The sequence below is a fragment of the Enterococcus pernyi genome, assembly GCF_045371165.1.
In the GTDB taxonomy this organism is placed as follows: Bacteria; Bacillota; Bacilli; order Lactobacillales; family Enterococcaceae; genus Enterococcus_B; species Enterococcus_B pernyi.
In genome coordinates this window covers 57298-114968 of sequence record NZ_JBIQDM010000001.1, presented here as the reverse complement: position 1 = coordinate 114968, position 57671 = coordinate 57298, and the positions used below count along the sequence as shown (strand labels likewise).

Annotated in this window: 54 protein-coding genes and 1 riboswitch (1 of these 55 running past the window's edge); of the genes, 13 read left to right on the top strand and 41 right to left on the bottom strand. The window is 37.6% G+C overall.

All coding sequences use genetic code 11. The features are described 5' to 3' along the window. From rplB to rpsL, 9 genes are all read right to left on the bottom strand, one after another. Window positions 1-753, bottom strand: the 5' portion of a protein-coding gene (rplB, locus tag ACH0AK_RS00580) for a 50S ribosomal protein L2 (RefSeq protein ID WP_010734468.1). It extends 78 nt beyond the left edge of the window; only the first 753 of its 831 coding nucleotides appear in the window; it begins with the start codon at window positions 751-753; its stop codon lies off the left edge, out of view. A gap of 38 nt (window positions 754-791) precedes the next feature. After that, window positions 792-1082 (bottom strand): 50S ribosomal protein L23, encoded by a 291-nt coding sequence (gene rplW, locus ACH0AK_RS00575; protein WP_002290449.1) that lies wholly within the window; start codon window positions 1080-1082, stop codon window positions 792-794. Further along, window positions 1082-1705 (bottom strand): 50S ribosomal protein L4, encoded by a 624-nt coding sequence (rplD, locus tag ACH0AK_RS00570; protein ID WP_010734469.1) that lies wholly within the window; start codon window positions 1703-1705, stop codon window positions 1082-1084. Before rplD ends, rplW begins: the two co-directional genes overlap by 1 nt. 27 nt (window positions 1706-1732) lie before the next feature. Further along, entirely contained in the window at window positions 1733-2362 is a 630-nt protein-coding gene (rplC, locus tag ACH0AK_RS00565) for a 50S ribosomal protein L3 (protein WP_010734470.1), read from the bottom strand. A gap of 31 nt (window positions 2363-2393) precedes the next feature. Then, window positions 2394-2702 carry a 30S ribosomal protein S10 gene (gene rpsJ / locus ACH0AK_RS00560; protein ID WP_010734471.1) on the bottom strand — a complete coding sequence of 103 codons (309 nt, stop codon included), beginning with the start codon at window positions 2700-2702 and terminating at the stop codon, window positions 2394-2396. A gap of 497 nt (window positions 2703-3199) precedes the next feature. Further along, window positions 3200-4387 carry an elongation factor Tu gene (gene tuf, locus ACH0AK_RS00555; RefSeq protein WP_010734472.1) on the bottom strand — a complete coding sequence of 396 codons (1188 nt, stop codon included), beginning with the start codon at window positions 4385-4387 and terminating at the stop codon, window positions 3200-3202. A 172-nt stretch (window positions 4388-4559) separates the two neighbouring features. Continuing rightward, on the bottom strand, window positions 4560-6644 hold the full coding sequence (fusA, locus tag ACH0AK_RS00550) for an elongation factor G (protein ID WP_010734473.1): 2085 nt from the start codon (window positions 6642-6644) through the stop codon (window positions 4560-4562). 78 nt (window positions 6645-6722) lie between these two features. Further along, the gene (gene rpsG / locus ACH0AK_RS00545; RefSeq protein WP_010734474.1) at window positions 6723-7193 is read right to left on the bottom strand and encodes a 30S ribosomal protein S7; all 471 of its coding nucleotides are present in this window, start codon (window positions 7191-7193) and stop codon (window positions 6723-6725) included. Between the two features lie 91 nt (window positions 7194-7284). After that, window positions 7285-7698, bottom strand: a complete 414-nt coding sequence (rpsL, locus tag ACH0AK_RS00540; RefSeq protein WP_010734475.1) for a 30S ribosomal protein S12 — start codon at window positions 7696-7698, stop codon at window positions 7285-7287. A 306-nt stretch (window positions 7699-8004) separates the two neighbouring features. Between rpsL and rpiA the strand changes: the two genes are divergently transcribed. The 3 genes from rpiA (at window position 8005) to ACH0AK_RS00525 (ending at window position 10347) form a co-directional block, all read left to right on the top strand. Further along, on the top strand, window positions 8005-8688 hold the full coding sequence (gene rpiA / locus ACH0AK_RS00535) for a ribose-5-phosphate isomerase RpiA (protein ID WP_010734476.1): 684 nt from the start codon (window positions 8005-8007) through the stop codon (window positions 8686-8688). A 111-nt stretch (window positions 8689-8799) separates the two neighbouring features. After that, window positions 8800-9384: a recombinase family protein gene (locus ACH0AK_RS00530; protein WP_010734477.1), complete on the top strand. Its 585-nt coding sequence runs from the start codon at window positions 8800-8802 to the stop codon at window positions 9382-9384. Between the two features lie 276 nt (window positions 9385-9660). Continuing rightward, window positions 9661-10347 carry a 2,3-diphosphoglycerate-dependent phosphoglycerate mutase gene (locus tag ACH0AK_RS00525; protein ID WP_010734478.1) on the top strand — a complete coding sequence of 229 codons (687 nt, stop codon included), beginning with the start codon at window positions 9661-9663 and terminating at the stop codon, window positions 10345-10347. A gap of 374 nt (window positions 10348-10721) precedes the next feature. On the opposite strand, the gene ACH0AK_RS00520 is transcribed toward ACH0AK_RS00525, so the two are convergent. Next, entirely contained in the window at window positions 10722-11312 is a 591-nt protein-coding gene (locus ACH0AK_RS00520; protein WP_023518900.1) for a response regulator transcription factor, read from the bottom strand. A 497-nt stretch (window positions 11313-11809) separates the two neighbouring features. On the opposite strand from ACH0AK_RS00520, the gene ACH0AK_RS00515 reads away from it, so the two are divergent. Then, the gene (locus ACH0AK_RS00515) at window positions 11810-12436 is read left to right on the top strand and encodes a hypothetical protein (RefSeq protein WP_499796685.1); all 627 of its coding nucleotides are present in this window, start codon (window positions 11810-11812) and stop codon (window positions 12434-12436) included. Window positions 12437-12708: 272 nt separating this feature from the next. Here the strand turns inward: ACH0AK_RS00515 and ACH0AK_RS00510 are convergent, their stop codons facing one another. The 13 genes from ACH0AK_RS00510 to ACH0AK_RS00450 all read right to left on the bottom strand — a co-directional run bounded on the left by ACH0AK_RS00510 (window position 12709) and on the right by ACH0AK_RS00450 (window position 26385). Continuing rightward, window positions 12709-12960: a CPBP family glutamic-type intramembrane protease gene (locus ACH0AK_RS00510; protein ID WP_499796714.1), complete on the bottom strand. Its 252-nt coding sequence runs from the start codon at window positions 12958-12960 to the stop codon at window positions 12709-12711. Window positions 12961-13788: 828 nt separating this feature from the next. Then, complete coding sequence (deoD, locus tag ACH0AK_RS00505) at window positions 13789-14496, bottom strand: purine-nucleoside phosphorylase (RefSeq protein WP_010734481.1); 708 nt, start codon at window positions 14494-14496, stop codon at window positions 13789-13791. Window positions 14497-14519: 23 nt separating this feature from the next. Further along, on the bottom strand, window positions 14520-15335 hold the full coding sequence (locus ACH0AK_RS00500; RefSeq protein WP_194179937.1) for a purine-nucleoside phosphorylase: 816 nt from the start codon (window positions 15333-15335) through the stop codon (window positions 14520-14522). Window positions 15336-15420: 85 nt separating this feature from the next. Further along, window positions 15421-16587, bottom strand: a complete 1167-nt coding sequence (gene deoB / locus ACH0AK_RS00495) for a phosphopentomutase (protein ID WP_194179938.1) — start codon at window positions 16585-16587, stop codon at window positions 15421-15423. A gap of 94 nt (window positions 16588-16681) precedes the next feature. Next, the gene (locus ACH0AK_RS00490) at window positions 16682-17638 is read right to left on the bottom strand and encodes an ABC transporter permease (RefSeq protein WP_010734484.1); all 957 of its coding nucleotides are present in this window, start codon (window positions 17636-17638) and stop codon (window positions 16682-16684) included. Beyond that, on the bottom strand, window positions 17638-18771 hold the full coding sequence (locus ACH0AK_RS00485; protein WP_010734485.1) for an ABC transporter permease: 1134 nt from the start codon (window positions 18769-18771) through the stop codon (window positions 17638-17640). Before ACH0AK_RS00485 ends, ACH0AK_RS00490 begins: the two co-directional genes overlap by 1 nt. Continuing rightward, window positions 18764-20326 (bottom strand): ABC transporter ATP-binding protein, encoded by a 1563-nt coding sequence (locus ACH0AK_RS00480; protein WP_499796684.1) that lies wholly within the window; start codon window positions 20324-20326, stop codon window positions 18764-18766. The genes ACH0AK_RS00485 and ACH0AK_RS00480 overlap by 8 nt, the downstream gene beginning before the upstream one ends. 248 nt (window positions 20327-20574) lie before the next feature. Next, window positions 20575-21660, bottom strand: coding sequence for a BMP family lipoprotein (locus tag ACH0AK_RS00475; protein ID WP_010734487.1), 1086 nt, complete (start codon window positions 21658-21660; stop codon window positions 20575-20577). 63 nt (window positions 21661-21723) lie between these two features. Next, entirely contained in the window at window positions 21724-22122 is a 399-nt protein-coding gene (locus ACH0AK_RS00470; protein WP_010734488.1) for a cytidine deaminase, read from the bottom strand. A gap of 18 nt (window positions 22123-22140) precedes the next feature. Next, window positions 22141-22803, bottom strand: coding sequence for a deoxyribose-phosphate aldolase (gene deoC / locus ACH0AK_RS00465; protein ID WP_023518895.1), 663 nt, complete (start codon window positions 22801-22803; stop codon window positions 22141-22143). Window positions 22804-22816: 13 nt separating this feature from the next. Beyond that, window positions 22817-24118 carry a pyrimidine-nucleoside phosphorylase gene (locus ACH0AK_RS00460; protein WP_023518894.1) on the bottom strand — a complete coding sequence of 434 codons (1302 nt, stop codon included), beginning with the start codon at window positions 24116-24118 and terminating at the stop codon, window positions 22817-22819. Between the two features lie 141 nt (window positions 24119-24259). After that, window positions 24260-25276 carry a LacI family DNA-binding transcriptional regulator gene (locus ACH0AK_RS00455; protein WP_010734491.1) on the bottom strand — a complete coding sequence of 339 codons (1017 nt, stop codon included), beginning with the start codon at window positions 25274-25276 and terminating at the stop codon, window positions 24260-24262. 503 nt (window positions 25277-25779) lie between these two features. After that, window positions 25780-26385 carry a class I SAM-dependent methyltransferase gene (locus ACH0AK_RS00450; protein ID WP_023518893.1) on the bottom strand — a complete coding sequence of 202 codons (606 nt, stop codon included), beginning with the start codon at window positions 26383-26385 and terminating at the stop codon, window positions 25780-25782. A 330-nt stretch (window positions 26386-26715) separates the two neighbouring features. Then, a riboswitch (M-box (ykoK) riboswitch) is annotated at window positions 26716-26883 on the top strand. A 406-nt stretch (window positions 26884-27289) separates the two neighbouring features. On the opposite strand from ACH0AK_RS00450, the gene ACH0AK_RS00445 reads away from it, so the two are divergent. The 3 genes from ACH0AK_RS00445 to guaA all read left to right on the top strand — a co-directional run bounded on the left by ACH0AK_RS00445 (window position 27290) and on the right by guaA (window position 31133). After that, window positions 27290-28216 carry a LysR family transcriptional regulator gene (locus ACH0AK_RS00445; protein ID WP_499796683.1) on the top strand — a complete coding sequence of 309 codons (927 nt, stop codon included), beginning with the start codon at window positions 27290-27292 and terminating at the stop codon, window positions 28214-28216. A 369-nt stretch (window positions 28217-28585) separates the two neighbouring features. After that, window positions 28586-29509 (top strand): type I pantothenate kinase, encoded by a 924-nt coding sequence (gene coaA, locus ACH0AK_RS00440; RefSeq protein ID WP_019723173.1) that lies wholly within the window; start codon window positions 28586-28588, stop codon window positions 29507-29509. A gap of 58 nt (window positions 29510-29567) precedes the next feature. Next, complete coding sequence (guaA, locus tag ACH0AK_RS00435) at window positions 29568-31133, top strand: glutamine-hydrolyzing GMP synthase (RefSeq protein WP_023518891.1); 1566 nt, start codon at window positions 29568-29570, stop codon at window positions 31131-31133. 327 nt (window positions 31134-31460) lie between these two features. Here the strand turns inward: guaA and ACH0AK_RS00430 are convergent, their stop codons facing one another. Next, window positions 31461-32360: a helix-turn-helix domain-containing protein gene (locus ACH0AK_RS00430; RefSeq protein WP_194179939.1), complete on the bottom strand. Its 900-nt coding sequence runs from the start codon at window positions 32358-32360 to the stop codon at window positions 31461-31463. Window positions 32361-32659: 299 nt separating this feature from the next. Here ACH0AK_RS00430 and ACH0AK_RS00425 point away from each other — a divergent pair, with 299 nt between their 5' ends. The 3 genes from ACH0AK_RS00425 to ACH0AK_RS00415 are packed head-to-tail and all read left to right on the top strand — an operon-like array spanning window position 32660 to window position 34122. Continuing rightward, a complete protein-coding gene (locus ACH0AK_RS00425; protein WP_226075949.1) occupies window positions 32660-33505 on the top strand; it encodes a hypothetical protein in 846 nt (281 codons plus the stop codon). Between the two features lie 4 nt (window positions 33506-33509). Beyond that, on the top strand, window positions 33510-33965 hold the full coding sequence (locus ACH0AK_RS00420; RefSeq protein ID WP_080674300.1) for a thioredoxin family protein: 456 nt from the start codon (window positions 33510-33512) through the stop codon (window positions 33963-33965). Beyond that, window positions 33958-34122, top strand: a complete 165-nt coding sequence (locus ACH0AK_RS00415) for a hypothetical protein (RefSeq protein WP_023518887.1) — start codon at window positions 33958-33960, stop codon at window positions 34120-34122. The genes ACH0AK_RS00420 and ACH0AK_RS00415 overlap by 8 nt, the downstream gene beginning before the upstream one ends. 102 nt (window positions 34123-34224) lie before the next feature. Here ACH0AK_RS00415 and ACH0AK_RS00410 read toward each other — a convergent pair whose 3' ends face one another. The 6 genes from ACH0AK_RS00410 to ACH0AK_RS00385 form a co-directional block, all read right to left on the bottom strand. After that, the gene (locus tag ACH0AK_RS00410) at window positions 34225-34416 is read right to left on the bottom strand and encodes a hypothetical protein (RefSeq protein ID WP_023518886.1); all 192 of its coding nucleotides are present in this window, start codon (window positions 34414-34416) and stop codon (window positions 34225-34227) included. Between the two features lie 51 nt (window positions 34417-34467). Further along, window positions 34468-34953, bottom strand: coding sequence for a tyrosine-type recombinase/integrase (locus tag ACH0AK_RS00405; RefSeq protein ID WP_023518885.1), 486 nt, complete (start codon window positions 34951-34953; stop codon window positions 34468-34470). A gap of 462 nt (window positions 34954-35415) precedes the next feature. Beyond that, window positions 35416-37677 carry an alpha-xylosidase gene (gene yicI, locus ACH0AK_RS00400; RefSeq protein WP_226075952.1) on the bottom strand — a complete coding sequence of 754 codons (2262 nt, stop codon included), beginning with the start codon at window positions 37675-37677 and terminating at the stop codon, window positions 35416-35418. A gap of 11 nt (window positions 37678-37688) precedes the next feature. Continuing rightward, window positions 37689-38528 (bottom strand): carbohydrate ABC transporter permease, encoded by an 840-nt coding sequence (locus tag ACH0AK_RS00395; protein WP_019722785.1) that lies wholly within the window; start codon window positions 38526-38528, stop codon window positions 37689-37691. Beyond that, a complete protein-coding gene (locus ACH0AK_RS00390; protein ID WP_194179941.1) occupies window positions 38525-39391 on the bottom strand; it encodes a carbohydrate ABC transporter permease in 867 nt (288 codons plus the stop codon). The genes ACH0AK_RS00395 and ACH0AK_RS00390 overlap by 4 nt, the downstream gene beginning before the upstream one ends. A 47-nt stretch (window positions 39392-39438) precedes the next feature. Further along, window positions 39439-40719 carry an ABC transporter substrate-binding protein gene (locus tag ACH0AK_RS00385; protein ID WP_096081296.1) on the bottom strand — a complete coding sequence of 427 codons (1281 nt, stop codon included), beginning with the start codon at window positions 40717-40719 and terminating at the stop codon, window positions 39439-39441. A gap of 110 nt (window positions 40720-40829) precedes the next feature. Between ACH0AK_RS00385 and ACH0AK_RS00380 the strand changes: the two genes are divergently transcribed. The 3 genes from ACH0AK_RS00380 to ACH0AK_RS00370 all read left to right on the top strand — a co-directional run bounded on the left by ACH0AK_RS00380 (window position 40830) and on the right by ACH0AK_RS00370 (window position 44953). Next, window positions 40830-41768: an AraC family transcriptional regulator gene (locus ACH0AK_RS00380; protein ID WP_023518881.1), complete on the top strand. Its 939-nt coding sequence runs from the start codon at window positions 40830-40832 to the stop codon at window positions 41766-41768. A 1161-nt stretch (window positions 41769-42929) separates the two neighbouring features. Beyond that, window positions 42930-44210, top strand: a complete 1281-nt coding sequence (locus tag ACH0AK_RS00375) for a GHKL domain-containing protein (protein ID WP_023518879.1) — start codon at window positions 42930-42932, stop codon at window positions 44208-44210. 14 nt (window positions 44211-44224) lie between these two features. Then, a complete protein-coding gene (locus tag ACH0AK_RS00370; protein ID WP_010734517.1) occupies window positions 44225-44953 on the top strand; it encodes a LytR/AlgR family response regulator transcription factor in 729 nt (242 codons plus the stop codon). A gap of 151 nt (window positions 44954-45104) precedes the next feature. On the opposite strand, the gene ACH0AK_RS00365 is transcribed toward ACH0AK_RS00370, so the two are convergent. The 11 genes from ACH0AK_RS00365 to emtA all read right to left on the bottom strand — a co-directional run bounded on the left by ACH0AK_RS00365 (window position 45105) and on the right by emtA (window position 57207). Beyond that, window positions 45105-45575: a TspO/MBR family protein gene (locus ACH0AK_RS00365; protein WP_010734518.1), complete on the bottom strand. Its 471-nt coding sequence runs from the start codon at window positions 45573-45575 to the stop codon at window positions 45105-45107. 402 nt (window positions 45576-45977) lie between these two features. Beyond that, window positions 45978-48980 carry a WxL domain-containing protein gene (locus tag ACH0AK_RS00360; protein WP_226075958.1) on the bottom strand — a complete coding sequence of 1001 codons (3003 nt, stop codon included), beginning with the start codon at window positions 48978-48980 and terminating at the stop codon, window positions 45978-45980. A 1-nt stretch (window position 48981) separates the two neighbouring features. After that, window positions 48982-50037 (bottom strand): WxLIP family cell surface protein, encoded by a 1056-nt coding sequence (locus ACH0AK_RS00355; protein WP_153829999.1) that lies wholly within the window; start codon window positions 50035-50037, stop codon window positions 48982-48984. A 101-nt stretch (window positions 50038-50138) separates the two neighbouring features. Next, on the bottom strand, window positions 50139-50930 hold the full coding sequence (locus ACH0AK_RS00350; RefSeq protein ID WP_226075960.1) for a WxL domain-containing protein: 792 nt from the start codon (window positions 50928-50930) through the stop codon (window positions 50139-50141). A gap of 11 nt (window positions 50931-50941) precedes the next feature. Next, window positions 50942-51304 (bottom strand): EF2685/EF0750 family sortase-dependent surface protein, encoded by a 363-nt coding sequence (locus tag ACH0AK_RS00345; protein ID WP_023518874.1) that lies wholly within the window; start codon window positions 51302-51304, stop codon window positions 50942-50944. 290 nt (window positions 51305-51594) lie between these two features. Next, window positions 51595-52173, bottom strand: a complete 579-nt coding sequence (locus ACH0AK_RS00340; RefSeq protein WP_226075969.1) for a recombinase family protein — start codon at window positions 52171-52173, stop codon at window positions 51595-51597. Between the two features lie 565 nt (window positions 52174-52738). Continuing rightward, a complete protein-coding gene (locus tag ACH0AK_RS00335; protein WP_153830001.1) occupies window positions 52739-52912 on the bottom strand; it encodes a hypothetical protein in 174 nt (57 codons plus the stop codon). Between the two features lie 556 nt (window positions 52913-53468). Then, complete coding sequence (locus ACH0AK_RS00330; protein WP_034691605.1) at window positions 53469-54635, bottom strand: carbohydrate binding domain-containing protein; 1167 nt, start codon at window positions 54633-54635, stop codon at window positions 53469-53471. 356 nt (window positions 54636-54991) lie between these two features. After that, window positions 54992-55807 (bottom strand): metal family ABC transporter substrate-binding protein EmtC, encoded by an 816-nt coding sequence (gene emtC / locus ACH0AK_RS00325; protein ID WP_010734525.1) that lies wholly within the window; start codon window positions 55805-55807, stop codon window positions 54992-54994. 10 nt (window positions 55808-55817) lie between these two features. Continuing rightward, a complete protein-coding gene (gene emtB, locus ACH0AK_RS00320) occupies window positions 55818-56489 on the bottom strand; it encodes a metal ABC transporter permease EmtB (RefSeq protein ID WP_023518871.1) in 672 nt (223 codons plus the stop codon). Further along, window positions 56464-57207: a metal ABC transporter ATP-binding protein EmtA gene (emtA, locus tag ACH0AK_RS00315; protein WP_010734527.1), complete on the bottom strand. Its 744-nt coding sequence runs from the start codon at window positions 57205-57207 to the stop codon at window positions 56464-56466. The genes emtB and emtA overlap by 26 nt, the downstream gene beginning before the upstream one ends. Between the last annotated feature and the right edge of the window lie 464 nt (window positions 57208-57671).

The following is a 57671-nucleotide window of genomic DNA, read 5'->3' as shown; positions in this document are numbered from 1 at the left end:
ACCCCAAGGAGAAACTGGAGCTTTACGTCCGATTGGAGCTTTACCTTCACCACCACCGTGTGGGTGATCGTTAGGGTTCATTACGCTACCACGTACAGTTGGGCGTTTACGCATCCAACGAGAGCGGCCAGCTTTACCAATATTGATAAGTTCGTGTTGTTCGTTACCTACAGAACCGATTGTTGCACGGCATGCAGCTAAGATCATGCGAACTTCACCAGAGTTCAAGCGGATCAATACGTATTTGCCTTCTTTACCAAGTACTTGAGCACTTGTACCAGCAGAACGGATCAATTGTCCACCTTTACCAGGTTTCATTTCAATATTGTGGATCACAGTACCAACTGGAATGTTTTCTAAAGGAAGAGCATTTCCGACTTTGATATCTGCTTCAGGACCTGAAACAAGTTTCATTCCAACTTGTAGTCCTTTTGGTGCTAAGATGTAAGCTTTCACTCCATCTTCATAATGTACTAACGCGATGTTAGCTGAACGGTTTGGATCATATTCGATCGTTTGAACAGTAGCAACAACGTTGTCTTTGTTACGTTTGAAATCGATCACGCGGTATTGACGTTTGTGTCCGCCACCTTGATGACGTACAGTGATGCGGCCGTTGTTATTACGTCCAGCATGGTTTTTCAATGGCTGTAACAATGTTTTTTCAGGTGTTGATGTTGTGATTTCAGCAAAATCAGAACCTGTCATGTTACGACGGCCATTTGTGGTAGGTTTGTACTTTTTAATCGCCACGTTTTCCCCTCCTAATTTAATCAGTTATCGAGTGTTGCTTATTCAGCAGCTTCGAATAATTGGATTTCTTTTGAATCTTCAGTCAATGTAACGATCGCTTTGCGACGTTTTTTTGTATATCCTGCATATTTGCCCATACGTTTGAATTTCGCACGTACGTTCACGATGTTCACGTTTTTGACTTTCACGTCAAAAGCAGCTTCAACCGCTTGTTTTACTAAAGTTTTGTTTGCGCGAGTGTCTACTTCGAAAGTATATTTCTTGTCATCCATGGCAAGCATTGATTTCTCAGTGATCACTGGGCGTTTGATTACGTCTAGTAAGTTCATTATGCAAGCACCTCCTCAATTTGAGTAAGAGCAGTTTGTGTTGCTAAAACTTTTGTATTTGATACAACATCTAGAACGCTAACGTTGTCAGAAGTTACTACAGAAACGTTTGATAAGTTACGTGCAGATAAAGCTGCAAAGTCGTTACCAGGTTCTAGTACAACCAATACTTTAGAGTCAATAGATAATTTAGCAAGAACTTCTTTGAATTCTTTTGTTTTTGGTGCATCAAAGCTTAATCCTTCGATTGCTACCAAGTTGTTTTCTGCAACTTTTTCTGATAATACAGATTTCATTGCTAAACGACGAACTTTTTTAGGAAGTTTGTAGCTGTAAGAACGTGGTGTTGGTCCGAAGACTACGCCACCTCCACGCCATTGCGGTGAACGGATTGATCCTTGACGAGCACGACCAGTTCCTTTTTGACGCCATGGTTTACGGCCACCGCCTCGAACAGCGCTACGGTTTTTAACCGCATGTGTTCCTTGTCTTAATGATGCGCGTTGCATAACGATTGCGTCGTAAACAACACTTTCATTTGGTTCAATTCCGAAGATTTCTTCGTTAAGAGTGATTTCACCGTTTTGGCTTCCATCTTGTTTGAATAATGCTACATTCGGCATTCCTTAGTTCCTCCTTTCTTCCTACTATTATTTAGCTTTCACAGCTGATTTGATAGTGATTAATGATTTTTTCGCTCCAGGAACGTTACCTTTGATCAAGATTACGTTTCTTTCAGCATCTACACGTACAACTTCCAAGTTTTGGATAGTTACGCGGTTGCCACCCATACGGCCAGCAAGACGTTTGTTTTTGAATACACGGTTAGGTGCAACTGGACCCATTGACCCAGGACGACGATGGTAGCGAGAACCGTGAGCCATTGGTCCGCGGCTTTGGCCGTGACGTTTGATAACCCCTTGGAATCCTTTACCTTTCGTAGTACCTGTTACATCAATAATGTCTCCTGCTTGGAAAACATCAACTGTAATTTCTTTTCCTACTTCATATTCTCCTAGCTCAACATTTTTGAATTCACGAATGAAGCGCTTAGGAGCCGTGTTTGCTTTTGCAACATGACCTTTCGCAGGTTTGTTTGATAAAACTTCACGTTTGTCTTGGTAACCAACTTGAATAGCTTCGTAGCCATCAGTTTCCATTGTTTTTACTTGTAGTACTACGTTTGGCGTAGCTTCTACAACAGTAACTGGAATTAATTCGCCAGATTCAGTGAAGATTTGTGTCATTCCCACTTTTTTCCCTAAGATTCCTTTGGTCATGAGTACACCTCCATTATTATTAGTTTAGTTTTTATAGTTTGATTTCGATGTTAACACCTGATGGTAAGTCAAGCTTCATTAAAGCATCAACTGTTTTTGGTGTTGGGTTCACAATGTCGATAAGACGTTTGTGTGTACGCATTTCGAATTGTTCGCGTGAATCTTTGTATTTGTGGGTCGCACGAATAACTGTGTAAAGACTGCGTTCAGTTGGTAATGGAATTGGACCAGAAACGCCAGCTCCAGTTCTTTTTGCAGTTTCCACGATTTTATCCGCTGATTGATCTAAAATACGGTGTTCATACGCTTTTAAACGGATACGAATTTTTTGTTTTGCCATCTTGTTCCCTCCTTCGCCTATTTTGAAAAGTAGACATAGCTCCACGAAAATTTCCGTCACGCTCGTTCGTGGCAAAGCGTCCGGGCGTGTCGCAACCTCTCGTTTCTTAGCCGACAAAATCATTTTGATTTCGTCTGTGCCATTCACCTAAGGTAAACGCACCTTTGTCATTATAATATATCTAAATTCACAACGCAAGGTTTTTTTGCTGTAAAAAACAATTTATTTTCATAAATTTTCATTCAATTAAAAAAAGAGAAATCCTCCTCTTTTTTATAGAAGGATTTGTGGTTTTTCCTTCCAATTTCCATTCTCCTATTTAGAGGAAAAAGGCAATTCACTACATATTAAGAATATTTTTGGATATTCCTCTCTTTCATAGCCTCTCCTCTAATCAATTGTTTGCTGAAATAAAAAAAGTTCGAGGCAAAGGATCAAGATCCTTACCTCGAACTTCAACGTCCGAATAAATGTTACTTTGTTAGGCTTAAAATGAATTAAGCTTTGATTTCTGTAACGACACCGGCACCAACTGTACGTCCGCCTTCACGGATTGAGAATTTAGTACCGTTTTCGATAGCGATTGGGTGGATTAATTCAACTTCCATTGTTACGTTGTCGCCAGGCATAACCATTTCAGTTCCTTCTGGTAATTCAACAACACCAGTTACGTCAGTCGTACGGAAGTAGAATTGTGGACGGTAGTTAGTGAAGAATGGAGTGTGACGTCCACCTTCTTCTTTAGTTAACACGTATACTTCTGCAGAGAATTTTGTATGAGGTGTGATTGTACCTGGTTTAGCTAAAACTTGACCACGTTGGATGTCTTCACGTGAAACACCACGTAATAACGCACCAATGTTATCGCCTGCTTCAGCGTAGTCTAATAATTTACGGAACATTTCAACACCAGTTACAGTTGTTTGAGCTGTTTCTTCTGCGATACCAACGATATCGATAACGTCACCAACACGAACTTGTCCACGTTCAACACGTCCTGTAGCAACAGTACCACGACCAGTGATTGAGAATACGTCCTCAACTGGCATCATGAATGGTTTGTCGTTATCACGTTCTGGAGTTGGGATATATTCGTCAACTGCAGCCATCAATTCAAGAATTTTTTCTTCGTATGAAGCGTCGCCTTCTAAAGCTCTTAAAGCTGAACCAGCGATTACAGGAACATCGTCACCAGGGAATTCGTATTCTGTTAATAGGTCACGAACTTCCATTTCAACTAATTCAAGTAATTCTTCGTCATCAACCATATCTACTTTGTTCAAGAATACAACGATGTATGGTACACCAACTTGACGAGATAATAGGATGTGTTCACGAGTTTGAGGCATAGGGCCGTCAGCAGCAGAAACAACTAAGATTGCTCCGTCCATTTGAGCAGCACCAGTGATCATGTTTTTAACGTAGTCCGCGTGTCCTGGGCAGTCAACGTGAGCATAGTGACGTGCGTCAGTTTCGTACTCAACGTGAGCTGTTGAGATAGTGATTCCGCGTTCGCGTTCTTCAGGAGCACCATCGATTTGATCGTAAGCCATTGCTTGGCCGCCGTTTTTCTTAGATAGTACAGTTGTGATTGCAGCTGTTAAAGTTGTTTTACCATGGTCAACGTGTCCGATAGTACCAATGTTAACGTGTGGTTTCGAACGGTCAAATTTTTCTTTTGCCATTTTAAAATATCCTCCCTAAAATTACAGTTTAATTTTTATTTGTCTGATAGGTATGTGATAGACAAAATTGCCGATCACATGCCCGTATCATCAAAAGTTATTTTACACGAAACTGCATAAAAAATACAGTCTCTAGATAAATCTCTTCACGAGACTACCTTGCTTTAAGAAATTATTCAGCTTTTCCGCCGTTTTTCTTAATGATTTCTTCTTGAACAGATTTCGGTACGTCTTCGTAGTGGTCAAATACCATCATGAATGTACCACGACCTTGAGTTGCTGAACGCAATGTAGTCGCGTATCCGAACATTTCTGCCAATGGAACGATTGCATTAACGATTTGTGAATTACCGTGTGCTTCCATTCCTTCGACACGTCCGCGTCGGCTTGTTACGTGTCCCATGATATCACCTAAGTAATCTTCTGGTACAGTAATCGTAACTTTCATCATTGGTTCAAGGATCACAGGACGTGCGTGTTTTGCAGCAGCTCTTAGAGCCATTGATGCAGCAACACGGAACGCTGTTTCATTTGAATCGACGTCATGGTATGAACCATCGTAAAGTTTTGCTTTGATATCCACTAATGGGTATCCAGCAAGAACACCGTTATTCATTGATTCTTCTAATCCTTTTTCAACTGCTGGGATGTATTCACGTGGAACCACACCACCAACGATTGCGTTTTCGAATTCGAAGCCTTTTCCTTCTTCGTTTGGTGTAAATTCAACCCATACGTGACCGTATTGACCTTTACCACCAGACTGACGTACAAATTTACCTTCCGCTTTTGTTGCTTCACGGAATGTTTCGCGGTAAGAAACTTGAGGCGCACCAACGTTTGCTTCAACTTTAAATTCGCGTTTCATACGGTCTACTAATACGTCCAAGTGCAACTCACCCATACCTGAGATAACTGTTTCACCTGTTTCAACGTTTGTTTCAACACGGAATGAAGGATCTTCTTCTGCAAGTTTTTGCAACGCAACACCCATTTTATCTTGGTCAGCTTTTGATTTAGGCTCAACAGCGACTTGGATAACTGGTTCTGGGAATTCGATTGATTCAAGGATAACTGGTGCATCTAATGCACACAATGTGTCCCCTGTTGTTGTATCTTTCAATCCAACAGCAGCGGCGATATCACCTGAATACACTTTGTCGATTTCTTGACGTGTGTTTGCGTGCATTTGTAGGATACGACCGATACGCTCTTTTTTGCCTTTTGATGCGTTCAATACGTATGAACCACTTTCAAGGACACCAGAGTAGACACGGAAGAAAGTTAGACGACCTACGAATGGGTCAGTCATTACTTTAAATGCTAATGAAGCAAAAGGAGCTTCGTCATCTGCAGGACGAGTTGTTTCTTCGTCTGTTTTTGAGTCAATACCTTTGATTGCTTCAATATCAAGTGGTGATGGCAAGTAATCAAGAACAGCATCCAACATCAATTGGACCCCTTTATTCTTGAATGCTGAACCAGCTAACACAGGGAAGAACTCAACGTTGATTGTTGCACGACGGATACCGGCAATCAATTCTTCTTGAGTGATTTCTTCACCTTCAAGATATTTCATCATTAGTTCTTCGTCTGTTTCAGCAACAGCTTCGACTAATTTTTCACGCCATTCTTGTGCTTGTTCTGCATATTCTTCAGGAATTTCAGTTTCTTGGATGTCTGTGCCTAGATCGTTTGTGTAGATCTCTGCTTTCATCGTTACCAAGTCAATGATACCTGTGAAGTTATCTTCAGAACCGATTGGCAATTGGATTGGATGCGCGTTCGCTTGTAAACGATCGTGCAATGATTTTACTGAGTATAAGAAGTCTGCACCGATTTTATCCATTTTGTTACAGAATACGATACGAGGTACTCGGTACTCAGTTGCTTGACGCCAAACAGTTTCAGTTTGAGGTTCAACACCTGATTGTGCATCAAGTACAGTTACAGCACCATCCAATACACGTAGAGAACGTTGAACTTCGATTGTGAAGTCTACGTGTCCTGGTGTATCGATGATATTTACGCGGTAACCTTTCCACTGCGCAGTAGTGGCAGCAGATGTAATCGTGATACCACGTTCTTGTTCTTGTTCCATCCAGTCCATCTGTGAAGCTCCTTCGTGAGTTTCACCGATTTTATGGATTTTACCAGTATAGTACAAGATACGCTCTGTTGTTGTAGTTTTACCTGCATCAACGTGAGCCATGATACCAATATTACGAGTTTTTTCTAGCGAAAATTCTCTTGCCATTTTCTTACTCCTCTCTTTGTTTAAATCGATTGTAAATTGACTTTCTGCTGTGGGATTAGCCGACAGACAGAGAGGATCTTACCAACGATAATGAGCAAATGCGCGGTTCGCGTCTGCCATTTTGTGTGTGTCTTCGCGTTTTTTAACAGAAGCTCCAGTATTGTTTGCAGCGTCCATGATTTCTTTCGCTAAGCGTTCTTCCATTGTGTGTTCACCGCGCAAGCGAGCGTAGTTAACTACCCAACGTAGCGCTAAAGTCGTGCGACGTTCAGGGCGAACTTCAACTGGTACTTGATAGTTTGAACCCCCAACACGACGTGCTTTAACTTCAAGAACAGGCATAACATTGTTCATTGCTTGTTCAAACACTTCTAATGGATCGTTACCTGTAGATTCTTTGATCAAATCAAAGGCATTATAGATAATATTAGCAGCAACACCGCGTTTTCCGTCAACCATTACACGGTTGATCAAGCGAGTTACTAATTTTGAGTTATAAATAGGATCTGGTAAAACATCACGTTTTGCAACAGGACCTTTACGTGGCATCCGTAACTCCTCCTTCCGAAATATTCTTCATAGTTGATCGAACGACTATTATATAGTAGGTTCGATTTTCATTTGTAGTAAATAATTAAAATTAAGCTTTAGGTCTTTTCGTACCGTATTTAGAACGGCTTTGTTTACGGTCGTTCACACCAGCAGTATCTAGTGCACCACGAACGATATGATAACGTACCCCTGGTAAGTCTTTTACACGTCCACCGCGTAATAGTACCACGCTATGCTCTTGTAAATTGTGACCAATCCCTGGGATATAAGCAGTAACTTCAATTAAGTTTGACAAACGAACACGAGCATATTTACGTAAAGCTGAGTTCGGTTTTTTAGGTGTCATTGTTCCCACACGTGTAGCTACCCCACGTTTTTGAGGAGAGTTCACGTTTGTTTGAGTTTTCTTAAAGCTGTTATATCCTTTGTTCAAAGCAGGTGAATTAGATTTTTCCACCTTTGATTTACGAGGTTTACGTACTAATTGGTTAATTGTAGGCATTCCTAGTTCCTCCTTCCCACGATTCACATCTAGTTCCACACATCCAGGTGGTTCTTTTTTTGCGATAAAAAATAAATGCAGTTATGCATCTTTATCAAATATGCTTTGATAAACAGTCAGCACGTCTCTTAACAGAGACCTGTAGATAAAGCACCTTAGTTAGAATATCACGGATAAAAAAGAATGTCAACCAAACATATACATTTTTTTCTATCCTATAAAAATTGTGTTATGCTCTCTATCTTTTTCGATTAAATCAAGCTAAAATAGCAGTTAAAGAGCTATAAAAATGCTGGAGGGATAGAAATGAACTTAAAGCAATTAGTAGGCATTAAAGCTGCAGAATTTGTTGAAGATGGCATGATCGTTGGACTTGGAACTGGTTCTACTGCCTATTATATGGTAGAAGAAATTGGCCGACGCATGCGCGAAGAAGGATTGAAAATCACTGGTGTCACTACTTCTAGCGGTACAAAAGCACAAGCAGAAAGCTTAGGTATCCCTTTGAAAAGTATTGATGAAGTCCCAGTCGTCGATTTGACGATCGATGGTGCCGATGAAATCAGTGCCGATTTTCAGGGGATCAAAGGTGGCGGTGCTGCTCTTTTATTTGAAAAGATCGTTGCATCTTATTCAAAACAAACGATCTGGATCGTCGATGGATCAAAAATGGTGGATCAACTTGGGCGCTTTCCACTCCCTGTCGAAGTCATCCCCTATGGTTCTCAACAACTGATGCGTCTTTTTAAAGAAAAAAACTATCAGCCTGTATTACGTCAAACAGAAACTGGTGAGACCGTCGTAACAGATAGTGGGCACTATATTATTGACCTTCATTTAGAACGAATCGAAGATCCCGAAAAATTAGCGACTTATTTGGATCAATTAGTCGGTGTCGTCGAACACGGCTTGTTTTTAAATATGGTTTCAAAGGTTGTCGTTGCCTCTGAAAATGGCGTGTCTGTACTCGATACTCCCTTTCAAAAATAATGCGAAAGAGATTCGTTGAAAATGCCTAAAAAAACTATCTTTTTCAGTTACTTTATGCTACATTTTTACTTGTCTCAAACACTTAGAAAACTTTGCTAGAAAGGAATCACCATGAAGATTATCGGTTATGCACGTACAACTATTAATGATGTCGATTCGACGGCTCAAATGCAAAAACTCTCTGATTTTGGTTGTCACGAAATTTTTCACGAAACGTATGGTCAAAAAGACAGTTTATCTGACGCCATTTGTTTAGAAAAAGTCATCGAAAAAATGGAGCAAGGCGATACATTAGTGATTTGCCAGCTTCATCATCTAGGAAAATCGACAAGACAACTAACAGAATTCACGAAATTATTTAAAGACCGTGGGTTACATCTAGTCAGCATCACAGAAAAAATCGATACTCGCGAACCTATGGGGACGGTCTACTTCCAATTGATGGAAGGATTAGCTGAGATGGAGTGTGCATTGATCAAAGAACGCACGCTGATTGGATTAGATGAAGCACGCAAAAAAGGAAAAATCGGCGGACGACCAAAAATCGATGCCAAAACAATCAAAAAAATTCGTCGTCTCTACTATGAAAAGAAAGAAACGATCCAATTTATTTCTTCAAAATGTGGCGTTTCAGTCGGCACTTGCTACAAATATATCAACCTACCTGAAAAAGAGCTTCAGCAATTATTCAATTAATTAGCAAGTACAAACCCGTTGATTTCAATAATTGATCGAAAGAACCCACACTAAACAAACAGAAATTATTTTACTTAATAGATAAAAAGGTTGTCAAACAAGTTTTTTGAGTGAAAGCTCTGTAATAACGCTTGTTTACAGCCTTTTTTTTAGTTCGTCTGTGGTCTTTTAAACAAACAGCTTTCATTTTACAATGGAAATCTTATGAAAAACATTGTACAATAAGGCAGAACTGAAATTTTCAGAAATAACACTTATTTTAAAGGAGAGTTAAACATGCCAAAATTAGTTTTTTCTCGTCACGGTCTTAGCGAATGGAATGCATTGAACCAATTTACTGGTTGGGCAGATGTAAACCTAGCACCAGAAGGAATCGAAGAAGCAAAAGAAGGCGGACGTAAAATCAAAGAAGCTGGAATCGAATTTGATGTTGCTTATACTTCTGTATTAACTCGTGCCATCAAAACTTGTAACTTGATTTTAGAATACTCAGATCAACTTTGGGTACCACAAATCAAATCATGGCGCTTGAACGAACGTCATTATGGTAAATTACAAGGATTAAATAAAAAAGAAACAGCAGAAAAATATGGTGACGAACAAGTTCACATCTGGCGTCGTTCATACGACACTCTTCCTCCATTAATGGAAGCAACTGATGAAGGTTCAGCAGCAAACGATCGTCGTTATGCAATGTTAGACAAACGCGACGTACCTGGTGGAGAAAACTTGAAAGTTACTTTAGAACGCGCATTGCCATTCTGGCAAGACGAAATTGCACCAGCTTTGTTAGACAACAAAACTGTCTTAGTTGCTGCACATGGTAACTCTTTGCGTGCATTAGCAAAACACATCGAAGGAATCTCTGATGAAGACATCATGGATCTTGAAATCCCAACAGGTCAACCACTTGTTTATGAATTAAACGACGACTTGACTGTCATCAAAAAATACTACTTATAATAGATATTCTATTGTAAGTATGACAGCCTCCTCACCTCCTATTATTGTAAGAGATGAAGGGGCTGTTTTTTTTAGACATTGGATAAACTGTAGTCTTAGCTCTTTAATGCTCAGAGTATCAATGTTACTAGGTAAAGAATCTTATTCTTCATATACAAGTAATGACTAAAAAATAATATAGACACTACCCACATTATTCCCCAAGCGATAGTGTCCACTTTCTTTAATGTTTTATTGTTAATACTCATCTAACTAAACGAATAAATAGTAAGATTGACATCTAAACTTATATACTACTTAATGTGAAATTGTCTATTCAATAAAGTAGATGAAGATGATTATGTAAAAAATATGCTCATACTTTTAAATAAGAACTACATCTCAATTGTAATAATTCCTAACTCAATCCCACGTACTACAGCTGTAACGGTAGAGTGAACATTTAACTTGTTGAAAATGTGTTGCATATGAGTTGAAACCGTCCGTCGACTACTATAAATAATTTCAGCAATTTCTTGTTGGCTCTTACCTTGAGCTACCAACTGCAAAATTTTTTTTTCCGTTTTTGTTAAACTTACATATATTTTTTCATATTCTGGAAAAATAGTATCTCCCCCATTTACTAGATGAATCTTCGTCACGAGATCTTCCACTGAACTTGTTTTATTGACAAATGCTTTTGCCCCCATGTTTATTGCTTCTTCATAATTTCTTATCAATGTGCTACCTGAAAGAAACATTAGTTTTGTTTCTGGAAACAACTTGAGTATTTTTTCCCCTTCTTCTAATCCATTTTTCTCACCTAACCGAATATCCATCAACACAATATCTGGTTTTTCTTGCTTGACTACTTCAAGACAATCTTTACGGTGATTACATGTAACAAAGTGATCAAAATACTTCCTTAAATATAATTCAAGGCTTTGTAAAAAAAGTTCATGGTCATCAAATAAGATAATTTTCATTACTATCTGTCATCCCTTTCGATTTAAATCGATGAAATACTCCGATAATTCTAAATAAAAACACAGTGCTATTTCTAAAGAGCATTGGTAATTTATATAAGGTGTGGAGAATAGCTAAGAAGATAAGCCAATAAATTCCCTTGAAAACTTTTTCTCAAGTTTCCTCTGTTGATTCAGTGACTATATTTATACCAAACTGTATCTCCCTGATAGTTCTCTATTACACAATAATTGAACACAAAAGCTTACAAAAAAACTCTCTATTTTTATTATATTTCATGCCTACTCGTTTTTAAATAGGTAAAACGAGAAATAAAATAACTCACATTGCTTATTTTAAAAAGCATTTTTTTATTCTACAATTAATGTTGTCAAGAGATAGAACAACTCAGCATTTTAAAATAGTGGATACTTTTACATACAAGAAATGCATACTTTGATACAAAAAACACTATTATAAAATAAATAATTTTTTTGGAAAGAAGGAATAATTGATCATGAAAAAAATGTTAAAGAAGTATTTTATTGCTAATTTGGGACTACTCTGTATTTTATCCGTCATATTCCCCTCAACCTTAACCGCTTATGCTTCCGAGCTTCCAGAAGAACAAAAAGCTACTGTAACACGTGTTTCAAATGATACGTGGCTAGCGTTTGAACAAGAGTTCAATCAAATGATTCAATCAAAAAAACAATTAACCGGAAATACTTCACTTTCTGAAGAAGAAGCATTTTACTTAATAAACAAATACGATGGGGCGCAATCAACTGTCTATATTTCAGGCAGAGCTTCCTACTCAGAAATGTTTAAAACAGGGGCTTATAATGCTTTTGCTTCTTCAAAATCTTCCATGGCTAATCTTCGCGACGACTATGGAACCTGTGCAACGTTACTACAATCTGTAGGGGTTCTCGGAGGAGCAATGGCTGGAGGACCAGCAGGCGCATTACTTGGATTAATTGGCTCTACAATATTAGGTACTCGCTTTAGAGATGCAAATTCTGATATGAAGAAATGGATCAATGTTGGATCATCAAAAGGTGGCTGTCGCTTCACAGCTACAGATGAGTTCCCTATTGCAAGTTTGAATACACTAACACAAAGTCCAATTCAAAAGCTATGATCTTAGGAAAGATTTTAATAGTGGTAGTCTATCTCTTCTCGCTATACAGCTATTACTATTACAAGATCAAGAAAGGTAAGGAGACAAAATTAAGTAGAATCGGATTAGTTCTGTATACCTTGTTTGTTATGATTTGTCTTTGTATACTTTAAATTTCCTTTTTTAGGTTATGAATCAATCAGTAATCCATTCTGAATAACTCGAAAGATCCATAATATTAGACGTTTTACTGATAGCCCAGCCTAGCTATTCTTTCTAAGCTGGGCTATTTATTAGCACATAAATAGCGAGAGGACAAATAGATTATATAAGCTATGTAACATAATAGCAGGTAATATATTGTTGGTTTTCACGTATAGATATGTTGTAGCTAAAGTCAAAAATAGAATTTGGACCATTGCTAATAAATTTCCGCTATATGTAAAGCTATGCCCATAGAAAAACAATCCTGTTGAAACCAACCCATACACTATTTTTAACCAATTAGAATCAGTTATACTCAAAAATAGGTAACGGTAAACTATTCACTTATTAGGGCAATCACTATGACAGAAAATAGAACAACACTATCGTAATTTTGTGAGACTACTTCAAAACTACCAAATACAAGTACCATATATATAAAATTCATCACTAACAAAAGTAGCAAAGTGAATCCTACTTGTTTCATCATTGACATATTCAGACCTTGTAATGCTCGATTTAATTCGGACATGCAAAGTAAGTAAGTAAATAAATAAAATCATTATCAGATTTAGAATCAATTGGTTATTTTCTAATAATATGAGAATGGTCTTACTTCTTATTATTCCGAAGTTTGTTATACAAAAAATGGTTATCCAGACAGTTAGAATGATACTTTTATTTAGAGTTAACCGAATGTGATCTACCTTCATCTTGACCACCAATTAATCGAACGATGAGTCATCTTGTCCCCCTTCTCACCGTCTCCTGAAAAAGCAAGCAGTAATCGCATAGATAGTTAAAACACTGTCATTCTCTTTCTTATCGCATTCCTAACATATAATGCTTATATTTATTAAACAAACAATATCTTCTTATATCTCCCCTCCAATTTATCAACTTACTATGTAAAAGTACTGTTTGTTGTTTTCATCCTACTTTTCTCAATTATCTAAAAACATTAAGTATTACTTATTTTCATTATACCCCTTCCTTTTTTTGTATAGCAAGGTGCAGAGAAAGAAACCTATTAGTAAAATCTTGTACAGATAACATTTGTATTTTTTATCTACTAGTAACCTACAGTAACACTTACGCAAAAAGCGTAAAAGCCAAAATAGTTCCCTATTATGACTTTTACGTTTAATCAAATTCTTTCATTACAATTACTACCCTTGAATCGCCGTTTCCAATCCTACTTCAATCATGTCATTGAATGTTGTCTGACGTTCGCTGGCAGTTGTTTCTTCACCGGTGATCAGATGGTCACTGACCGTCATGATCGCTAATGTTTGCACTTGGTATTTTGCACCTAGATAATACAACGCAGCAGCTTCCATTTCCACGCCCATCACACCAAGTTCTGCTAACTTGAATGTCTCTGTCAAATCGTCTTTGTAGAAAGAATCTTCTGATAGTACATTGCCAACGTGTGTAGTAAAACCTTTTTCTTTCGCTACTTCGTATGCTTTCAACAACAAGTCAAAATCACAGATTGGTGGAAAATGGAACGCGTTGAAATTCTTTTCGATCATAGAAGAACTTGTCGCGGCTCCTTGTGCTAAGACCAAGTCACGAACGTGTACGTCTTTTGACAAGGCACCGCATGTGCCAACACGAATCAATTTTTTTACGTCATAGGAATTGACCAACTCATGCGCATAGATCATCGCTGAGGGCATACCCATTCCTGTTCCTTGAACAGAGACTCTTTCCCCTTTATACGTTCCAGTATAACCAAGCATACCGCGTACTTGGTTATAGCAAACGGGATTCTCTAAAAAAGTTTCTGCAATATACTTCGCTCTTAGTGGATCGCCAGGAAGTAAAATCTTGTCTGCGATTTCTCCTGGTTTTGCTTCAATATGAACACTCATTTCCGGACCTCTCAATCAATTTTTTATAGTAAAGAAAGTGTTTCTTTGATCAATGATTTAAATGTTTGTTTGACTCTCTCAGTTGTTTCAACGACTTCTTCGTGATTCAAGTTTGCTTGCATACCAGCAGCCAAGTTAGTGATACAAGAAATCCCTAAGACCTTCAATCCGCTATGAGCTGCAACAATGACTTCTGGTACAGTCGACATGCCCACTGCATCTGCACCCATCACGCGAGACATGCGAATCTCAGCTGGTGTTTCGTACGTTGGACCGGAATAGCCCATATACACGCCTTCTTTTAATTCTACGTCCAATAATGTCGCTGCTGCTTTTGCCATTTCGCGATACGCTTTTGTATAAGCTTCACTCATATCAGGGAAACGAGGCCCCATTTCTTCGTCATTAGGCCCAATCAATGGATTTTGACCTGTAAAGTTGATATGATCCGTGATCAGCATTAAATCACCTGGTGCAAATGATTCATTCACGCCACCACACGCATTGGTCACAACAACTGAATGCGCGCCTAGCGCAGCCATCACTCGCACAGGATAAGTGACTGTTTGCATCGAATGACCTTCATAAAAATGGAAACGTCCTTGCATCGCCAATACTTTTTTGCCTGAAAGTGTTCCGTAAACAAGTTGACCTGCATGTCCAACGACTGTCGAAGTTGGAAAGAACGGAATCTTATCATAAGGAATCACGATTGCTTCTTCGATCTCCTCTGCTAATTCACCTAAACCTGAACCTAAGATCATGCCAAAATCGATCGTTCCGACACCTTTGCTTTTGATAAACGCAGTCGTCTCTTGTAACATCTCATTTAATTTCATTGTTTTTCTCCTATATATAAAATTTTGATTATTCTATCTTACATAATAAAGCCAATGATGATTCATTGATGGATGATGCACGTCGTTATTTCAATAGTTTTAAAAAACTTTCGCCATTTTCAGTTGCTGCTACGTTAAAGTTTTCGGCAATCGTTGCAGAGATATCCGCATAATAACCTTGTGGTAAACTACCTTGCCCACTCATTTGTTTACTATAAGCAAGTAATGGCACGTATTCGCGAGTATGGTCAGTACCAGTGAAAGTTGGATCATTCCCATGGTCAGCGGTGATTAATAATAGATCATCGTCAGCCATTGCATCTAATAATTCTGGAATACGCAAATCAAAATCTTCGATAGCACGCGCATAACCAACCACATCGCGACGATGACCGTATAACGCATCAAAATCGACTAAGTTTGTAAAACTCAACCCAGTGAAGTCTTGTTTCATCACATTCAATAATTGATCTACACCGTCCATATTGCTCTTTGTACGAACAGAATCGGTGATGCCTTGGCCATTGAAAATATCATTGATCTTACCGACTGCAATAACATCTTTGCCGGCTTCTTTCAATGAGTCTAAAACCGTATGTCCAAATGGATCTAATGCGTAATCGTGACGGTTGCTTGTTCGCGTAAAGTTACCTGGCTCACCAAGATATGGACGGGCAATGATCCGACCGATCATATAAGGATCATCTTTTGTAATTTCACGAACATATTCGCAAATCCGATAAAGTTCTTCTAAAGGAATAATTTCTTCATGTGCAGCAATTTGTAACACTGGATCAGCTGACGTATAAACGATCAAGTCGCCGGTGTTCATTTGATGTTCACCAAAGTCGTCAATGACTGCTGTTCCACTATAAGGTTCGTTACAAACAATTTTACGTCCAGAGAATTCTTCGATTTTCTTCAATAATTCATCCGGGAAGCCGTTTGGAAAAACACGAAATGGTGTTTTGATATTCAAGCCCATGATTTCCCAATGTCCTGTCATTGTATCTTTGCCGACAGAAACTTCTTCCAATTTGGTCGCATACCCTTGATGATCTTGCACTGCTTCGACCCCTTCTAAAAGACGAATCGTTCCTAATCCAAGTTGCTCCAAATTCGGTATCGTCAACCCAGCTTCTTTAGCAATATGACCTAATGTATCCGAACCTTTATCTCCGAATTTTTCAGCATCAGGTGCTTCTCCGATTCCGACTGAATCCATGACGATCAAATGTACGCGTTTAAACATGAGTATTCCTTCTTTCTATTTATTTTCTTTATAAAGTAAAAAGGGCGAGCCGAAAAAAACTTCCCGTAACCCGCCCTTTTTAATCACTAAACGATTATTTAGATTTTATATAATTCTTACCGTTGGCTTTTGGTCCAGATGCTTTACCTAAGAACGCCACTAAAACGATAATCGTTAATAGATAAGGCGCAATTTGTAGTAAAACTGGTGGAATTGAAGAAATCACTGGTAATTGCGCGCCGATGATACTCAAACTTTGTGCAAAACCAAAGAATAAGGATGCACCCATCGCACCTAGTGGATTCCACTTACCAAAAATCATTGCAGCCATTGAGATGAACCCTTGACCGACAATCGTTCCTGCTGAAAAGTTCCCAGAGATCGATTGAGCGAACACAGCTCCACCCATGCCTCCAAGAAGACCAGAAATCAAGACACCTGAATAGCGCATCGCATATACATTGATCCCTAGTGTATCTGCAGCTTGAGGATTTTCCCCAACAGAACGTAAACGTAAACCAAATTTAGTTTTGAAGATGACGAACCATGCGATAACAGCAATTAAAATCGCACAATACGCTGGTAAAAATGTATTTCTAAAGAAAATTTGACCAATCACTGGAATCTCAGATAATCCAGGAAATGAAAAGTAACCTAAGTTTTGTGAGATATTGTCTGTTTGTCCTTTACCATACCATGCTTTGATCAAAAATACACCTAAAGCAGGTGCCATCAAATTGATGACCGTTCCGCTGATGATATGGTCTGCGCGCAAGCTGATTGTTGCGACTGCATGGATCAAGGAAAAGAGAACACCAACTACGCCACCGACTAAAATAGCAATCCAAGGAGTCATTGAGCCTAATGTGTCACTCATCGTCAAGTTGAAGACGACCGCACTAAACGCCCCCATCACCATGATGCCTTCTAACCCAACGTTGACGATCCCGCTTCGTTCAGAAAACGTTCCGCCTAAGGAGGTTAAAATCAACGGTGTTGAATAAACAAGTGTTGATGTAAGGATCAAGGAAATCAGTTCTACTGTTGACATTACAGCTCTCCTCCTTCTTGATTTTGTTGATTTGGTTTCGTTTCAATCGTTGCGACGATTTCCTCTTGTTTTTTCCCTTGGAAGAATTTCGCCATAAGGAAACGAATCAAGAAGTTGATCCCCACGAAGAAGATGATCAAGGCAATCGATACATTGACGATTTCAAATGGTACTCCAGCACCAGTCTGCATTCCTAATCCACCGATTTTTAGGACACTGAATAATAGCGCAGATAACAAAATCCCAATCGCAGAACCAGAACCTAATAATGACACGGCCATACCATCAAACCCGATGGATAATGAGGTTGTCTGTACGAAGAAGTTTTGATATGTTCCTAGTCCTTCGACCACACCACCTAGTCCGGCTAATCCACCAGAGATAACCATAGATAAGACAATTGTTCGTTTACTACTCATTCCCGCATATTCAGAGGCATATGGATTCAATCCAACAGAACGGATCTCAAAGCCTAAGGTTGTTTTCTTCATGACTATCCATACAACCACTAACGCAATCAGTGCCAAGAAGAGTCCGCCATTCACACGAGAGCCTCCAAACATCTGGGTCAGCCAAGGAATACGTAAAGATGCATTCTCACTGATCATATTTGAAGAGTCTAAACTTGAACGATAAGATTCAGGCATTATTTCATGAAGTGTATACGTACTTAAATAGAGCAAAATATAATTCATCATGATCGTTACGATAACTTCACTTGTTCCAAAGAACGCACGTAACAATCCTGGAATAGCTGCGGCCATTGCCCCAGCAAGTGCACCTAAAATCACGCACATTGGCAAGAGAATGATTTTTGGTAGATCTGGAAAAGCTAACGCGGTCCAAATGCTTATGATCCAGCCACACAGTGCTTGTCCAGAAAGCCCGATATTAAAGAATCCGGCTGAATTTGCAACAGAAAAACCTAAGGCTGTAAAAATCAAAGGTGTTGCTTGTCTTAATGTTTCACCGATACTTCGTTGTGAACCTAACGAAGCATTCAACATGGAAGAATATCCTTGGATTGGATGGTAACCAAAGGCAACCATCAAAATAGCACCTAGAATCAACCCTAAAATAACCGAAAATATAGGCACTAGCAGATTACGGAACCTTTCGCTACGATCATTCATGTGTGTCACCAACCTTTTCTAACTCTCTACGTGCTTCTTCTAAAGTATACCCCGCCATCAATAGACCTAGCTCGTTTTCAGATGTTTCTTTTGGATCAACGATCCCCACGATTTTTCCTTGATGGATTACCGCAATACGATCGGACACATTTAAAATTTCTTCTAATTCAAAACTAATCAATAAAACTGCTTTGAACTTATCACGTTGCTCAATCAAACGTTTATGGATAAACTCGATTGCACCAACATCTAATCCACGTGTTGGATTCGCAACGATCAGTAGATCAGGGTCACGATCGATCTCGCGAGCAATGATGGCTTTTTGTTGGTTCCCACCAGATAAAGCTTTCGCTGGTACTAATTCGTTCGTTGTCCGCACATCATACTCATCGATTAAATCTCTAGCATGTTCATTCATCACACCATAGTTCAACAGACCATTTTTACTATACGGTTTTTGATAGTAGGTTTGCATGGCAATATTTTCAGATAAAGTCATATCAAGGACCAAACCATATTTATGTCGATCTTCTGGCACATGTCCTAGCCCAGATTCGGTGATTTTACGTGGTTTTTTATTCGTGATCTCTTCGTCTTTCAAACGAATCGTTCCACTTTCTACTTTACGTAAACCGGTTAACGCTTGAATCAACTCCGATTGTCCATTTCCATCGATTCCAGCAATACCTAAGACTTCACCTGCTCGGACTTCCAGACTCAAATCTTTCACTGCTTCTAATCCGCGGTTTTCTTTAACTACAAGATTTTCAACAGAAAGCACCACTTCTTGTGGACGTGCTTCTTTTTTCATTGTTTTGAATGAGACGGTTCTTCCGACCATCATATCGGCTAACTGTTGCGAAGAAACATCTTTCACATTGACCGTTCCAATCCCTTGACCACGACGAATGACCGTACAACGATCGGCAACTGCTTTGATCTCATCTAATTTATGTGTGATCAAAATGATCGACTTTCCTTCTTTGACTAATTCTTTCATGATCACGATCAATTCATCGATTTCTTGCGGCGTCAGTACGGCTGTTGGCTCATCAAAAATCAAGACATCTGCACCACGATAGAGTGTTTTTAAAATCTCCACACGTTGTTCCATACCGACAGAAATATCACGAACGTACGCATCCGGATTCACTGCTAAGCCATATTGTTCAGATAATCGTTTGATTTCTTCCCGGGCTTTCTTACGGTTCAAGATACCGCCTGTACTTGGCTCACTACCTAGTACGATATTTTCTGTTACTGTGAATGCATCGACTAACATAAAGTGTTGATGCACCATTCCGATCCCTAATTGATTGGCTTTCGTCGGGCTCGTGATTTTTACTTCTTTGCCGTGCATCAAAATCTCACCTGATGTTGGCTCTAAAAGACCGGATAAAACATTCATTAACGTTGATTTACCTGCACCATTTTCACCAAGCAAGGCATGGATTTCTCCTGCTTTCACTTGAAGGTTGATGTTGTCATTTGCTTTGAAAGTACCGAATTGTTTCGTGATATTTCGCATTTCGATGACAATATTTTCTTGATCCACATTTTTCACATCCTAACAATTTATATCCAGACGACATTGTTTAAAAAATAAAAGGGACGATGACGATCGTTCACAAAACGTCGCTCATCGAGTAACCAAAATCCAAGGAGCTAAGCTACTTGTTACAAGTTGTTCCCTTATCCAAATCGGGATACCTAGCAACTTGCATAAAAAAACAACATTAAGTAGATAACTAAACGATAGCCCTGTTAAACAATTGTCCAACAAGGCTATAGAAATGGTATTTATTAGCTTTCAGGAGTTTCAGGAACTTCGATGTCACCTGAAATGATTTTTTCTTTTGCTTCATCTACTGCTTTTTTCGCTTCATCAGAAAGTTGGCCTTCAGTGATACCTACACCGTCTTCTTTCAAACCATAAACAGTGTGTTCGCCACCAGGGAAGTCACCCTCTGCTGATTGTTGTGCTAAATCTTTTACAACTGTTCCTACACCTTTAAGTGTTGATGTCAATGTGAAGTTTTTGTCTTCACCATTCAATGTGTAGTTTCCTTCGTCAGATTGGTCACGGTCAACACCGATTACCCAAACTTTTTTGTCGCCTGATTCATTTAATGATTTTGCTTCTTGGAAGACACCGTTACCTGTACCACCTGAAGCATGGAAAATGATGTCAGCGTTTTGTGCGTACATACCTTGTGCGATTGAACGTCCTTTATCTGGAGCTGAGAAATCACCTGCGTATTGGTTCAATACTTCGATGTCTTTATTCAACGCTTCAGCGCCTGCTTTAACTCCGGCATTGAAACCAGCTTCAAAACGGTCGATTACTTCCCCTTTAACGCCACCGATAAATCCAACCACATTTGTTTCAGTTGTGTAAGCTGCTGCAACTCCAGCAAGATAAGAAGCCTCGTTATCTTTGAATGTTGCTGAAACGACGTTGTCTTTTCCTTCGATCACATCATCAATGATTGCAAAGTTTGTTTCAGGGTTACTTGTTGCTTGTTCTTCGATTGCAGGTTTCAATTTAAAACCAATCCCAAAAATTGTCTTGAAGCCAGCGTTTAACGCTTGATCGATATTTGGAATATAATCTGATTCATTGGCAGATTGGAAATATTGGAAGCCATCGTTTCCACGTGACAAGCCTTCCTCTTTACCCCAATCTTCTAACCCTTCCCAAGCTGACTGGTTGAATGAACGGTCGTCGACGCCACCTGTATCTGTAATCAATGCTGCAGTTGCTGTTCCTGATGCACTGTTTCCACCGGTTGAATCAGTAGAATCTGAACCGCCGTTACCGCATGCGCTTAAAAGTAAGCCTGCTGATAGTGCGATAGCACCTAAACCAAATAATTTTGCTTTTTTCATTTCTGTAAAGCCCCCTAAAAGTAGTTGTTTTTTCAACAGTCAGCTGACTGAATTGAACATAATTTATAAATCTTTTTCTGAAAATGCGTAAGGTAATAACTCTCTTACGGTCATCGTTTTCGTCACACCATTGTCGCCAACCAACGTGACTGGCATCTCTGGCTCACAAAATTCTGCCATTACTTGGCGACAAGCACCACATGGAGAAATCGGCTCAGGTGTATGACCTGCAACGACTAGATGTGTAAAGTCCATTTTTTTTTCAGATACTGCTTTAAAAAACGCAGTACGTTCTGCGCAATTCGTTAAGCCAAATGACGCATTTTCGATATTCAATCCTTGATAGGTTTTCCCAGATGCTGTCACTAAACAAGCACCTACTGGAAATTTGGAATAAGGCACATACGCTTTATCCAAAGCGTCGATAGCGATATCGATCCATTCTTGTTTGATTTCTGACATCTTTTTCTCCTTAGAATATTAATAGCCTTCGCCAGTTGAACCGGACATGATTGATACACCAGCACTTGTACCGATTCGTGTTGCACCGGCTTCGATCATTGCCAGGGCTTCCGCTTCATTGTGGATACCTCCTGAAGCTTTGACGCCCATTTCTGGACCAACCGTTTCACGCATCAAGCGGATATCTTCCACTTTCGCGCCACCTGTTGAGAAACCAGTAGATGTTTTCACAAAATCAGCTCCTGCAGCTTTCGCTAATTCACAAGCTTTGATGATTTCCGCTTGTTCTAACAAGGCTGTTTCAATGATTACTTTAACTAACGCGCGATCTTTAGCAGCTTCGACTACGGCTTCGATATCTTTTTTCACGACATCGTCTTGTTCAGATTTCAAGGCACCGATATTGATGACCATATCCACTTCATCTGCGCCATTTTCGATCGCATTCTTTGTTTCAAATGCCTTTGTTTCGGCCGTATTTGCTCCTAATGGGAAACCAATAACGGTACAAACAGCGACTGGCTCACCTTGTAATTCCTCTTTCGCCAAGGCAACCCATGTTGGATTGATACATACTGAATAGAAATGATGTTTTTTTGCTTCCTCAATAATGCGCATCACATCTGCTTTTGTTGCATCTGCTTTTAGAATTGTGTGGTCGATCATTCGATTTAATTCCATGTCTCTTCTCCTTCTACTCTGTAATGATGTCATGAATCAGGATAGGCTTCTCCGCCGTATCACCGATTTCAATATTTTTATATAACAAGTCGATCACTGGCGAAATGTCTTCTTCATTACTATAGATCGTCAATAGCGATTCGCCAGCTTCTACTTTATCACCGATTTTCTTATTCAATCGTAAACCAACAGCATGATCAATCGAATCTTCTTTCGTTTTACGTCCTGCACCAAGCATCATTGCTGCGATCCCTAATTCGTTCGCAACGATTTTTGTCACGACACCTGTTGTCTTCGCTGGCAGTTCATAAATATAACGAGCAGTTAACAACCGCGCAGGTTCATCGACAACTGTTGGGTCGCCCCCTTGGTTCTGGATCATTTCTTTGAATTTAGCTAAAGCTTTCCCTGATTCAAGGGCTTCTTTTAGCATTTCGCGCGCTTCTTCGATCGATGCCACTTTTTTGGCTAAAACGACCATTTGACTACCTAAAGCATAGCACATTTCAACTAAATCTTCCGGTCCGTTCCCTTGAAGTGTTTCAATGGCTTCAACGACTTCTAAGCTGTTGCCGATTGCTTCACCCAACGGTTCAGACATATCAGAGATCACTGCTACTGTTTGGCGACCGGCTAATTTGCCGATCCGTGTCATGGTCTTCGCCAAGCGTCTCGCGTCATCGATATTTTTCATGAAGGCACCGTCACCCGTCGTCACATCTAGCACGATCGCATCCGCTCCTGCAGCGATTTTCTTACTCATGATCGAACTAGCAATCAATGGGATCGAGTTGACCGTTGCCGTCACATCACGCAAGGCATACAATTTTTTATCTGCTGGAGCGAGATTGCCCGATTGGCCGATCACCGCTACTTTACTTTCGTTCACGGTGCGGATGAATTCTTCATCTGATAGTTCGATCCGAAATCCAGGAATAGCTTCTAACTTATCTAATGTGCCACCTGTGTAGCCAAGACCACGCCCTGACATTTTTGCCACAGTTGCACCTACACTTGCTACTAAAGGTGCTAAAATCAGGGTAGTTGTATCCCCCACGCCTCCGGTAGAATGCTTGTCGACTTTGATCCCATCTAAGGAACTTAAATCGATCACATCGCCAGAATGAGCGATTGCCAACGTTAGATCAGTGATTTCTTCATCGGTCATATCCTGATAGAAAATAGCCATCAATAATGCGCTGATTTGGTAATCAGGAATGTTATCATTTGTGTAGTTCGTGACAATGTACGAAATCTCTTCCTTTGATAATTGGTGTCCATCTCTCTTTTTTTCGATCAAATCGACCATCCGCATGCCGTAATCCTCCTCGTTCTTCATTCGGTATTATACAGGAATTTCGAAAAAGGTAAACCACTTTAGTAAACCGGTTTACTATTTCCCTGCAATGTATCTTACCAACTTTGTAAACACTTACATAAGCAATATAACGCCCTACTAGACCTTTGTCAATGTTTTTACGCTCTCACGAATAATTAATTTTGTTTCAAAGACTTTGTTCGGAACTTTTCTTTGTGGAAATTCAATCGTGTCAATCAAAAAGCGAGCTGCATAAAAACCGATATCGAAACTCGGTTGCTTGACCGTTGTCAACTTAGGGATCATATACTCAGACAATTTTAATCCATCAAAGCCGATGACCGAAATATCCTCTGGAATACGCTTGCCCATTTCATCGATTGCTTGGTAACAACCAATCGCCATGGCATCATTCCCACAAAATACCGCCGTTACATCTTTATGACGTAACAAGCGCTTACTTGCTTCGTACCCTCCTTGGACAGTCAGGTCTCCTTCTTCTACAAACTTACCGTTGAACGCCAGTCCATGATCTTTTAGTGCATGACGATAACCATTGAATCGCTCTTCTAACTGATAATAGCCAGTTGTCTCTTTTAGCATACCAATTTTAGTATGACCATTTTTGATCAATAACGAGACAGCTTGATAAGCGCCTTCATATTCTTTCACGATCAAGCGACCGTTATCTCGACGATTCAACCCACGATCGATCAGGATGATCGGCATGTTGTTATAAAAACTACTATCAAGTGCATACTCTTGAGGCAACACATTCGGCGTCGCTAACAATAAACCATCTACGGATCGATGAGAAAGCTCCCTTAAATACTTCAGTTCATTGTCTTGACTATGTCTGGAGTTACAAAGAATGATGACATATCCTAAGGGGTTTAAATAACTTTCAACCCCTTCGATCACTTTAGAAAAGAAGAAATCCGTCACATCTGGCACGATCATGCCAATCGTTTTTGAGTGACGATTGATCACATTGGAAGCAAAATAATCTGGCTTGTAATGATGTTCATTTACGATCGACAACACTTTTTTTCGTGTCTTTTCACTAAAACGGCTGCCTTTATTATTTAAAATCTGTGACACAGTCGTCACTGAAACACCTGCCATCTCAGCAATATCTCGAATTGTCAGTTTCACTTTTGTTCCCCCTTTATATATGTAAATTCCCTAACAGTGTACCAAATGGTTTTCGAAATGGATAGAGGGAAAAAAGGCTTGGTCAAAAGTAAATGAGTATAATATAGAGATTCACTAGATAAATTTTATAACAATGTCTTATGTTTCGTGGTTCACTCTCATTTCCCCTCATCCTACTTTATTTACCCATCACCGATGACGATTCGTTTATTTGATGTAGTAACATCTATACTCTAAAAATCGACCGCCCCACCCTAGTGTATGTAAATTGCTCTGATTTTATAGACTTTTAAAAAAGCTCGACGTGCTTTTTCACTGTTATTTTAGATATGTAAAAGCATTAAATAATATGTTATTTTTCTATCTTGCATTCCTTATTTTTCACTTTATTTGTCCTGTCATTTTCCTTCCACATCCATTGAGCAACTTCTTGTACAAACAAAAAAAGTCAAAGAAATACTGCTTATTTCTTCGACTGTTTCGTTGCTTTTATTCAGTTGCTTTCAGTCTTCTTTCACACTTCGGATAATATAATAGCCTTTATCTTTGATCACGATTTCTGCGTTCCCAAATGTTTCTTGCATTTTCTTTTGTGCGCTAGGTGCCCCTTGTTTTTTCTGAATGACGATCGTTAAAGTACCGCCCGTACGTAAACGAGGATACGCACCTGTCAAGATTTCATGTACGACTTTTTTGCCTGCACGAATCGGCGGATTGCTGACAATTGCAGCGTAATCTGTTTCTGTCACCTCTTCATAAATGTTTGACTGGTAAATCGCTACATTTTTGATTCGATTTCGCTTCGCATTTCCTTGGGCTAAATCAACCGCTCTAGCATTAATGTCTACCATCTCCACGAAACGTTCACTCGCATAGGCAAGAGAAAGTCCGATTGGACCATAACCACAGCCAACATCCAAAATTTTGCCATCTGGTAGCTGTGCCCATTCAAAGGCATCGATCAATACACGTGAGCCATAATCAACTGTTTCACGTGAAAACACACCCGAGTCCGTCACGAACTGAAAAGTTTTCCCTCTTAGCTCAAATGACCATTCGTCAAACTCATGAGCAATCTCTGGGTGTTCGGAATAATAATGATTCGTCATAGTTTCCATCCTTCTTATCTGTTAGTTGTTCATAGTCTAACGTGTTCCATGAGAAGATGCAAGTGAAACTGTATGTCTTCGTTTTTCTTTTACCAAATTAAGCTATTTAATGTGATACAGAAGGAAAAATCACATCCCTTAACATTTCTCTATTTGTCCTTTTTCGGTATTTGCGTAATCTGTTTCGTGAAAGTAGGAACAGGGTACATCGGACGAGCATAATCCTTGATATTATCGCCTTTATGATGACAAATCGCGAGAGAATCATCCAATTAAACAAATGAACATTATTGACTCTTACTTCCGCTGACCGATATGATGTGGATGAAAAAATAATCATATTAGGTGAGGTTACTCTGAAGAACATAGGTTATCGCTCGGAAATGTCGAGAGACAGTAACGAGTAAAGCAGGGATTGTCGAATTAAGGCTTTTCCAAGATAACTAGAACTTGTTTCTTACGTCTCAGAAAGCCAAAGCTCAATTAACGTGATTACAATTGCGCACCACAATTGCAAATTACACGTTCCAATGTTTATTTGAGTACGCCGACCTTTATGTATTGAGGAGGCTTTTTTAGGTTGTCAGCAAAAATCGCACCACCGAGAAAACGATGACCATCGCTTGACGTAAAAATAGCTGTCTTGGTATCCTATTGCTATTTTCAACTATTTCGATTTCCTTACTTGGTTGAGATTCGCTTCATCCACTACAACAAATCAATGACTGTCCTCCCAGCAAAAAACTTATTAATGACCAACTCACATCCAATCTCATAGTGATTTATTTCACAGAATATTAAGGATTGTTTAATCTCTATGTGTGCTTCACGATAACTATTGTTTTTTTAAGAGGCCCATGAGACATTTAAAAGGAGAATAAAATGATAAAGGAGACCTAGCTGTATGTCGATCGAAAAATTAGAATATTTCTATATGATTGCCCGTTTCAACAGCCTCTCGCAAGCTTCAAAAGAGCTATATGTTAGTATTTCTTCGTTAAGTAGTTCTTTAAAAAGTTTAGAACAAGAAATCGGGACAGATTTGTTTGAACGTCACGGGAAAAAGATCATATTGAGTACCCATGGAAAATCAATCCTTCCTTCCGTAGAATTGATTTTGGCGGAAGCGAAGAAATTGAATATCTCATTAAATGAATCAGTAGACTATCCTTCTTTGCGTGTTGGTACAAGCGATGCTTCGTTTATCTTTGAAGCAAACAAATATCCAATCCGGCATCAAAACTTTACGATCGACTACCGTTATATTCCTTCATTGGATCTGCTAAATAAACTAAGCCAGAAAGAAATCGACTTTGCCATTACTTCTGCTACCTTAGATCACCCCAAATTTATTCAAACAAGGTTAGCCACTTTGGAACTTAAAGTAGCAATCAGTAACTATTTTGTAAAACCAGATGGGATATTATCCGCGGAAGTACTAGAAGAGTTACCTTTTATCTTTTTACTCGACCATGTAGAACATCAAGTGATTACGAAAAAAGTAGTCAAGCAGCTGATCAATGAACCAAAATATGTCGTCTGTCCAGATAGTTTAGGGGCAGCGAAAATGATTACAGAAGGAAAAGGAATGCTATTAGCCAATACCTTTGTGCAAGAACTTTTAGCTATTGAACCTGTTTGTTTTGTCTCTCTACCAACATTTCCAACCATTCATTTTTATCTTTATAAAAACAGTGAATCAGAAAATTTTTACTTCTATCCAGAGGTTGAAAAAGAAATCCAAGCGATTTTTAATCAAACATGTCACACTACACAAATGATGGACTCTGCTGATACTGGCACCTATTACTGCCAAAACGATAAATACTGAAATCAAAATAAAACAAGTATTTCAATGTCGTAAATGAACACCGATAAGAGATCCCAGAGAGATTAATCTTCGAAAAGTAAGGCGGCATCCACTGAATTTGTTCTTCAAATTTTGGTGGGTGTCTATTTACTTCCCAAAATGTTACTTCTATTCCTGCCATTTCAGCTAACTTTGAGTTAAACTGTTACTTTTTTCTTACACAATCCTCTATTCTCCTCGCCTCTTTTCAGTTATCAAAAAAGAAAGAACGCCTATTCTTCCATCCTCTGATATGAGAAAAAACCAATTAGTTTCTCGCCTAAGTGGTAGGGTTTGACACGCATTTATGTTAAAATAGGTCCATTGATGGGAGAATCCAGGAGGCTATGTATGAATGATCCAATGAATTATTACCGTGTGGCAAGAGAAGAGTGGCGCGAATTTTACCGAAATGGTCAAGCTCCATTGACACAAGATGAACTAGATAGTATAAAAAGTTTGAATGACCGTATTTCCATGCAAGATGTTCGCGACATTTATGTACCACTTGCGCACTTGATTTTTCTGCATATGAAAGAGTTTGAATCCCTCTCTCTGAGCAAAGGGTTATTCCTTCATAAATATACTCAAGTCCCACCTTTTATTATCGGGATTGCCGGAAGTGTCGCAGTTGGTAAAAGCACCACCGCGCGCTTATTGCAAATGATTTTGTCTCGGACATTCAAACGAAGAAATGTCCAGCTGATCACCACAGATGGTTTTTTATATCCGAATAAAGTCTTAAAAGAACGTGGTATTATGGACCGGAAAGGATTTCCGGAAAGCTATGACATGGAAAGGTTGATCGATTTTCTTAATCAAGTGAAATCCGGTCAAGAAACAACCAAAGTTCCCGTCTACTCTCACGATGTCTATGATATTATTCCCGATGAATATGAACTGATCCAACAACCGGACATTTTGATCGTCGAAGGAATCAACACGCTTCAACTACCAGCTAATCAACAGATTTACGTCAGTGACTTTTTTGATTTCTCTGTCTACGTTGATGCAGATTCTGAATTGATCGAAAAATGGTATTTGGATCGCTTTGGTGCGTTACTTGATACAGCTTTTCAACATCCACAAAACTATTACTACCAATTTGCCATTGGTAATCGTGAAGATGCATTTAAAATGGCAAGAGATGTATGGAAAAATGTGAATTTGAAGAATTTAAACGAATATATCTTGCCTACTCGTGGAAGAGCCGATATAATTCTCCATAAAACTGAAAATCATATTATCGATTCGATTTTCATGCGAAAATATTAGCATTTTAAAATAGTTCAACTATTTTGAGATAAATTTTAAAGGGATAGGGGTAATAAATGTGACGAACGTTGCCGATATGACAAACGTTGAAAAAATCATCGTACTAGATTACGGTAGTCAATATAATCAATTGATTACACGACGCATCCGTGATTTAGGTGTTTTTTCTGAATTATTGAGCCACCGTATTACAGCTAAAGAAGTGAAAGCTATGAATCCGAAAGGGATCATCCTTTCTGGAGGACCAAACAGTGTCTATGATGAGAATGCTTTTGGCATTGATCCTGAAATCTTCAATTTAGGCATTCCAGTGTTGGGTATTTGTTATGGTATGCAATTGATCACGTACAAACTTGGCGGTTCTGTTGAGCCTGCGAAAAACCGTGAATACGGCAAAGCATTGCTTGAAGTAACAGCCGATGATGCGGCACTATTCAGCCAAACACCGAAACAACAAACCGTTTGGATGAGCCATGGGGATCTAGTAACCAAAGTACCAGAAGGTTTTGAAACTGTTGCTACAAGTAGCGATTGCCCAATTGCATCGATCCAAGACAAAGAACGTAACTTCTACGGTATCCAATTCCACGCAGAAGTCCGTCATTCAGAATATGGGATCGAATTATTACGTCATTTTGCTTTTGACATCTGTCACTGTGAAGGCAATTGGACAATGAACAATTTCATCGACATGCAGATCGAAAAAATCCGTGAACAAGTTGGCGATAAAAAAGTCTTACTTGGTTTATCTGGCGGAGTGGATTCAAGTGTCGTTGGTGTCCTTTTACAAAAAGCGATCGGTGATCAATTAACATCGATTTTCGTTGACCATGGTCTATTGCGTAAAGGCGAAGCGGATCAAGTCATGGAAAGCTTAGGCGGAAAATTCGGCTTGAACATCATCAAAGTAGATGCAAGAGAACGTTTCTTAAATAAACTTGCAGGTGTCTCTGATCCTGAAGAAAAACGTAAAATCATCGGTAACGAATTCGTATACTTATTTGACGACGAAGCAACAAAGCTTGCCGGCGAAGAAGGTGTGTCTTTCTTAGCACAAGGAACACTTTACACCGACGTAATCGAAAGTGGAACAGAAACTGCCCAAACGATCAAATCACACCACAACGTAGGTGGCTTGCCTGAGGACATGCAATTTGAATTGATCGAACCATTGAACACATTATTCAAAGACGAAGTCCGCGAACTAGGGACACAGCTTGGTATGCCTGACTCAATCGTTTGGCGCCAACCATTCCCTGGACCAGGTCTTGGTATCCGTGTCTTAGGTGAAATCACTGAAGAAAAATTGGAGATCGTCCGTGAATCAGATATGATCTTACGCGAAGAAATCGCCGCTGCCGGTCTTGACCGTGACATCTGGCAATACTTCACTGTTTTACCTGGTATCCGTTCTGTTGGTGTCATGGGCGACGGTCGTACGTATGACTACACAGTCGGTATCCGTGCGGTCACATCGATCGATGGTATGACAGCTGACTTTGCACGTATCCCATGGGATGTGCTACAAAAAATCTCTGTACGTATCGTCAATGAAGTCGCACACGTGAACCGTATCGTGTACGATATTACCTCTAAACCACCAGCAACTGTGGAGTGGGAATAATAACAAACAGCCAACAAACTCTTTTAAATCAGTGTTTGTCGGCTGTTTGTTTTTTCATTATCACACTTTTATCACAGTTAATCGTTATTTCATTTCTTACATCTTTGGCAAAACTCTTTTTGATAATTCAGTATTTATATGATTATCCAGAAGTACCTAAAGTAAATTGAATGTCTTTATAGTCCCAGTGATCCTCAATTAATACTTAAGACTAATGAGTAGTTAATGTACTAATAAATTTAGTGAGAAAAAATTTCACTACTTTTCTAAATGATAGTGCAGTGCATGTTCCCGAATTGTTCCCGTTTTCACCCACGCTTGTAATGATTAATCCACAAAAAATATTGGTGTAATATTGTAAATAAGTTCAAACTTCCTTAAATCGCTTTTAAAACGTCTGGATAAGCTATGAGAACCTATCATTTTTAACCCTTGAAAATACTGTAACAAGTCAGCAACTCGTCCAGATTCTTCTGTTAAATGATTGAAAAGTAATTTATAAAAATTATAGTAAACTCCTGTATCTCCAAAAAATAAAAGACTATGACGAACATCACTTATCTTCTCTAAATATTTTTTAGCTAAATTTGATTCTTTGCGTTCGAGCATTAATAAAAAAGCATTGTTATACATACCAAGTAATATTGAATGAAAAATCTCAAAATCTTTATTTTTTTCTATTTTCCTTTCAATATCTGCTAACCGACCTTTTATATAAGTTGTTTCAAATACAAATAAAAGTGTACTAAAGGTTGCTATTTCAAATCTACCCCATTCATCAACAGCTTCCAAATAATTTTTTAGCTTCAATAAATATTTTTTATCAGAATTACTTAATTTTCTTTCGCTATCTACTAATTGGTACCACTCCACTGTCTTAACAACTAAATAATTCCTAATATCTACTATATCATTTGTATCTCTAGCTTTCTCTCGAAGTACTCGCAATGTACGTTGGAAATTTAGTTCATCTTTCCTAATATTCTTTACTAATTTCTTTAAGCTCCAATTCTTTTCTCTTACACTATCCTTGTCTAGGTAAAAAATAAACTCATCTAAATTTAAATTCATTTTTTCCAGTAATCCAATTAAAATAACAAACGGAATATTTGTTTTACCATTTTCGTATTTCACATAAGTTTCTCTGGTCGTTATTTTATCGGATAAATATTTTTGAGAAAGACCTCTTTCTACACGAAGTTTTCTCAATAGCTCATAAACCTCCATACATCCTCCGTTATTTTATTTTTTTTGATGTGAAAATTTTGACCATAATTTAAATTCCTTTTTCTTTGCTACTATAATACCATATGTGAAGAATAAAATAATAAGGTGGTGAAAATATGTTTGATTTTTTAATGCAACTATTCAGAGAGTGGTTCATTGATGTTCAATAATCAATGAATTACCTTGTAAAACAGAAGAATTTGAACTGATGACTGATGGATTAATATATCGATAATTTTCAGGAAATTAAGAGCAACTCCAATGGTTATGTAAATTCAATTTGTAAGGAGAATATTTATATGAAAAAATTCAAGTTCCTAACATTATTACTGACAGTTATTACGTTAGCTTCTTTTATAGTACCTTCAATGACAAGTATTGCTAAAGCATCAGAAATCAAAAATACTAATGAATTATCTAAAACCAAAGAATCAATCATGCAAGAGATTAAAAAAATGGGAGTTGACTTAACCTCACTTACTGATGAACAGAATACATTAGTAGATAAAATGGTAGAAACCTCTCAAAATACTTTTGAAGTAAGCCAAATCGAAAAAGAAAATGTAACCAACTATTTTTCAAAAGATTTAGCGAACAATAAAGTACAGCTGCACATCGATAACACCTACCTAGACAAAGCAAAAATAGTTGTTGTACAAACGATAGATAAAATAACAAATGAAGAATATTATGTAATTACTCTCCCTGTTGCTAGTGAAGACTATAGTTTCATTAGTAATGTTACTGCAACTTATTCTTCAAATGGAGAATTGAAAGCACTTCAAGAAACTTTGATTACTAAGTCACAAAAAAATACATTTGAAATTCATTCTTATTCAAACAATAACTTGGTAAATCATGAAATTTTAGATGATACATTCGTTTCTAACGAACAAATCAAAAATGACATTCAAAATGTTACAAATGAAGTACTAGAAAATTCCAACAAAAGAGGAGCTGTGCAGATAATCGCTTGTCTTGTTGTTGTTTTGGGTGTTAGTTATTATTTAGCAGGAGTTATTCTTGCAGCTTGTAGCGCTTTATGTATTGCCACTTTAGGCACTGCTTGTGCAGCTTGTATCGGTGGATTTTGTGCATTTGCTGGTGTATCGTTGACAACAATCGGCGGTTGTTTCAAACTCTAAATATATGAGCAAAAGAAGAAAGAGTTTCATTATAAGTGTTTTTATTATTGTAATATCGTTAATATCTGTATTTTCTTATCGAAGTTTTGCTAGTTTATCAGATGTATTGCCACTAATTACATCCGAAGAATTACAGAACAAGCTGAATATGCACGAGGATATTATGGTTTACATCGGACGCCCCACTTGTCCAGATTGTCACGAATTTGAACCGGTACTCAGAGATGTTCTTAATGATGCTTCTGAAAAAATATTCTATTATAATACTGATGAAGCTAGGAAAATTGATTCAAAGAAATTAGATGACATTGCTGAAAACTTATCTATTGATGCAGTGCCCACTCTTATAAAAATTTCTGACGGAGAAGTTATTTACAAAAAAAGCGGGAAACAAACGAAAGCGTCAATATTGGAATTTCTTCATTTCGGAGATAATGGAAAGGAGCATGAAAGTGGATAATATTGTTTTTTTCGTTGTTATTTCAATTGTTATCTTGATGTTAATTTCTTGTATTGTCCAAATTCAAACTTTAATTTTGCAGAATAGAAAAGACTTTGACGATGTACTTCACAAATTAAATGAAATGCGTGACGAATTAAATAAGCTTAAGAATTGATATAGCCCCAGAGTGTGTCATACGTTCATTAGTTACACTCTCTCTCCAAACAAGGAGCACTCGAAAATCATGTGATTTTTCGAGTGCTCCTTGTTTTTCTTTTCATTTTGGGTAGATAAGGCACTGCTTTTTTTCAATTTCATCATGTTGATTGCTATAATGAGCAAGCCTAACTTTTGTATGCCGGGGAAGTTCTTCCTCCAAATAGCGGTAATTGCTTTCTGAACCATGGTCTGCATTGGCGACCAGATAATGTGGTGCCTTTTGTGCGATCTTCATTTTTTTAATCAACATTTGTCGGCTCTTTGTCTTTTCATTATCATACTTTTATCACAGCTACTCCTTTTATTTCTTAAATTGGTTCTTAACATCTTTTACTAAACTTTCTTTTGGCATCTCAGTCTTTATATAATTATTTAAAGATTCCGCAACTGTAAAATTCGTATTGGGATATAAATGCCCGTAAGTTCCTAAAGTAGTTTGAATGTCTTCATGACCCAAACGATCTTTTACCAAAAGAGCATTCATACCCATACTAATAAGGAGAGATGCATGAGAGTGTCTTAAACCATGTATTCGTATACTGTGTACTTTTGCAATGTCAGCATGTCTTCTTATAGTATGCCGAATCGTATGTTTTTGTGTTGGAACGCTATTATATGACAATACGAATGTAATTCCACCTTGTTCATCTTGCCGTTGTTTCCTTTCATGTAAATATTTAATTGTTACATCATCTAAAGCAATCACTCGTTTACTAGCTTTAGTTTTAAGCTCAACAAATTCATAAGTAATACTATTTTCATAGTGGAGTGGGAATAGAATAATCAAAATAACTGTGAATCCTTTGTTAATGAAGGGATTCACAGTTTTTTGTTTTGTAACTAATGGAATACGAAACAGGCTCTTTGTCAATAAAAGTTGGAATGAATAACAAAAAGACTGAGAGGTATCTAGGCTTCCAGTCTTAAATCATTTTTAAAGTTTCTCACTAAGCATCCCAATCACTTCAACTACCTATTTTTTTACATAAAAGGTGAATCTATACGTATCAGAACCACATTTATATCTTCTAATACTTCATAGACTTTGACCAAAACCGTGTACGAAACCGAACCTGTCACGTCATGGTGATGGGAGAGTAATTTCTCTCTTTCGATTTCCCATTCATTCGGAACCACCATTGATAGCTAGACAAGACAGACGAAACAGCACGCACACTCTACCTACTCCCATTGGTTGATGTGAAAGTGTCGTTTCGTCTTTTTGGTTGTCTCAAATCAAACGACTCTTCTAGTGTTCAACGAGGATGGAACAGCCTAGTGGATGTTCCGTCCATCCTTGTACTTTCCGATTTCTAAGCACGACTTGAACATGTGATAACCCTTCTATCTTGACCTGATAGCTATCATCTTCAGGGGTAACAGTGATCGTACCAACTGGAAACCCCCGTTGATCTACCACTTGTTGCGTCACTGTGTCAGTCAGCTCAAAGACATGTACGGTCAAGTCTTTCGTGTAGTCATATGCAGCGGTCGTATCCACGGAACCTTCAATAATCAATGAATTAGGACGGACCATGAGGGGTAAGTGGAAGTAATCATAGGTCTGTGTGTGCCATTGTTGTCCTTCATATACATGATTATCTAAATAATTCGTCCAACGTCCCTCTGGTAAATAAAAAGTGACCTTTCCTTGCTCATTGAAAATCGGTGCAATCAACAACCGTTCACCGAACATATACTGTTTATCGATCGTATGCGTCGTATAGTCTTCTGGAAATTCCAGCATCACCGGGCGCATCATCGGGATACCTGTTTGCGCTGTTTCTACCGCTTGCTCATAGATATAAGGCATCAAGCGGTTTTTTAATTTAGAAAATCGTTGACTGACCAACACAGCTTCTTCCCCAAAGTTCCATGGCACTCGATACTCAATGTTGCCGTGGTAGCGACTATGAGTAGATAGTAATCCGAATTGTGTCCAACGTTTATAAATATCCACTGTCGCATTCTCTTCAAATCCACCAATGTCATGGCTCCAGAAGCCAAAGCCGGATAACACAAATGAGAGTCCACCCCTTAATGATTCTGCCATGGACGGGTATTCCGATAAGTTGTCCCCACCCCAATGAACTGGGAATTTTTGTGAACCAACCGAAGCAGAACGAGCAAATACGACCGCTTCATCTGGGCGTAATTCTGCTAATAATTCAAAGACGACTTCGTTATAAAGATACGCATAATAGTTGTGCATTTTTTGCGGATCAGACTCATCGTGATAATTCACATCCGTAGGTATACGTTCACCAAAATCCGTCTTGAAGGAATCGACACCGATTTCTATGAGTTCCTTCAGCCTTTCTTTGTACCAATGACGTGCTTCTGGATTTGTAAAGTCAATGATTCCTTGACCCGCTTGCCAAAGATCCCATTGCCAAACTTCGCCATGTTTATCTTTGATGAAATAGCCTTTCTCTTTACACTCTTGAAAGGCCGCCGCTTTTTGTCCGATATACGGGTTGATCCATACGCAGACCTTCAAGCCCTTCTGATGGATTTTTTCAATCAGTTGTTGCGGATCTGGAAACAGCTCGCGATTCCATTCAAAACCGCACCACTCGAATTCTTTCATCCAAAAACAATCAAAATGAAAAACATCAAACGGAATCTCTCGTGTCTGCATTTCTTCAATAAATCCCATGACTGTTTCTTCACGATAGTCCGTCGTAAAGGAAGTTGATAACCACAAACCAAACGACCATGCAGGTGGCAATGCGGGTTTACCCGTTAAATCAGTGTATTTTCTTAAGACCGTTTTCATATCGGGTCCATAGATGACATAGTATTCCAATCGTTCACCTACTACACTAAATTGTGTACGTGAAACATTCTCCGAACCAACTTCAAATGAGACATTTTCAGGATGATTGACAAAGACACCATACCCTTGGTTCGTTAAATAAAATGGGATATTTTTATACGCTTGTTCACTACCAGTACCGCCATCTTGATTCCAACAGTCAATGATTTGCCCATTTTTGATGAATGGGGTGAATCGTTCACCTAAGCCATAGACATATTCATACGGATCTAATGACAACTGTTCCCGCATATAATGGATACCGTCACTACTTTGAATCGTGGCTTGTGCTTTTGGCATAGAAGACGTCAAAAGCTTCCCTTCCGCGAGAAAATCAATTTGGAATGTGGCGTTTTTCGCCACTCGTGCGACTAATTTTCCTGATTGAAACGTATAAAATTCTTCATTTTCTATATCGATCATGACAGAAGATGACTGTCTGTTTAGTTGAAAATGAGGGCCGATTTGTGCTTTGTCATGATGCACCAGTTGTACTTTGATAATATCTTCTCTTGGTGATTCAAAAGACAAGGTCGTCATCCCTAGGTTCAAGGTATCTCCTCTTGTCTGGATCGGTTTATAAGGCAAGAAAAGAGTTAAGTTATCCTCCTTCACTTGAGCTTCATAGACATGATTCGGGTGTTCAAGATGAAATCCTTCTTTTGCCAACCAATAGCCGTTTGTAAACTTCATTTATTTTCCTCCTACTTCACTGCGCCATCTGAAATGCCTTTTACGACATGTTTTTGCAAGACAACAAATAAAATAATAATCGGTAAGACGACGATCACTAGCGCAGCCAGTGCTAAGTGCCACTGCTTATTGAATTCGCCGAAGAAATAAAACATCTGTAAAGGAATTGTATACATCCCTGCTTTGTTGATGCTTAATGAAGGTAACAGATAATCATTCCAAAACCATAAGGCGTTCAACACGATCACTGTCACTGTCGTAGGCTTCAGCAAAGGAAAAATGACTTGCCAATAGATTTGGAAGGTATTTGCCCCATCGATCAATGCCGCTTCATCTAATGATTTCGGAATCCCTCGTAAAGCACCGTAATATAAAAAGGTCGACATACTTGTTGCTAATCCTAGATACATCACCATCAAGCCTGGTTGATTCAGCATACTGACTTGCCCAAAAAGTGAAATCAAGGGAATCATGATTCCCTGAAAAGGAATCAATAAGCCAATTGCGACAATAAAATAAAGAAATGAACTTAAGCGACTCGTGTTTCTCGATAACGCATAGGCCGCCATTGAAGAAACGAACACGATCAACACTAGTGATCCGATCGTTATCAGTAACGAATTAGCTGCACTTTTGAAAAAATCCAATCGCTCGAACGACTCGATATAGTTATCAAGTGTTAGCCCAGTTGGTAAAGTGAGTGTGTTTTGGAATATCTCTGCTTTAGTTTTGAATGAATTGATCACCACTAAGAAAAATGGATAAAACCACAGACTAGCAAGTAACAATCCGCTAAAAATCAGTAGAGACTTCTTAACCTGTCGTGGATGTTTCACTTTTGATTGCTTCATGCGCTGACCTCCTTTTTCCGTGTCAGTGAGATTTGAACCACTGAGATAATCACGATAATGACCAGAAAAATCATCGCTTTCGCCTGTGCATACCCCATTTTTCGCATTCCAAATGCTTCATTGTAGATATTCATCGCCACCATTTGGGTGGAATTGAACGGACCACCTTGTGTCAGGGCTAAGTTTTGATCATAGATTTTAAATGCGTTGGACAACGTCAAGAACAAAGTGACGGTGAAAGCTGGCATCAACATGGGTAATTTGATACGGAAAAAGACTTGTAAAGGATTTGCCCCATCCATATCTGCCGCTTCCAGAATCTCTTCTGGAATATTGTTGAGAAATGAGATATAGATCAGCATCATATAGCCACTCATTTGCCAAACAAATAAAATAATGAGCCCCCAAACCCCCGTTTCTGGCGTGTTCAGCCAACCGGCAAAAAAATTGATACCCGTCATAGTTGCTAGACTTTCAAATGCTTTATTGAAAATAAACTGCCAAATAAATCCTAGGATGATCCCTCCAATCAGATTTGGCATGAAAAAGATCGTTCGGAAAAAAGTCGTCCATCTACCTAATTTTTGTGTCACGAACATCGCTAGACCTAAAGCCACGATGTTGATCAAAATCACACTGAAAAATGAGAATTTTGCGGTAAACAGTAAACTGTCGATAAATCCTTGATCATTAAATGCCCGAAGATAGTTTTCAAATCCAACGAATTCACCTACTGTATTGCCATTCCAGTTTGTGAGTGAGTAATACCCCCCTGTCATTAATGGAATGAACAAAACGATCGCTAACGCCAATAACGCTGGTGCAAGTAATAACCAAAAAGCTTTTGTGCGATTTGTTAACATGAGAACCCTCCTTGTATCTCGCTAGATAAAAATCAACCGATCACCGCTTACTTCCTTTCTTGTGTCCAACTGGTCTGCAAGGTATCAATAAATTCCTCCCAAGAGATTCGATCGGCTGCATACGCTTGGATCTGGACACCAAATATATTTTGTCCAAATCCATCTGGATAGGAATTATGGACCCATGGAACGGTTTTACCTTCGCTTAAATACGTATAGATTTCCTTGGATAACGGATCATTGATCGCTTCGCTCGAAAAGTTGGTATACGCCGGAATAAATTGAAACTCATCAACGATTGCTGTCATCGCCTGCTCATCCGTATACATCCACGTTAAAAATTCGATCGACGCATCAATGACTGCTTGATCTTTATCCTTATTGACCCCCCAATACCAAGCTGGCCCCGCCACGATGTTGCTTTCTCCCGATGCTTCGATTTGCATAGGAAGAATCCCTAGTTTTTCTTTCGTGAACGTCTCATCTAAGCTATCTAATGTTGGTACGATCCAATTTCCTTGATGGATGATAGCCACCTTTTCACTGGCAAATAATTCTTCAACAGATGTACTATAATCCATTGCCTCCATTGGTTGTGCATTGTACTTAATGACCAAGTCGGTGTAGTTTTTCATTTGCTCGGCATAATCTACGCTTAATTCAGACGCTTGATAAGTCTTTTCTAAGCTGTTCTCAAACTCCGGAGCAAGAAAATTCGAACTATATTGACTGGATACCCACGTTTCTGCCCCACTAAAACCAAATACGCCTTGTAGCCCAAGTTCGTCTTTTTTACTATCCAATAATTGAACGGCTTCTTCAAATGCCTCAAATGAGTTGATCGATCCACTATCGATGCCAGCTTGTTTAAAAATATCCTGGTTGATCAACCAGCCATATCCTTCGATATTCATCGGTACCCCATAGACCGTCTCGTCGAGTGTAGCCCCCTCTAATGTCCCCTCAATTGCTTGTTTTGCTAATGTCGTTTCCCCAAGATCATAGAGTTTATGTTGCCAAATCTGCGTATCTGCTAAGCCACCCAACATAAAGATATCCGGTTCATCTCCTGAGGAAAACTTTGATTGTAACGCTGCCGTCGCATCAGTTCCTCCGCCAACCGTCGTCAAGTTGATCTTGATTTGCGGATGGTCTTTCTCGAAATCCTCCACTAAGGCATCCATTTGCTCGGCTGTTTCTGTCTTGATATTGAAAATCTCTAATGTTACACTACCATCATCTGAAGACCCGCTTTGTGCCGTCCCGCAGCCAGTAATTCCAAACACCATGATAAAAGCAAGTATTAAAAATCCTCGTTGTTTCTTCATGATTATTCCTCCTCTTATTAACAAATTGATTATATTGATATTTACAACGGTATGTAATCGCTATCTTAATCAAAATACCTTGTAATATTGATCAAAATGGAGGAAATGTGATGTTTAGACCAAACGATATTTTTACCCCCAATCCTAGTCAACAAGATATTGATACCACGCTAAAGGAAATGACCGAACATGGGGATAGTTTGTTTCCAATTGCCGTTCACTATACGAATCACCCAACCCATCAGGAAAATATGATCCACCCCCATTGGCATCGAGAACTAGAGATTCTTTATGTCTATCAAGGACTCATGGAAGTCAAAATAGAAGGAGTAACTTACGTTGTTCACGAAGGAGAGGTTATGTTTATTCCTGCGAATCAATTACATGAAGCACTCAATCATCAAATGAATGCCTGTGCATTTTTTGCCATCGTATTTGATGCTTCATTCATTGAAAGTCGCGTTTCTGATCATATTCAGCAAACTTATCTTGATCCATTGCTCCATTCACCAGAACAAGTAGCGATCCATTTTACAAATGATTGCTCAGATATTTTGGAGATCCAACAACTTGTTATCACGATCATTGATACATTTGCCTTGAAAGAATCTCGCTTTGAACTGACGATCAAAGCACAATTATTCTTACTGCTCAAACATTTTTCGCGCTGCAGTACTCAGGTAAATCCTACAAAATTAGTTGCTAGTAAAAACAAACTCAACACCTATCGCTGTAAAAAAATCATTCTATACCTTGAAGAAAATTACCAAAACACCATCACTCTTGAAGCAATCAGTCGTCATATTGGCTATAGCAAAGAGCATTTCTGTCGTTTCTTTAAAAAACATTTCCGTATGACTTTTTTTACGTATCTAAATCAAATGCGCATCAAAAAAGCCGAATACCTGTTACTGCATACTGAGTTGAAAATCATCGATATTGCCTTGGAAGCTGGTTTTGAAGACGCGAATTATTTCAGTAGCCTTTTTAAACGTGAAACCCAAATGACTCCGTCAAATTATCGAAAAAAAAACGCAAAAAATCATTGATTTTGCGCTTGATTCGTTAGTTGAACAATGGTTACGAGAAAAGATCTATTCTAAAACAGCAACATCTTGTATAGACGATATCTTTGATTTATTTGTCAACTCTTCTTACTTTCACTGTCAATAGAAACTAATTCATCTTGTTTCGCTAATTTGAAAGATTTTCTTATCGTATCAGCTATATTCCACTCACGGAATAAGCGACTTTGTATTTCACTTACTTTGCGAACTAAGCTGAAAACAATAATGTAAAGGAAAATTTATCTTTCTATATAATTAGACATAAGAGACAATACAGTTGATTTAATATCAACAAGCGTATATACGGTATATACAAAGAGAAAAGGGGAGGGTGAAGAATATGGCAATTGAAGAAAGAAAATTTGGATAATTAAGTAGTATGAACAATTTCAAAGGCGTTTCTCAAAGAAAACGGGTTACATCCTGAAGATATAATTTTTTAGATTTTTAGATAAGGAAAAACTTCAAGCAGCAATTCAAAAAAACAAAGCTTAACTGATGAGATGGATGTATTAATATCTCAAGCATCAACAGAGTACGATCCTGCCTTTCAATATCTTGTTGGTAAATGATTATTCATTTTTTCATCAAAGTGGTAATGATAATTCGTCCATTATCTACTAATTGTATTTTTTAGTAGATATGGTATAGTTGTTTTAACGAAAAGGTAATTCATGATACACCAAAAACCACTAGCTGGCGGGCTAGTGGTTTTCTTTTACGTTCTATTCAGATTAAAGGTAGGCTTACTGTCTTTTTTGGCAATAATTTTGCAATCAAGCCATTTACAGATGTAATGCGCGGTTACTTCTGCTACGATTGCAAAAAACATATCGAAAAGGTAATTCATAATACAACCTCCTCCCCTTGCCAGAATAGGCCAGGGTAGCAGACAGCATAAATATCATACCCTAACTGAAAATCTCATTTTAGTACATTTCTATATATATTGATAAACCATCACAATAAAACATACCCTGACTAAAAGAAAAACTCTTATTAAACTTAATATAACTTGTAAAATATCCAACTGTATAGAAAACGTAATTTTCTATACAATTAAAAAGGTTAAATTAATTACTAAAAAATTATATTATAAGCTTTATGTTATAATTTTAGAAAACACATTAGGAGATGTATTCTATGTTTTTATGGCCTATAGCCTTACAATATTTCATATATACAATTTGTATATTACTCATCGATTATCAAATAGTACATAAATCTCTTTTTCTAATTGTTACTTGTTTAAATGCTATCTTATTAAGTGTCTTGTACCCACTATTTGGGATTTTTTCTACACTAATAGCAATTTTTATGTTAGCTATGATATTCCATTGTTTATCTTCATCACATCGACCCTTAGTATATGCTTTAACTTTGGGATTATTATCTTCCCTACTAGGAGATCATCTAGCAAGTATAGGAGATTTTATAGTATTTGGTTCTCCAGTGATCGAACCCGGAGACAGCTCGCAATACTTTCATATTGCGCTTTCAGCTCTTTTGTCTTTTATCCTTGCTTATAGTTTTAGAAAATCTCTTGATAATTGGTCTTATGTAATTGATTACCAAATAATCGGTACAATCGGTGTATTTATTCTTTCAACTTATTATATTATTATCTTATATACTCGTTTTTCGGGAGGAAATCCGGAAGTTCTTGCATTAAATACTACTTTTTTTATTCTATATCTATGTATTGGTTTAATTATTTTTATTTATTATTGGAAAATTTCAAATGCAAAAATGGAAGAACAATTATTAGAACAACGAATCCAGCTACAACAAGATTATATAAGAGATATTGAGAAAAATTATCAAGAACTTAGGGAATTCAAGCATGACTATCAGAATCTATTATTTTCGATGAATAGTTATATTATTGAAGAGGATCTGGAAGGACTACAAAAATATTACGATCAAAATATACTTCCTACACGTGAGATAATGAATCTTACCCCAGTAAATCTTAGTTTATTAGATAAAATAAATGTACCGGAAATAAGAAGTTTATTGTCATTAAAATTGATGATGGCAATAGAGAAAAGTATCTCTCTACAGATAACCATACCTGAAGAAGTAAAAATTGATTCCAAGCATACGGTTAATTTAGTTCGTATACTTGGTATTGTCTTAGATAATGCAACAGAAGGAGCTGCTGTGACAAAAAAGAAAAAAATCGAATTGTTAATTTTAAAGAAGAAAAATTCGTTAGTTATTCGAGTAGTTAATACAACTATCAATACACTACCACTTAACCAATTAAAACAAAAGGGTTTTTCTACGAAAAGCAATCCTAAAAATGAAGGACTGGGTCTGCATATCCTGGATAATTTGGCAAAAACGAACCCTTATCTATTGATTGAAACTTCAATTGAAAATCAGCGTTTTTCTCAAACAATTTATATACAAACACATTAAAAGGAGCTTTTTTAATGATTCCAATATGTATATGTGAAGATGATCCGAAACAACTGGAGATGATAACTACTGTCATAAAGAATCGAATCATGATTGAAAATTTAGGCTACTATATCCATTTCGTTACTTCAAATCCCCAAGATTTACTCACAAGTGTTCAAATAAATACATCTCCTTTTGGTATTTATTTTTTAGATATCGAATTGAAGGACAGTGAATTGAATGGGATTGAACTCGGTAAAAAAATTCGTGATCTTGATCCATCTGGTAAAATAATTTATGTCACTTCTTATACTGATCTTTCGTTGATTATTTTGAAAAATAATATTGAACCCACTGATTATATTATCAAGGAAGATATTTTACATTTGAAAGATAATATCGAACGTATTTTAAGTAAGCTATTTAAAGATCTTCAAATAGCTCCTTTAGAAAAAGAGATGTTTAAAATCGAATTCAACGATGAAATCAAATTTTTACCTGTTAAAGATATCCAATACTTTTCTACTTCTCCTGGTGTACCTCATAAATTAGAGGTACATCTCCCTTATAGTCAATTCCAGTTCTATGGCAACATAAAAGAGATTGAAGATAGAAACCATCACTTTATTCGTTGCCATAAATCATTTGTAGTAAATACCCAGAATATTCAAATGATTAATAAAAAAATACGGGAAGTTACTTTAGAAAACGGGGACATTATTCCAGTATCCATTCGTGGTCTGAAAAAACTAATTACTTGAAAATTAAATTCAATTGACTATTTATATAAAATACCACACAAACTGAAGTGATCGTTCAGTCTGTGTGGTATTAGTAATTTCAACAAAAGATACTTTATTCAATAAAAAATTTTATTATTTAGAGACTAATATTGATATATTTCCACGTGAATTAATTCAAAAAATAAATTGAATAATTTAATATGGTAGCAAATATTACCCATAGATAATAGGGAATCATCAATAGCATAGCTTTCCGACTATTCATCCACAATTGATAGAGTAAAATCGTTAAGAAAACTAAAAGTAAGCTGATATCAATAGCTGCAATAAAGCTATTCTTCAAATTAAAGAATAATATCGTCCATAAAAAATTACAAATAAACTGAATCGCAAATAGGATTAATAATCTGCCTTTCATTTTTGTAGAAGGTAGATTGATTATTAAATACAACGCGCCTCCCATCATAATATATAGAAGGGTCCACATCGGTCCGAATATCCAGCTAGGCGGTGCAAATGGCGGTAACTGTAAAGAATAATAATAGTCTCCTGGGTTGCCACTAAAAATACTTGATAAAAATCCTAACCCAACGATTCCTACAAGACATAACCATAAACGATAATCTTTTAAATAATTCATGTTTGAGAAAATTCCTTTCTATTATTTAATCACTTTCTATCAACTTTTTTTCATCATCTTATCTTTATTGAGTAGAAACTTCAGCGGTTAAATGATATATATTTCTTTTAACTTATTCACAATATTTACTTTATTCTCTTCATATCCTTCATTCCTTTCTTTAAGAAAATTATAATATGAATATAAAAGGATAAGTTATTTTTTTCATAAAGTGTTCTTTTTAGAGCATAATCGTATTTTACTCAAAATTTTATTCATTAAATATGAATTATCCTACTAAGGATAAATTATATATATTGATGATTTATGTAAGTTCAAACTTGATCCTTCTAAAAAAACTAAAACGATTTTCCCTGAATTTACTCCTATACAAAGAAAGGAAAGAGAAGGATTCTCTTTCCTTTAATTACCAGGTACTGCACTTAATTCCCATGTCAGCGTTGTCGAATAATTAGTTGCTTCTGGATTTGTCCCTCCAGGGACATAGAGACTGACACTTTTATCTGCCGTTTGTTGATCCCCAAAACGATAGATCCACGTTCCTGTACCAGATTCTCCGTTTGCTTGTATGAGTACTTTCCTTGTATTTGGTACGATTCTTTGTACAGGTTCTTCCTGTAGTTCAGGTTTAGTCCCGCCTTGTGCAGTCACTAGTTCTTGATTGAATAACTGGATTTCAGACCCAATCAATTCATGTCCGCTTTCATTACGGAATTGTCCGTTCTGAGTAACTGATAATTGCCATCCATTGCGCTCATTGGCGGCACGACGGTCACTGATCTGCACATAGTTTGGACGCTCTTTCGTCTCGTTAACCGTTCCATCTTCATTTAATAACCGTTGTGGTTGGGCGTAATACGTTTGATCACTAACAGATATTTTTTGTGTCTCAAAGTTAAATTGGGACACAAAATCTAGACTCAAACGTCCTTGATCTTCTGGGATTTCTGGTTTATTCTCCGGTTCAACTTCCGTTTCAGGATCTAATGGATCCACAGGTGCCACCACAATTTTTTCCTCTACCATTGTACTAGCGGTATCATTTTTCCCATTCAAAAAAGCATAGGCTGTCACGGTATTTCCAGCAGTAAATCGTCGATCTTCTGGTAATTCATAGCGATAATCCCCATTCTCATCTGCCGTTGTATGATATTTTTCACTTTCAGAAATATCAGGTGAAGGAATAGAGCCTGAAGGAATCGCTGGATCGCCTGAGAATCGGATCACACTATTAGGATTCGCCTTTCCAGTAATCGTATGAGAATTCACTTCCTTCGGATCTTCTGTTAACGGATCAATCGTGACTTCGACATCTGGAATTTTTTCAAATAAAACCCGTTGGACATTTTGCGTAGTGAAATATTGTTTAAAACTATCCGCTGTTTCTTGTGGAATAGAAGAAACATCATCGTTAATCCTAGGTACAATTCCTGTATAGCGTAGATTCAAATTGAAGATAGGTGTCCATGAATGATCAGGTATCTCTTCAAAATTTCCTCTTGCCCATTGTTTCACTGATTGGACATCGATATCTAATAGACCGGTACTTCCTGCGATATTAATCAATCCGTTGGCGGTCGACGTTCCGGCAATCGTTCCAGTTCGTTCCAAATTGACTTCTTGAGCATCAGAAAATTCAAAAGTTGACCCAGCAGAAGCGAAGTACATCAAATTTTGATCATTTGAGGTGCTGTCACTTTTTATATTCAAGGTGGCATCTTTGCCGATGGATACCGTTGCATCTCCATTAACATGTAAAAGATTCGATGGTGAGGCAGCCATTTCAGTAGCAACAATATTCAGTGTACTCCCGCTTTCTACTAGTAGATTACTTCCTGCCGCCATCCAAATAATATTATATAGGGAACCATTAGCATTCGCCTTTGTTCCTTGAGAATCGATGGTAAGGACGCCTTTTTCTTTTATTCTGAGCGATGAGTTCGCAGTACGTAAAGAAATTGCTGATCTTAGATTTTGTGGTACTAAGTTCAGCTTTGCACCCTCATCTATTTCAACACTGCCTCTTCGAACGAGTAAACTTGTTCCATCAGCTTCGCCAGCATTTCCTTTTGATACAACATTTAAAGATGAATTTTTTTCCATTCTAAAGTTGTTATTGGGGTGTACTACTCCTCCTAAATCTAAATTACCTGCGCTAATTGTTTCTAATTCAACCTCAGCATCTTCAACTATCGTTAAATTTGAAGCATAGATATTCGTTTGATCTAGTGCATTGATGCGCCACGTACCAAAAGAGGAAGTATACTCTGATACTTGTTTACTACTTGATTTACCTGAGATTTTAATACTACTGTAAGGTGAATGAATCAGTTGATTTCCGTAGTTCGTAATATTATGGTAAGTGATCTGACTAGCAGTTTGATTCGTCACGTTCAAATCATTGAAAGTCAACGGTCCATAATAGTTTCCGTGGTATATCTCTAAATCTTTTAACGCGATATTCCAAGGAGTTGAAGAATTAGCCGTAATATTGTTAAAACATAAAGTGATTGCGCGAAAATCAATTTGATGGCCATTTCCTTCGACCGTTAGATTTCTAGAGATATTAGCTACATTAAGATAAACAAATGCTGTCCCACCATTAGGATTATTCGTTCCACCTGTTGTAATATCCGTTAGATTGAGTCGAGGATTATCTGGTGTTTGAAAATCAGAAACAACATTAATCGTTGTTATTGACGGATCTACAAATGCACGGATAAACTCTTCCCAATTCGCCACATCTTGAACACTCGCTTCTTTTGTTGACCGAGCGCTTTCTGTTACTTGTTCTGGATCATTTTGCGAAGTATCTGTGGTTGATGATTTTTCATCACTTGATACACTCGCTTCTTCTTCGACTGTTGATTCTTCGGTCTTCGCTGTTTCTTTTTCTTCCGAGGAAGTGACTTCTTGTTCACTGGGTTGTTGACTCTCCTCTGATTGAATGTTAAGCGTCATTTTTGATTCTCCGACAGCTATCTCATAGGCTCCTGCTTTTTCTACAACTAGTGGAATGGAAAAGATCATTTGTGGAGAATTCGTCCGTACTTGCCACTGGCCTCCTTCTATATTAGTGAACTTACTATCAGCAGATTTGTCTTCTACGATACTGACTCCCTCTGGGAGATTCAACACAAACTCGGAAACATCTTGACTGGAACGTACGACTAATTGAAACTGTTTATTTGCTATAGATGGCTCTTGATTTTCTTCGAATGAAAAAATGGGCGCTTTTGTTTCTGTTGTATTGGTCAGTGGATCCATCAATTCTGATTCTCTCGATAGTTCCACAGAATTCTCAATGGCAAACACAGGCATACTCGTTGAAATCACTGAGAAAAAGAGCAAAGGGAAACAAAGAAGACTAACACTTGCCACGACCAAGACTTTTTTAATTTTCATCTCACTGGTCCTCCTTATTTTTAGCTCTTTGCTTCTTAATAAGTAACCAAACAATAATCAACAATAAGAAAAGAATCAGGATGACCGCGGCAACGAGCCACCAATTAATACTCGTATCAATTGTGACATCTTGCTGATTCAATGCTCGGGCTGTATCTGCTTCAATGGTAAATTTCCGTTCCCATTGCCATTCCTCTTCTCCTGAACGTGCCGTCATTTTCAACACGTAGTCGCCACTTCGAAAGCGATCCCCTTCTAAAGAGATGGGGAAGTTGAAATTAGAATTAGGTGCCATTTGCATCTGTTCTTGCTTAGCTCGATAGAGAATATCGTTCTCCCCTTCTTTTTGTACCGTTGCTTCTACTTCTAAATGATTGACAAAGGTAGGTGTAAAGTTCTGTAAGTTCGCACTGATAACATTGCGATAGTTGAGTTGATCGGCAAAGACATCCAATAAATCTAAATCAGGTTTTACGGCAGAGCGATCATTACTCACCACTACACCTATGACATAGGCAAATTCATTTTTGATCGCCACTCCTTCTCCACTTGTTTCTGTTTCCTGTGGCTTTTCTTTCACCTCTGCAATTCTTAAGCCTCCCGCTAAAAACCCTGAAAAAGCTTCTTTAGGCATGTTTAGCATTACTTTGACAGTCTTTGTTTCGTTTCCTGCAAGCTCAATAGGGACTGGGGGTTCAATTAAGTCTGCCAAAGAATAGGGTAAGGTTGGGTCTGCTTTTTCGGCATCTTTACCATATTCCACCACTCCTTGGACATTAGTAAATGCCGTATGAGCCGTGATTTCAATCGTCTTTGCTTGATCATTAGCATTTTGAATTTTCAGTGTCAATTCCTCTGTACTTCCAGGTTCACTGTTAAGGTCGAAGTAACGGCCACTTCCTTCTACTTGACTCTCTGGAAACTCTGGTGTGACATAAAAACTTAAATTTTCTTCTGCAGAAACAAGAATTGGAGAGAACAAAAACGCTAACATAATAAGTAATCGTCCACTCCATTGAATCCTCCTCTTTATTTGATATATCGTACTTTTTATCATCAAACACACTCCTTCGATGTTTCATTCAAAAAAGCAGCGCTACATATTATGTAACGCTACTTTAGTCATGACCCTAATCCATCATTAGATACACCAATCTATTAGGCTCCTACATCGCTACCTGGTGTAGTCGTTAATTCCCATGTCAATGTTGAGGTATAGGTGGTCGCGTCTTTGGCTGACGCGCCGGGTACAGATAATTGAATGGCATTGTTTGTCACAGGTGCTTTTGGATCTGCCTCAAATTGGGCATCTAAGTCTGCTTGATTTCCCCAAACAACAGATGAACGCCCCGCTCCTTTACTTGACTCAGCGGTCATAACTGAAACTGCACCACTATTAGGCAACAATTCCAAATTATTTGCATGTGCAGCTGGAGCTAACTCCTGATTGTTCCCCGTGTATTGAATTTGGGGATCCTTTAAAGTGACTTTGGCTCCTCTCAAGATAGCGTTTTGCGTATTTTCCGCTTGAAAGTCACTTAGACTGACTTTCAAATCCCAGCCTGCATTGCTTCCTCTAGTATCAGAAACTTGTGCAAAACTGATATAAGGAACTTTATTTTCCTCACCAGTCGTCCCGGTCTTCTGTTGTCTTTCTGCTACCATATTGTACGTTTGATCTTGATTTGAAATCACTTGTGAACCAAAATTCATTGTCGCAGCCTTTACAATTGACAAAGGACCCGTGGTTCCGGGTACTTCTGGTCCAATCTCTACATCTGGTTCTTCTACTGGTGGAACAACGATTTCTGGTTCGTCTGTACTAGGTGTAAATTCGATATTTCCGTTGGTCGTCACTTGACGAGTCTCGTCGGCAAACGCAGAAATCGCTCCTCCGGCGAAAATAGTAGTTGATAATGTTGCAATGGTTGCTAATCTAACGAATTTCATATATTTAAATCCTACTTTCTTTGATTGTTTTTTTCTTTTTGTTTTTTCCAAAACCAAAAGCCAAGTATGACTACGATGATCAGAATGCCCAATATTTTCCAAGCACTCATCTGACTCTCGTTCGTTTGAGGTAATTTTTTATGTTCACTCTTTCGCACTTCTGATGGTGATTGAACAATTTCTTTGGGAAAGCTTGGTTTTACCTCAACTTCTGGTGCTGGCTCTGGTATTCCTGGTGTTTCATATACCCCAGTAAAACCAATTGTTCCTTCAGTTTCCACCGAGTGTACTTCTGTCCCATGAACAACTAGTGGTGCATAAACTTGAATCAATACTACACCTATACTTAATATGCATCTTTTTAAGTGTTTCATACCCCTCCTCCTATATTCTTAGATGTCTCAAAAATCTTCGTTTTAAGGACAGCACAAAAAAAAGACATCTGATACCATCAGATGTCTTGAAAAAGTGATTAGATTAGGTTCCCTATTTATAATGATAAATAACGAATTTAAATTACTAAAAACGAAGGTTTTTGAGAATTAAAAGTTAAGCCAATAACTATTATACATGACTTATACTTACATCATACTATACCAGAAATATTTTTCCAAATAAAGTGATATATTTCTTTGGTCACTTAAAAAATACTGGGCCATAAGAACTAACTCAATTCAGAAAGATTCCTCTCTAGTTTTAAATAGCGATAAAAAGTTGATTGTTTAATCCCAGTTTTTTTACAAACTTCTGAGACAGATAATCCTTTTGTAAGGTGTAATGAGAGTGATTCTTGAAGAACGTCTTGATCTACCTTTGGCCGGCCACCAACCTTACCTCTTGCACGTGCAGAGTTTAATCCTTCAAGGGTCCTTTCAACAATAATATCTCGTTCAAATTGACTAAAAGCTTGGAAAACAGTGATCATTAATTTTCCCTGAGGAGTTTGAGTATCAAAATTTTCTTTTATACTGATTATTTTAACTCCTTTTTTTTCAAAAAAATAAACAAGGTTAATTAAATCTTTTGTGCTACGTCCAAATCGTGAGAAGCTTTCAATGACTATTTGATCACCGGCCTTTACACGTTTTTTTAGTTTATTTAGTTCTGGACGACTTGCACGGACACCACTGATTTTTTCAGTATATATTTTTTCGCAATGATAAGTTTCTAATAAATCTAACTGTCGCGAAAGATCTTGTTGTTTAGTTGAAACTCGAGCATAGCCGTAAATTTTTCTAGTCATATAATTCCTCCAATAAGTTATCTAATAAAAAACTCATAATTATCAATAATATATTTATAGAATAGATATGAGTAGAGCCAATTATACAATGACTTAACTGTAAAAATGACTACTGTAATAAAAAAAGCATGCAACGAGTCGCTTATGGTTATCATAACTTTCTAAATTACCATGAATATTTTCCTTGATCTAGGGCTTAGTTTGCCAAAATCAATTCAGAACAAAAAATAATCAATCGAAGTTTACTTCTACTTCGATTGATTAACTTTAAATTAGCATCGATTCCTCGAATTCGACTTTAGCTTTTTTGAAATCAAAGTACTTTTCAGATATCAAATCTTCGTAATCGTTTTTTTCTACCTGTTGAAGCTTCCAAGCATCTCTAGCTCCAGAGGACACTGGAATATCATTTGATAAGTCGTATAGTTGAAAAAAGACCTCATTTTGTACAATCGTCATAATCAGAAAAGATACAAAGGCCCAAAGGATTTAGTTTATTCAATAATAAAGTATTGGTATGAAGCATTAGTAAATTCTTGAGTAACTCAATATTTCTACCTCCAAATTAAAGTCCTCTGTGGCTTAATACTCGCTGTTCATGATTATTGATCAATCGATAGGCATCCCCTTTTTGTGGATCTGTCATCATATGACGAATTTTCCATTGTCGTCCTTCAATTGGATTAGCTAATGGTCTCGCTCCTACCAGTCTATCACTATTTTGATCACAACCGGACAAAGAATGTAAATTTCCATATTGAATCCCATTAACATTTACATAAGGTAGTTTACTTTGAACTATGTGGGTACCTGACGCATCATCATACTTCAAGATTCATTTTCGTCTATCATGTTCAGTATCCTTAGTCATTTTAACTTCATCCCAATTTGTCTCCCATATCCACGTGAGAGCATAAGAAGGATCATCTACACTTTTAATTTTTATTTCTCTGTTATCAAATAGTTCTCTATAGTCAATTCCACCATTAGCTGATACAGTACCTGCATCTACATCATTACCTCCGGAGAATAAGCCGAAACTTGCACATGCCGCTGCACCTAATAAAAATTTTACACTAATTTCATTTTTTCTTTCCCATCTCGTTTGTATTGGTAAATACTATTTGTATACTATTGCAACATGTTTTTTCTTAAAAGAAAAAACATCAAAACCAAGATATTCTAGGGGATTTATCAGGCAATGGATTAGCTCCTTGAGACATAATACCGTTTATCGTATCAAAAAAAAAGATCAAAAACTTTTTAAGTTTTTGATCTTTTTTCTTATGATCGATTTATTCTACTTCATACGTTGCTAATACTTGCAACGAATTCGATGAACCACCAGGTGTTCCACTGCTTAATTCAACTGAGATTACATCGCCAGCTTTATAATCAATTGTTTTACTAACTTTTACGCTGTCCTCTGCTCTTTCACGTACCGATGCATAATAAACTTTGCCTTTATGGATTTCTGCGACATAGGCACCATTTTTACGAATGATCATTCGGTTGTTCCCTTCGAAACTTGCACGATCAAAATCAACGTCTAATCTGTTTCCTGATAATTGAATATTCTTCACCGCATGTTCTAATAAAGAAGTGTCCACTGCTAAATCTTCTTCTAATGTGATCGATTCTAACAAGCGCTTGCCTGTTGAGCTGTGACCAGGTGAATTTGGTGCGGTATAGACTTCGATTACTTGTCCTTTGACACCGGAAATGCTACGACGTACTTGAGTACCTTCATCGGTTTTGCTTGTAAATGAATAGTAAGCTTTACCTTTATAGGTTTCAAAATGATAACGACCATCAACATAGACCATCAATCGTTCTGAACTGTTGAAACGTTCTGCATCTAGATTTAAATACGCATAAGCTTCACGATCTTGTGTTCCTACAGTCAATAAACTCGTTTCTGTTTTTTCTGGTTCTACTTGAATATTGTCAAATTTCGCCCAGCCATTTCCTGTTGAAGAGAAACGAATAATGTATGTATTGTCTGTTTCAGGTGTAGTAAATGTAAATTCTCTACGTGTCCAGTTTTCATTGTTGTGTGATGTTTCTTCTAACGAAATAAAACCTTCATCATGATTCATCGTACCAAATTCAACTTTTGCTGGAAAATCAGCACTACCTGCTACATCATAGCCAAATGTATAGGTCGTGTTTGGTTTCAGTGCCAAATATTGATGAATGTTTTCTCCATAAGTAGCAACTGCATATTTATTCCCGCTTAACTCTTCGATTGTTGGATTCTGTGTACCTGGACTAGAAACGATCCAATGGTTCAAACCCTCATTGAAATCACCGTTTTTGATCGTCAACTGTTCTTCTACCTGATTACTGATATTCGCCGAATCACCTGTTGATTGACTTGCCGCAGATGTCACGACTGGTCCTCCTAACGAAAGAAGTAACATGCTTGTTGCTGCAATTTTTTTCAAGTTGTTTTTTTTCATCTCAAGCTCCTTATTGATAGCGGATAGTTCGTTATACAGTAAACCATAAAACATAATCTATCTCGCTCTTTAAAAAGAATAACTGATAAATATCTCAATAAGAAAACACTTTTTTCTGGAAAAATATTTTTATGGAAACATAACGATGAACAAAAAAAAAGTAATGTATAATAACCGCAAAAAATCAACAGTCCACTAAGTTTATCGAATGATTTCAATTATTCCTTTTCTTGGATAAAATAAAAAAATACAGCACATGGCTGTATTTTTTTATTTTATCCAAGAAAATCAATCTATCAAAACATAACACCTAAAGATATCACTCACAACATTTTTCGTTATGGTGAGCACGTTGTTTAAAAAGCTGGGATATTTGAGCCTTTTGAATTATTTTTGATGTAGTCAGCGACTTCTGGTGTAGTCATCGCTTCTTTCAACACCTTGATTTTCTCGCTATCTTTTTCTTCCTCTCGAGTAACTAATTGCAACGCATAATGTTTACTTGCTGCTTCGTCTTCAAGTAACAAGGCATCTTCTGTCGTCAAGTTTGCTGGTTCCAAATATGCTGGATAACAAAAGACCATCGCAATATCACTTTCATCATAAGCTTTTACTAGATTCAAAAGATCAATACTTTCAAAGGTAAGATTTTTAGGATTCTCTATAATATCTGCGACTGTACCATCAAAACCAACTCCATCTTTCAATTGAATGATCTCATTCTCATTCAAAATCGCTAGCGCACGACCTTCATTTGTTGGATCACTCGGAATACCGACTTTTGCATTTTCTGGCAAATCATTAACATCATCATATTCTTTTGAATAAAATCCGCCGGCAAAATAATAGATTGGTTGGACAGCTACTAAATCAGCGTCTTTTTCTTGATTGAATCGTTCCATAAAGGGTTCGTGTTGCGCAAAGTTTGCATCTGCTTCCTTATGTTGGACGGCATCATTATAAGCAACATTATCACTGACTTCCATGATATTGATCGTGTAGCCTGATTTTTCTACTTCTTTTTTGGCAATTTCTAGAATATCTTTTGAGGATTCCAATTGAACCGCTACAGTGATTTCTTTTTTACTTTCTGCGGTTTCATTGCTTCCACCACAAGCCGCTAAAACTAGAACTCCAACTAAAGCAAACGCAAATAAATAAAACTTTTTCATAACTTTTTTCCTACTTTCGTTTATCTAATGATTGTGCAACAAAATTTCCAAACATTTGTAAAAAGAAGACCAAAGCGATCATGATCACAATAGCAACATACATGACACCATACTCATACCGTTGATAGCCGACACGGACAGCAAAATCACCGATTCCGCCACCACCTACGACACCCATGACGGTGGAATAAGAGATCATACTAACTGTTGTCGTAGTATAAGCCAACACTAAGCCGCTTCGCGCTTCAACAAATAAGAAGTGCCAGATGTATTGAAATCTGGAAGCGCCTAAAGAATTCGATAAGGCATAGATCTCTTCAGGGACATCTAACAACACTTGCTCCACTAAACGAGCAAAAATCGCGACTGCTACAATACTAAGTGGTATAGATGAAGGAACAGGTCCAAAGGCCTTTCCTAAAATTGATCGCGTCACTGGGATCAACGCAATCACTAATAAAAGATAAGGAAACGAGCGAACGACTGTCACAATGAAGTTGAGTAACCAGTATAACCAAGGGTGTGTCCCTCTGACCTTGGGATTTGTCAAATATAGACCTAATCCTACTGGCAAACCTCCCAACACACAAACGAACATGGAAATCGCCATCATGATGCCCGTTTCTTTCAAACTATTGATTAGAGACGGCCAATATTCAATCAATGCTGTGGGCAAGTTCATCAGTCAAACTCCTTTTTATTTTTTCAAAATAAGTTAGTTCCTCTTCCTCGTACTGTTTTGGGTCATTCATCAATTCACCGATCAGATGCCCATTTTCCATGACTAAGATCCGTTTACATAAGCGTTTGACCGTTTCCAGTTCATGACTAACAAAAAAAATAGTCGGTTGAAACTCGGCATGTGTTTTATGTAATAAGCGAACCACACTTTCTGTATTTTCTTCATCTAAAGAACTCGTTGCTTCATCACAAAGTAACAAATGCGGATCTCTACTTAACGCTCTTGCAATAGAAACCCGTTGTCTTTCTCCGCCAGAAAGTTTGACTGGATAGCTTTCTGCTTTATGACTCATGCCAACAAAATCGAGTAGATCATTGATTTTTTTAGGCTCTTTTTTCCTTTGTAACTTCAATGGTAATGCAACATTTTCATAAACACGTAAATTTTCAAGTAGGTTATGATGTTGAAAAATCATGCCTATTTTTTGTTGTTGCTGCCGGCGCTCTTTTTTTGATAATGACTGAACATCTACACCATTTAGTTTGATTGTGCCTTCAGTAGGCGTTTCCATCAAATTCAATAAACGTAACAAGGTCGATTTCCCAGAACCACTTTTCCCAACGATCCCGATCACTTCCCCTTGTTTTACAGTAAAACTAATCTTATGCAACGACTTGGTCTTTTCATACTGCTTCGACACATTTACTAGCTCGATCACATTTTTCCTCCAGTCTATACATGCAATTAAAAGAATAACACAAAGAAAAAAAACTGTATTAATTTTATTGCTAATAAAAGATTTATCTGAATTTTTAAAAGAGTAAATAAAGTACAAAAACATCTATTTTTATAATCCATTAAAAGAAAGGAAAAAGCAACTTTTTTACTCACAGATAAATATACACTGTTTTGATTTCTGTACTAGTAGTTTTAGAAAAGATAGCTTGGTTATTCATTTTCGACCAGTCTATCTTGAGATTGAAATATATTTTTTTATGAGTGAACTCAATAATTTATCAAATCTAAAAACAAATTGATTTAGTATACTATTTTTTTAATATGAGAAAAAATAATAAATAGAGCGGAAGGAAAAAGATGTTATACTTTGGATAATGGATAGCTCAGTAATACAATATAGATTGGTTCGTTATCTTATATTGTATCAAAAATTAGATTATTGAT

Bases quoted from the DNA above. Each gene is read 5' to 3' on its own strand.
- rplW (WP_002290449.1), bottom strand. From the start codon at position 1,082: ATGAACTTACTAGACGTAATCAAACGCCCAGTGATCACTGAGAAATCA.
- rplD (WP_010734469.1), bottom strand. From the start codon at position 1,705: ATGCCGAATGTAGCATTATTCAAACAAGATGGAAGCCAAAACGGTGAA.
- rplC (WP_010734470.1), bottom strand. From the start codon at position 2,362: ATGACCAAAGGAATCTTAGGGAAAAAAGTGGGAATGACACAAATCTTC.
- rpsJ (WP_010734471.1), bottom strand. From the start codon at position 2,702: ATGGCAAAACAAAAAATTCGTATCCGTTTAAAAGCGTATGAACACCGT.
- tuf (WP_010734472.1), bottom strand. From the start codon at position 4,387: ATGGCAAAAGAAAAATTTGACCGTTCGAAACCACACGTTAACATTGGT.
- fusA (WP_010734473.1), bottom strand. From the start codon at position 6,644: ATGGCAAGAGAATTTTCGCTAGAAAAAACTCGTAATATTGGTATCATG.
- rpsG (WP_010734474.1), bottom strand. From the start codon at position 7,193: ATGCCACGTAAAGGTCCTGTTGCAAAACGTGATGTTTTACCAGATCCT.
- rpsL (WP_010734475.1), bottom strand. From the start codon at position 7,698: ATGCCTACAATTAACCAATTAGTACGTAAACCTCGTAAATCAAAGGTG.
- rpiA (WP_010734476.1), top strand. From the start codon at position 8,005: ATGAACTTAAAGCAATTAGTAGGCATTAAAGCTGCAGAATTTGTTGAA.
- ACH0AK_RS00530 (WP_010734477.1), top strand. From the start codon at position 8,800: ATGAAGATTATCGGTTATGCACGTACAACTATTAATGATGTCGATTCG.
- ACH0AK_RS00525 (WP_010734478.1), top strand. From the start codon at position 9,661: ATGCCAAAATTAGTTTTTTCTCGTCACGGTCTTAGCGAATGGAATGCA.
- ACH0AK_RS00520 (WP_023518900.1), bottom strand. From the start codon at position 11,312: ATGAAAATTATCTTATTTGATGACCATGAACTTTTTTTACAAAGCCTT.
- ACH0AK_RS00515 (WP_499796685.1), top strand. From the start codon at position 11,810: ATGAAAAAAATGTTAAAGAAGTATTTTATTGCTAATTTGGGACTACTC.
- deoD (WP_010734481.1), bottom strand. From the start codon at position 14,496: ATGAGTGTTCATATTGAAGCAAAACCAGGAGAAATCGCAGACAAGATT.
- ACH0AK_RS00500 (WP_194179937.1), bottom strand. From the start codon at position 15,335: ATGAAATTAAATGAGATGTTACAAGAGACGACTGCGTTTATCAAAAGC.
- deoB (WP_194179938.1), bottom strand. From the start codon at position 16,587: ATGTTTAAACGCGTACATTTGATCGTCATGGATTCAGTCGGAATCGGA.
- ACH0AK_RS00490 (WP_010734484.1), bottom strand. From the start codon at position 17,638: ATGTCAACAGTAGAACTGATTTCCTTGATCCTTACATCAACACTTGTT.
- ACH0AK_RS00485 (WP_010734485.1), bottom strand. From the start codon at position 18,771: ATGAATGATCGTAGCGAAAGGTTCCGTAATCTGCTAGTGCCTATATTT.
- ACH0AK_RS00475 (WP_010734487.1), bottom strand. From the start codon at position 21,660: ATGAAAAAAGCAAAATTATTTGGTTTAGGTGCTATCGCACTATCAGCA.
- ACH0AK_RS00470 (WP_010734488.1), bottom strand. From the start codon at position 22,122: ATGTCAGAAATCAAACAAGAATGGATCGATATCGCTATCGACGCTTTG.
- deoC (WP_023518895.1), bottom strand. From the start codon at position 22,803: ATGGAATTAAATCGAATGATCGACCACACAATTCTAAAAGCAGATGCA.
- ACH0AK_RS00460 (WP_023518894.1), bottom strand. From the start codon at position 24,118: ATGCGGATGGTCGATTTGATCGAAAAAAAGAGAGATGGACACCAATTA.
- ACH0AK_RS00450 (WP_023518893.1), bottom strand. From the start codon at position 26,385: ATGACGAATCATTATTATTCCGAACACCCAGAGATTGCTCATGAGTTT.
- ACH0AK_RS00445 (WP_499796683.1), top strand. From the start codon at position 27,290: ATGTCGATCGAAAAATTAGAATATTTCTATATGATTGCCCGTTTCAAC.
- coaA (WP_019723173.1), top strand. From the start codon at position 28,586: ATGAATGATCCAATGAATTATTACCGTGTGGCAAGAGAAGAGTGGCGC.
- ACH0AK_RS00430 (WP_194179939.1), bottom strand. From the start codon at position 32,360: ATGGAGGTTTATGAGCTATTGAGAAAACTTCGTGTAGAAAGAGGTCTT.
- ACH0AK_RS00425 (WP_226075949.1), top strand. From the start codon at position 32,660: ATGAAAAAATTCAAGTTCCTAACATTATTACTGACAGTTATTACGTTA.
- ACH0AK_RS00420 (WP_080674300.1), top strand. From the start codon at position 33,510: ATGAGCAAAAGAAGAAAGAGTTTCATTATAAGTGTTTTTATTATTGTA.
- ACH0AK_RS00410 (WP_023518886.1), bottom strand. From the start codon at position 34,416: ATGTTGATTAAAAAAATGAAGATCGCACAAAAGGCACCACATTATCTG.
- yicI (WP_226075952.1), bottom strand. From the start codon at position 37,677: ATGAAGTTTACAAACGGCTATTGGTTGGCAAAAGAAGGATTTCATCTT.
- ACH0AK_RS00395 (WP_019722785.1), bottom strand. From the start codon at position 38,528: ATGAAGCAATCAAAAGTGAAACATCCACGACAGGTTAAGAAGTCTCTA.
- ACH0AK_RS00390 (WP_194179941.1), bottom strand. From the start codon at position 39,391: ATGTTAACAAATCGCACAAAAGCTTTTTGGTTATTACTTGCACCAGCG.
- ACH0AK_RS00385 (WP_096081296.1), bottom strand. From the start codon at position 40,719: ATGAAGAAACAACGAGGATTTTTAATACTTGCTTTTATCATGGTGTTT.
- ACH0AK_RS00380 (WP_023518881.1), top strand. From the start codon at position 40,830: ATGTTTAGACCAAACGATATTTTTACCCCCAATCCTAGTCAACAAGAT.
- ACH0AK_RS00375 (WP_023518879.1), top strand. From the start codon at position 42,930: ATGTTTTTATGGCCTATAGCCTTACAATATTTCATATATACAATTTGT.
- ACH0AK_RS00370 (WP_010734517.1), top strand. From the start codon at position 44,225: ATGATTCCAATATGTATATGTGAAGATGATCCGAAACAACTGGAGATG.
- ACH0AK_RS00365 (WP_010734518.1), bottom strand. From the start codon at position 45,575: ATGAATTATTTAAAAGATTATCGTTTATGGTTATGTCTTGTAGGAATC.
- ACH0AK_RS00360 (WP_226075958.1), bottom strand. From the start codon at position 48,980: ATGAAAATTAAAAAAGTCTTGGTCGTGGCAAGTGTTAGTCTTCTTTGT.
- ACH0AK_RS00355 (WP_153829999.1), bottom strand. From the start codon at position 50,037: ATGATAAAAAGTACGATATATCAAATAAAGAGGAGGATTCAATGGAGT.
- ACH0AK_RS00350 (WP_226075960.1), bottom strand. From the start codon at position 50,930: ATGAAATTCGTTAGATTAGCAACCATTGCAACATTATCAACTACTATT.
- ACH0AK_RS00345 (WP_023518874.1), bottom strand. From the start codon at position 51,304: ATGAAACACTTAAAAAGATGCATATTAAGTATAGGTGTAGTATTGATT.
- ACH0AK_RS00340 (WP_226075969.1), bottom strand. From the start codon at position 52,173: ATGACTAGAAAAATTTACGGCTATGCTCGAGTTTCAACTAAACAACAA.
- ACH0AK_RS00330 (WP_034691605.1), bottom strand. From the start codon at position 54,635: ATGAAAAAAAACAACTTGAAAAAAATTGCAGCAACAAGCATGTTACTT.
- emtC (WP_010734525.1), bottom strand. From the start codon at position 55,807: ATGAAAAAGTTTTATTTATTTGCGTTTGCTTTAGTTGGAGTTCTAGTT.
- emtB (WP_023518871.1), bottom strand. From the start codon at position 56,489: ATGAACTTGCCCACAGCATTGATTGAATATTGGCCGTCTCTAATCAAT.